53 protein-coding genes and 1 pseudogene (2 of these 54 cut by a window edge) are annotated in these 56358 nt (G+C 59.8%); 30 read left to right on the top strand and 24 right to left on the bottom strand.

Annotation, left to right across the window (positions count from 1 at the left end; all coding sequences use genetic code 11):
- Together J5M66_RS13485 and algW are read right to left on the bottom strand one after the other, a co-directional pair.
- A protein-coding gene (locus tag J5M66_RS13485; protein WP_123443397.1) for a TonB-dependent siderophore receptor crosses the window boundary here: on the bottom strand, window positions 1-169 show its 5' end (the start). Its footprint begins 1937 nt before the window's first position; the window shows 169 of its 2106 coding nt (coding positions 1-169); its start codon is at window positions 167-169; its stop codon lies off the left edge, out of view.
- 88 nt (window positions 170-257) lie between these two features.
- Entirely contained in the window at window positions 258-1415 is a 1158-nt protein-coding gene (gene algW / locus J5M66_RS13490; RefSeq protein ID WP_016770590.1) for a Do family serine endopeptidase AlgW, read from the bottom strand.
- 104 nt (window positions 1416-1519) lie between these two features.
- On the opposite strand from algW, the gene J5M66_RS13495 reads away from it, so the two are divergent.
- The 4 genes from J5M66_RS13495 to cysN all read left to right on the top strand — a co-directional run bounded on the left by J5M66_RS13495 (window position 1520) and on the right by cysN (window position 5844).
- A complete protein-coding gene (locus tag J5M66_RS13495) occupies window positions 1520-2278 on the top strand; it encodes a Nif3-like dinuclear metal center hexameric protein (protein WP_206421049.1) in 759 nt (252 codons plus the stop codon).
- A gap of 250 nt (window positions 2279-2528) precedes the next feature.
- Window positions 2529-3446 (top strand): sulfate adenylyltransferase subunit CysD, encoded by a 918-nt coding sequence (gene cysD / locus J5M66_RS13500; RefSeq protein ID WP_016771664.1) that lies wholly within the window; start codon window positions 2529-2531, stop codon window positions 3444-3446.
- Between the two features lie 104 nt (window positions 3447-3550).
- On the top strand, window positions 3551-3892 hold the full coding sequence (locus tag J5M66_RS13505) for a four helix bundle protein (protein WP_039759341.1): 342 nt from the start codon (window positions 3551-3553) through the stop codon (window positions 3890-3892).
- A gap of 53 nt (window positions 3893-3945) precedes the next feature.
- Complete coding sequence (cysN, locus tag J5M66_RS13510) at window positions 3946-5844, top strand: sulfate adenylyltransferase subunit CysN (protein WP_207808496.1); 1899 nt, start codon at window positions 3946-3948, stop codon at window positions 5842-5844.
- 232 nt (window positions 5845-6076) lie between these two features.
- Here the strand turns inward: cysN and J5M66_RS13515 are convergent, their stop codons facing one another.
- The 3 genes from J5M66_RS13515 to J5M66_RS13525 are packed head-to-tail and all read right to left on the bottom strand — an operon-like array spanning window position 6077 to window position 9460.
- The gene (locus J5M66_RS13515; protein ID WP_207808494.1) at window positions 6077-6982 is read right to left on the bottom strand and encodes an acyltransferase; all 906 of its coding nucleotides are present in this window, start codon (window positions 6980-6982) and stop codon (window positions 6077-6079) included.
- Window positions 6983-9082 (bottom strand): phosphate acetyltransferase, encoded by a 2100-nt coding sequence (gene pta / locus J5M66_RS13520; RefSeq protein WP_024011632.1) that lies wholly within the window; start codon window positions 9080-9082, stop codon window positions 6983-6985.
- 51 nt (window positions 9083-9133) lie between these two features.
- Complete coding sequence (locus tag J5M66_RS13525) at window positions 9134-9460, bottom strand: DUF3565 domain-containing protein (protein ID WP_207808492.1); 327 nt, start codon at window positions 9458-9460, stop codon at window positions 9134-9136.
- Here J5M66_RS13525 and J5M66_RS13530 point away from each other — a divergent pair.
- The 3 genes from J5M66_RS13530 to J5M66_RS13540 all read left to right on the top strand — a co-directional run bounded on the left by J5M66_RS13530 (window position 9429) and on the right by J5M66_RS13540 (window position 11779).
- A complete protein-coding gene (locus J5M66_RS13530; protein ID WP_016771661.1) occupies window positions 9429-9914 on the top strand; it encodes a peptidylprolyl isomerase in 486 nt (161 codons plus the stop codon). The two genes, J5M66_RS13525 and J5M66_RS13530, sit on opposite strands and share 32 nt — an antisense overlap.
- A 123-nt stretch (window positions 9915-10037) precedes the next feature.
- A complete protein-coding gene (locus J5M66_RS13535) occupies window positions 10038-10520 on the top strand; it encodes a glutathione peroxidase (RefSeq protein ID WP_016771660.1) in 483 nt (160 codons plus the stop codon).
- A gap of 155 nt (window positions 10521-10675) precedes the next feature.
- Window positions 10676-11779 carry an NADH:flavin oxidoreductase gene (locus tag J5M66_RS13540; protein ID WP_186568098.1) on the top strand — a complete coding sequence of 368 codons (1104 nt, stop codon included), beginning with the start codon at window positions 10676-10678 and terminating at the stop codon, window positions 11777-11779.
- 129 nt (window positions 11780-11908) lie between these two features.
- On the opposite strand, the gene J5M66_RS13545 is transcribed toward J5M66_RS13540, so the two are convergent.
- Window positions 11909-13108 (bottom strand): glycosyltransferase family 1 protein, encoded by a 1200-nt coding sequence (locus J5M66_RS13545; protein ID WP_207808490.1) that lies wholly within the window; start codon window positions 13106-13108, stop codon window positions 11909-11911.
- Window positions 13109-13148: 40 nt separating this feature from the next.
- Entirely contained in the window at window positions 13149-13901 is a 753-nt protein-coding gene (gene cysZ / locus J5M66_RS13550; RefSeq protein ID WP_038861129.1) for a sulfate transporter CysZ, read from the bottom strand.
- 312 nt (window positions 13902-14213) lie between these two features.
- Here cysZ and trxB point away from each other — a divergent pair, with 312 nt between their 5' ends.
- The gene (gene trxB / locus J5M66_RS13555) at window positions 14214-15176 is read left to right on the top strand and encodes a thioredoxin-disulfide reductase (protein WP_016771656.1); all 963 of its coding nucleotides are present in this window, start codon (window positions 14214-14216) and stop codon (window positions 15174-15176) included.
- A 195-nt stretch (window positions 15177-15371) separates the two neighbouring features.
- Here the strand turns inward: trxB and J5M66_RS13560 are convergent, their stop codons facing one another.
- From J5M66_RS13560 to J5M66_RS13580, 5 genes are all read right to left on the bottom strand, one after another.
- Window positions 15372-15710 (bottom strand): HopJ type III effector protein, encoded by a 339-nt coding sequence (locus tag J5M66_RS13560; protein ID WP_207808488.1) that lies wholly within the window; start codon window positions 15708-15710, stop codon window positions 15372-15374.
- The gene (locus J5M66_RS13565; RefSeq protein ID WP_056782977.1) at window positions 15703-15999 is read right to left on the bottom strand and encodes a DUF1244 domain-containing protein; all 297 of its coding nucleotides are present in this window, start codon (window positions 15997-15999) and stop codon (window positions 15703-15705) included. The genes J5M66_RS13560 and J5M66_RS13565 overlap by 8 nt, the downstream gene beginning before the upstream one ends.
- Before the next feature lie 100 nt (window positions 16000-16099).
- Complete coding sequence (gene folX, locus J5M66_RS13570) at window positions 16100-16471, bottom strand: dihydroneopterin triphosphate 2'-epimerase (protein WP_110600286.1); 372 nt, start codon at window positions 16469-16471, stop codon at window positions 16100-16102.
- A 72-nt stretch (window positions 16472-16543) separates the two neighbouring features.
- The gene (gene folM / locus J5M66_RS13575; RefSeq protein ID WP_110600284.1) at window positions 16544-17254 is read right to left on the bottom strand and encodes a dihydromonapterin reductase; all 711 of its coding nucleotides are present in this window, start codon (window positions 17252-17254) and stop codon (window positions 16544-16546) included.
- Window positions 17255-17312: 58 nt separating this feature from the next.
- Window positions 17313-17882 (bottom strand): antibiotic biosynthesis monooxygenase, encoded by a 570-nt coding sequence (locus J5M66_RS13580; protein WP_024011637.1) that lies wholly within the window; start codon window positions 17880-17882, stop codon window positions 17313-17315.
- 211 nt (window positions 17883-18093) lie between these two features.
- Between J5M66_RS13580 and J5M66_RS13585 the strand changes: the two genes are divergently transcribed.
- A complete protein-coding gene (locus tag J5M66_RS13585; protein ID WP_110600300.1) occupies window positions 18094-19053 on the top strand; it encodes a MerR family transcriptional regulator in 960 nt (319 codons plus the stop codon).
- A 3-nt stretch (window positions 19054-19056) separates the two neighbouring features.
- Here the strand turns inward: J5M66_RS13585 and J5M66_RS13590 are convergent, their stop codons facing one another.
- Both J5M66_RS13590 and J5M66_RS13595 read right to left on the bottom strand, forming a co-directional pair.
- Window positions 19057-19662 (bottom strand): hypothetical protein, encoded by a 606-nt coding sequence (locus J5M66_RS13590; protein ID WP_024011639.1) that lies wholly within the window; start codon window positions 19660-19662, stop codon window positions 19057-19059.
- 54 nt (window positions 19663-19716) lie between these two features.
- On the bottom strand, window positions 19717-20193 hold the full coding sequence (locus J5M66_RS13595; protein ID WP_110600282.1) for a PAS domain-containing protein: 477 nt from the start codon (window positions 20191-20193) through the stop codon (window positions 19717-19719).
- 153 nt (window positions 20194-20346) lie between these two features.
- On the opposite strand from J5M66_RS13595, the gene J5M66_RS13600 reads away from it, so the two are divergent.
- From J5M66_RS13600 to J5M66_RS13615, 4 genes are all read left to right on the top strand, one after another.
- On the top strand, window positions 20347-20802 hold the full coding sequence (locus J5M66_RS13600) for a flavodoxin (RefSeq protein WP_110600280.1): 456 nt from the start codon (window positions 20347-20349) through the stop codon (window positions 20800-20802).
- Between the two features lie 175 nt (window positions 20803-20977).
- Window positions 20978-21760, top strand: a complete 783-nt coding sequence (locus J5M66_RS13605; protein ID WP_110600278.1) for a class II aldolase/adducin family protein — start codon at window positions 20978-20980, stop codon at window positions 21758-21760.
- Complete coding sequence (locus tag J5M66_RS13610; protein WP_207808486.1) at window positions 21760-22662, top strand: alpha/beta hydrolase; 903 nt, start codon at window positions 21760-21762, stop codon at window positions 22660-22662. The genes J5M66_RS13605 and J5M66_RS13610 overlap by 1 nt, the downstream gene beginning before the upstream one ends.
- A 153-nt stretch (window positions 22663-22815) precedes the next feature.
- Window positions 22816-23727 carry an SDR family oxidoreductase gene (locus J5M66_RS13615; RefSeq protein ID WP_122610812.1) on the top strand — a complete coding sequence of 304 codons (912 nt, stop codon included), beginning with the start codon at window positions 22816-22818 and terminating at the stop codon, window positions 23725-23727.
- Between the two features lie 41 nt (window positions 23728-23768).
- Here the strand turns inward: J5M66_RS13615 and J5M66_RS13620 are convergent, their stop codons facing one another.
- Both J5M66_RS13620 and J5M66_RS13625 read right to left on the bottom strand, forming a co-directional pair.
- Window positions 23769-24026, bottom strand: coding sequence for an immunity protein (locus J5M66_RS13620; protein ID WP_122508245.1), 258 nt, complete (start codon window positions 24024-24026; stop codon window positions 23769-23771).
- Window positions 24023-26059 carry an S-type pyocin domain-containing protein gene (locus J5M66_RS13625; RefSeq protein ID WP_243432998.1) on the bottom strand — a complete coding sequence of 679 codons (2037 nt, stop codon included), beginning with the start codon at window positions 26057-26059 and terminating at the stop codon, window positions 24023-24025. Before J5M66_RS13625 ends, J5M66_RS13620 begins: the two co-directional genes overlap by 4 nt.
- Window positions 26060-26856: 797 nt before the next feature.
- Here J5M66_RS13625 and J5M66_RS13630 point away from each other — a divergent pair.
- From J5M66_RS13630 to J5M66_RS13645, 4 genes are all read left to right on the top strand, one after another.
- The gene (locus J5M66_RS13630; RefSeq protein WP_038860649.1) at window positions 26857-28650 is read left to right on the top strand and encodes a DUF1302 domain-containing protein; all 1794 of its coding nucleotides are present in this window, start codon (window positions 26857-26859) and stop codon (window positions 28648-28650) included.
- Between the two features lie 23 nt (window positions 28651-28673).
- Window positions 28674-30041, top strand: coding sequence for a DUF1329 domain-containing protein (locus tag J5M66_RS13635; RefSeq protein ID WP_039759308.1), 1368 nt, complete (start codon window positions 28674-28676; stop codon window positions 30039-30041).
- A 138-nt stretch (window positions 30042-30179) separates the two neighbouring features.
- A complete protein-coding gene (locus tag J5M66_RS13640; RefSeq protein ID WP_207808481.1) occupies window positions 30180-32735 on the top strand; it encodes a LuxR C-terminal-related transcriptional regulator in 2556 nt (851 codons plus the stop codon).
- Between the two features lie 151 nt (window positions 32736-32886).
- Window positions 32887-36351 (top strand): DUF6543 domain-containing protein, encoded by a 3465-nt coding sequence (locus tag J5M66_RS13645; RefSeq protein WP_123443449.1) that lies wholly within the window; start codon window positions 32887-32889, stop codon window positions 36349-36351.
- Between the two features lie 27 nt (window positions 36352-36378).
- On the opposite strand, the gene J5M66_RS13650 is transcribed toward J5M66_RS13645, so the two are convergent.
- Window positions 36379-37158 carry an IclR family transcriptional regulator gene (locus J5M66_RS13650; protein ID WP_024011648.1) on the bottom strand — a complete coding sequence of 260 codons (780 nt, stop codon included), beginning with the start codon at window positions 37156-37158 and terminating at the stop codon, window positions 36379-36381.
- A gap of 163 nt (window positions 37159-37321) precedes the next feature.
- Here J5M66_RS13650 and hmgA point away from each other — a divergent pair, with 163 nt between their 5' ends.
- The 3 genes from hmgA to maiA are packed head-to-tail and all read left to right on the top strand — an operon-like array spanning window position 37322 to window position 40585.
- Window positions 37322-38626, top strand: a complete 1305-nt coding sequence (gene hmgA, locus J5M66_RS13655; RefSeq protein ID WP_207808479.1) for a homogentisate 1,2-dioxygenase — start codon at window positions 37322-37324, stop codon at window positions 38624-38626.
- Between the two features lie 3 nt (window positions 38627-38629).
- Complete coding sequence (gene fahA / locus J5M66_RS13660) at window positions 38630-39934, top strand: fumarylacetoacetase (protein WP_123443451.1); 1305 nt, start codon at window positions 38630-38632, stop codon at window positions 39932-39934.
- 12 nt (window positions 39935-39946) lie between these two features.
- The gene (gene maiA / locus J5M66_RS13665) at window positions 39947-40585 is read left to right on the top strand and encodes a maleylacetoacetate isomerase (RefSeq protein ID WP_123443452.1); all 639 of its coding nucleotides are present in this window, start codon (window positions 39947-39949) and stop codon (window positions 40583-40585) included.
- A gap of 152 nt (window positions 40586-40737) precedes the next feature.
- Here the strand turns inward: maiA and J5M66_RS13670 are convergent, their stop codons facing one another.
- Window positions 40738-41541: a transglutaminase family protein gene (locus J5M66_RS13670; protein ID WP_024011653.1), complete on the bottom strand. Its 804-nt coding sequence runs from the start codon at window positions 41539-41541 to the stop codon at window positions 40738-40740.
- Between the two features lie 184 nt (window positions 41542-41725).
- Between J5M66_RS13670 and J5M66_RS13675 the strand changes: the two genes are divergently transcribed.
- Complete coding sequence (locus J5M66_RS13675; protein WP_016771635.1) at window positions 41726-42745, top strand: Glu/Leu/Phe/Val dehydrogenase dimerization domain-containing protein; 1020 nt, start codon at window positions 41726-41728, stop codon at window positions 42743-42745.
- 184 nt (window positions 42746-42929) lie between these two features.
- Here the strand turns inward: J5M66_RS13675 and J5M66_RS13680 are convergent.
- Window positions 42930-43169: pseudogene (locus J5M66_RS13680) on the bottom strand (YebG family protein); the annotation flags it as partial.
- Window positions 43170-43505: 336 nt separating this feature from the next.
- Between J5M66_RS13680 and J5M66_RS13685 the strand changes: the two are divergent.
- A complete protein-coding gene (locus J5M66_RS13685) occupies window positions 43506-44006 on the top strand; it encodes a phosphate-starvation-inducible PsiE family protein (RefSeq protein WP_016771633.1) in 501 nt (166 codons plus the stop codon).
- On the opposite strand, the gene J5M66_RS13690 is transcribed toward J5M66_RS13685, so the two are convergent.
- Together J5M66_RS13690 and J5M66_RS13695 are read right to left on the bottom strand one after the other, a co-directional pair.
- Window positions 44003-44320, bottom strand: a complete 318-nt coding sequence (locus J5M66_RS13690) for a DUF3509 domain-containing protein (protein ID WP_016771632.1) — start codon at window positions 44318-44320, stop codon at window positions 44003-44005. The genes J5M66_RS13685 and J5M66_RS13690 overlap by 4 nt on opposite strands.
- 263 nt (window positions 44321-44583) lie before the next feature.
- Window positions 44584-45960: an L-serine ammonia-lyase gene (locus J5M66_RS13695; RefSeq protein ID WP_207808476.1), complete on the bottom strand. Its 1377-nt coding sequence runs from the start codon at window positions 45958-45960 to the stop codon at window positions 44584-44586.
- Window positions 45961-46095: 135 nt separating this feature from the next.
- Here J5M66_RS13695 and J5M66_RS13700 point away from each other — a divergent pair, with 135 nt between their 5' ends.
- Window positions 46096-47043, top strand: a complete 948-nt coding sequence (locus tag J5M66_RS13700; RefSeq protein ID WP_123443455.1) for a LysR substrate-binding domain-containing protein — start codon at window positions 46096-46098, stop codon at window positions 47041-47043.
- Between the two features lie 200 nt (window positions 47044-47243).
- Window positions 47244-47651 carry an HPF/RaiA family ribosome-associated protein gene (locus J5M66_RS13705; RefSeq protein WP_016771629.1) on the top strand — a complete coding sequence of 136 codons (408 nt, stop codon included), beginning with the start codon at window positions 47244-47246 and terminating at the stop codon, window positions 47649-47651.
- An 89-nt stretch (window positions 47652-47740) separates the two neighbouring features.
- On the opposite strand, the gene fecA is transcribed toward J5M66_RS13705, so the two are convergent.
- The 3 genes from fecA to J5M66_RS13720 all read right to left on the bottom strand — a co-directional run bounded on the left by fecA (window position 47741) and on the right by J5M66_RS13720 (window position 51580).
- Window positions 47741-50074 (bottom strand): TonB-dependent Fe(3+) dicitrate receptor FecA, encoded by a 2334-nt coding sequence (gene fecA, locus J5M66_RS13710; RefSeq protein ID WP_206421038.1) that lies wholly within the window; start codon window positions 50072-50074, stop codon window positions 47741-47743.
- 88 nt (window positions 50075-50162) lie between these two features.
- A complete protein-coding gene (locus J5M66_RS13715) occupies window positions 50163-51095 on the bottom strand; it encodes a DUF4880 domain-containing protein (RefSeq protein WP_206421037.1) in 933 nt (310 codons plus the stop codon).
- Window positions 51092-51580 carry a sigma-70 family RNA polymerase sigma factor gene (locus J5M66_RS13720; RefSeq protein ID WP_206421036.1) on the bottom strand — a complete coding sequence of 163 codons (489 nt, stop codon included), beginning with the start codon at window positions 51578-51580 and terminating at the stop codon, window positions 51092-51094. Before J5M66_RS13720 ends, J5M66_RS13715 begins: the two co-directional genes overlap by 4 nt.
- A 188-nt stretch (window positions 51581-51768) precedes the next feature.
- On the opposite strand from J5M66_RS13720, the gene J5M66_RS13725 reads away from it, so the two are divergent.
- The 6 genes from J5M66_RS13725 to J5M66_RS13750 form a co-directional block, all read left to right on the top strand.
- Window positions 51769-52074 carry a DUF3649 domain-containing protein gene (locus J5M66_RS13725; RefSeq protein WP_041479671.1) on the top strand — a complete coding sequence of 102 codons (306 nt, stop codon included), beginning with the start codon at window positions 51769-51771 and terminating at the stop codon, window positions 52072-52074.
- A complete protein-coding gene (locus tag J5M66_RS13730) occupies window positions 52071-53654 on the top strand; it encodes a PepSY-associated TM helix domain-containing protein (RefSeq protein WP_206421035.1) in 1584 nt (527 codons plus the stop codon). The genes J5M66_RS13725 and J5M66_RS13730 overlap by 4 nt, the downstream gene beginning before the upstream one ends.
- Window positions 53654-53980 carry a DUF3325 domain-containing protein gene (locus J5M66_RS13735; protein WP_206421034.1) on the top strand — a complete coding sequence of 109 codons (327 nt, stop codon included), beginning with the start codon at window positions 53654-53656 and terminating at the stop codon, window positions 53978-53980. The genes J5M66_RS13730 and J5M66_RS13735 overlap by 1 nt, the downstream gene beginning before the upstream one ends.
- A gap of 1 nt (window position 53981) precedes the next feature.
- Window positions 53982-54548 carry an RNA polymerase sigma factor gene (locus tag J5M66_RS13740; RefSeq protein WP_016771621.1) on the top strand — a complete coding sequence of 189 codons (567 nt, stop codon included), beginning with the start codon at window positions 53982-53984 and terminating at the stop codon, window positions 54546-54548.
- On the top strand, window positions 54545-55534 hold the full coding sequence (locus J5M66_RS13745) for a FecR family protein (RefSeq protein ID WP_206421033.1): 990 nt from the start codon (window positions 54545-54547) through the stop codon (window positions 55532-55534). Before J5M66_RS13740 ends, J5M66_RS13745 begins: the two co-directional genes overlap by 4 nt.
- Window positions 55535-55746: 212 nt before the next feature.
- On the top strand, window positions 55747-56358 hold the 5' portion of the coding sequence (locus tag J5M66_RS13750) for a TonB-dependent receptor (protein WP_207808474.1). The gene runs 1818 nt beyond the window's last position; only the first 612 of its 2430 coding nucleotides appear in the window; its start codon is at window positions 55747-55749; its stop codon lies off the right edge, out of view.

Raw genomic sequence — 56358 nt, forward strand, 5'->3', positions numbered from 1 at the left:
TGGCCGAACGAGTCGCGCGATAACCGCTGACCGGGCCGGTGGGTGATTCGTAGTCGGAAGTGACGCTGATGGCTTCCAGCTCAACGGGCTGCGGCTCATCGGCGAAGGCGGGATCGCAAAGCAAACCCAGAGTCAGGCCCAGCAGCGAGGCCTTTTTGCGAGACGACATGTTATGTTGTTCCAATTGCTAGAATTGAAACAATATAACATGCCTGTTGAGAATGTCTGTTATTCGCGCCACTGGCGCGAAAACATTTTTACTCTTCTTTTTCTTTCACCGGTGCCGGCGGTGGACGCAGGCCGATTTCAGCCGTCAGCTTCAGCTCCTTGCCGTTGCGCATAACCTGAATCGTCACCTTGTCGGTCGGTTTGATCCGCGCCACCTGGTTCATCGAGCGGCGACCATCGCCGGCGGGCTCGCCATCGATGCTCAGAATCACATCGCCCAGTTGCAGGCCGGCTTTCTGCGCCGGGCCGTCACGGAAGATTCCGGCAACGACAATCCCCGGGCGCCCGGACAAGCCAAACGACTCCGCCAGTTCCTGAGTCAGCGGTTGTACTTCGATGCCCAGCCAGCCGCGAATCACCTGACCGTGCTCGATGATCGACTTCATCACTTCCATCGCCAGTTTCACCGGGATGGCAAAACCGATGCCTTGCGAGCCGCCGGATTTGGAAAAGATCGCCGTGTTGATACCGGTGAGGTTGCCGTTGGCATCGACCAGCGCACCGCCGGAGTTGCCCGGGTTGATCGCCGCATCGGTCTGGATGAAGTCTTCGTAGTTGTTCAGGCCCAACTGATTTCGGCCGGTGGCGCTGATGATGCCCATGGTCACGGTCTGGCCGACGCCGAACGGGTTGCCGATGGCCAGCGCGACGTCACCGATGCGAATGCTGTCGGAGCGGCCGACGGTGATTGCCGGGAGGTTTTTCAGGTCGATTTTCAGAACTGCAAGGTCGGTTTCCGGATCGCTGCCAATCACCCGTGCCAGCGTTTCGCGACCATCCTTCAACGCCACAACGATCTGGTCGGCGCCGCTGGTGACGTGGTTGTTGGTGAGGATGTAGCCTTCCGGGCTCATGATCACCCCGGAACCGAGGCTCGATTCCATGCGCTTCTGTTTCGGCGAATTGTCACCGAAGAAGCGGCGGAACTGCGGATCCTCGAACAAAGGATGCGCCGGTTTGTTGATGACCTTGGTGGTGTACAGGTTGACCACCGACGGCGCGGCGATGCCCACCGCGTCCGCATAGGACACCGGCCCCTGCTGCACGATCGTGGTCTGAGGGGCCTGTTGCAGATTGACGTCGAGGCTCGGCAGCCCGACCCACTCGGGGTAACGCTGAATAATCAACAGAGCGATAAGCACACCGGCCAACAGCGGCCAGCCAAAAAAACGCAGCGCCTTGAGCATTAAGCACGTTCCTGGAAAGGTTGCAGGCGAGGTCAGACCGCCCATAATGTCGCGCATTATACGAGGCCGCGCGCGCCTCTGAACGGGATATTTAGGAGTCTTTCATGGCCGTTGCCCTCAGCACCCTCGTCGAAGAAGCCGACCGTTACTTGGGCAGTACGAAAATTGCCGATTATTGCCCCAACGGATTACAGGTCGAAGGCCGCCCGCAGGTGATGCGCATCGTCAGTGGCGTCACCGCCAGCCAGGCGTTGCTCGATGCCGCCGTCGAAGCCGAGGCCGACCTGATCCTGGTCCACCACGGTTATTTCTGGAAAGGCGAAAACCCTTGCGTCACCGGCATGAAACAGCGCCGCTTGAAAACCTTGCTCAAGCACGACATCAGTCTGCTCGCCTATCACCTGCCGCTGGATCTGCACCCGGACGTCGGCAACAACGTGCAACTGGCGCGTCAGCTGGACATCACTGTCGAAGCGCCGCTCGACCCGAGCAATCCGAAAGTCGTCGGGCTGGTCGGCTCGCTGAATGAGCCAATGACTGCGCGGGATTTCGCGCGCAAGGTGCAGGACGTCATGGGCCGCGAGCCGCTGCTGATCGAAGGCAGCGGCATGATCCGCCGCGTCGGCTGGTGCACCGGCGGTGGCCAGGGTTATATCGACCAGGGCGTGGCGGCGGGTGTCGACCTGTTCATCAGCGGCGAGGCCTCCGAGCAGACTTTCCACAGTGCGCGGGAAAACGACATCAGCTTCATCGCCGCCGGCCACCACGCCACTGAACGCTACGGCGTCCAGGCGCTGGGCGAGTATCTGGCGAAACGCTTTGCCCTTGAGCACATCTTTATCGATTGCCCCAACCCGATCTGAGCTCACCGCAAACTCCTGTGGGAGCGAGCCTGCTCGCGAAGGCCTCAGACCTTCAATACAAAGGTGCCTGACAATCCGCTTTCGCGAGCAGGCTCGCTCCCACATTCGGCCCTGACGGGCCGAACTGGCAGGCATATTCATATACCCTTTCGATCTAGTTGGCGTCCTGATTAGAAGAGGTCGCTGTGCTAGGATTCCTCGCTCGAACACGGCCCGCTGGCCGTTCATAAGAAAGCTTTCGTGAGTAGCCATGGTCGACAAACTGACGCATCTGAAACAGCTGGAGGCGGAAAGCATCCACATCATCCGCGAGGTGGCCGCCGAGTTCGATAACCCGGTGATGCTGTACTCCATCGGTAAAGACTCCGCCGTGATGCTGCACCTGGCACGCAAGGCGTTCTTCCCGGGCAAACTGCCGTTTCCGGTGATGCACGTCGACACCCGCTGGAAATTCCAGGAAATGTACAAGTTCCGCGACAAGATGGTCGAAGACTTGGGCCTGGACCTGATCACCCACATCAACCCCGATGGCGTGGCGCAGAACATCAACCCGTTCACCCACGGCAGCGCCAAGCACACCGACATCATGAAAACCGAAGGCCTGAAACAGGCACTCGACAAGCATGGTTTCGATGCAGCGTTCGGCGGCGCCCGTCGCGATGAAGAGAAATCCCGCGCCAAAGAGCGCGTGTACTCGTTCCGCGACAGCAAACACCGCTGGGACCCGAAAAACCAGCGTCCAGAGCTGTGGAACGTCTACAACGGCAAGGTCAACAAGGGCGAATCCATCCGTGTGTTCCCGTTGTCGAACTGGACCGAGCTGGACATCTGGCAGTACATCTATCTCGAAGGCATCCCGATTGTGCCGCTGTACTTTGCCGCCGAACGCGAAGTGATCGAGAAGAACGGCACGCTGATCATGATCGACGACGAGCGCATCCTCGAGCACCTGTCCGATGAAGACAAAGCGCGCATCGTGAAAAAGAAAGTGCGGTTCCGCACCCTTGGCTGCTACCCGTTGACGGGCGCGGTGGAGTCCGAGGCCGAAAGCCTGACGGACATCATTCAGGAAATGCTCCTGACGCGAACTTCCGAGCGCCAGGGCCGGGTCATCGACCACGATGGCGCAGGCTCGATGGAAGACAAAAAACGTCAAGGTTACTTTTAAGCTTCGAGTTACAAGCGGCAAGCTGCAAGTTAAAGGCGGTATGAGTAGCTTTGCAGTTTGGCGCTTGCAGCCGGTTGCTGCGGGCCGGAATCGGATGACTCGTAATGGATTTCGAGAGACTGGTTGTATGGCAGCGAAGCAAATGTCTGGCGGTGAGGATTTTCAAAGAGTTTGCGCGGTGCGGGGATTTTGGATTCAAGGATCAGATCACCCGTTCTGCACTTTCAGTGCCTTCCAATATCGCTGAAGGCATGGAGCGTCGGAGTTGCAAAGAAAAGGTTCATTTTCTTTGGATTGCGAAAGCTTCTTGTGGAGAGCTGCGCACCCAGATCCTGATAGGCCGAGATATCGCTTACATCGCAGAACCACTGGCTGAAAATTGGATTATGGAGACCCGAGAGCTTTCTAGGATGCTGGTTGGGTTGATCAACAAAATTTCTGACTAGCTGTACGCCGACAAGCTTGCCGCTTGAAGCTTACAGCTTGGAGCTTGAATGCAATGAGCCATGCTTCTGATTTGATCAGCGAGGACATCCTCGCCTACCTGGGCCAGCACGAACGTAAAGAGCTGCTGCGCTTTTTAACCTGCGGTAACGTCGATGACGGCAAGAGCACCCTGATCGGGCGCCTGCTGCACGACTCGAAGATGATCTACGAAGATCACCTCGAAGCGATCACCCGCGATTCGAAGAAAGTCGGCACCACCGGTGACGACATCGACCTGGCATTGCTGGTCGACGGTCTGCAGGCCGAGCGTGAGCAGGGCATCACCATTGATGTCGCTTACCGCTATTTCTCCACTGCCAAGCGCAAATTCATCATCGCCGACACCCCCGGCCATGAGCAGTACACCCGCAACATGGCCACCGGTGCGTCCACCTGTGACCTGGCGATCATTCTGGTCGACGCCCGTTACGGCGTGCAGACCCAGACCCGTCGCCACAGCTTCATCGCTTCCCTGCTGGGTATCAAACACATCGTCGTCGCCATCAACAAGATGGACTTGAAGGACTTCGACGAAGGCGTGTTCGAGTCGATCAAGGCCGACTACCTGAAGTTCGCCGAAGGCTTGAAGATGAAGCCGACCAGCATGCACTTCGTGCCGATGTCTGCCCTCAAGGGCGACAACGTGGTGAACAAGTCCGAGCGCTCGCCGTGGTACACCGGTCAGTCGCTGATGGAGATTCTGGAGACTGTGGAAGTCGCCGGCGATCGCAACTTCACCGATCTGCGTTTCCCGGTGCAGTACGTCAACCGTCCGAACCTGAACTTCCGTGGTTTCGCCGGCACCCTGGCCAGCGGCATCGTGCACAAGGGCGACGAAGTCGTGGTGCTGCCGTCGGGCAAGAGCAGCCGGGTGAAGTCCATCGTCACTTTCGAAGGTGAGCTGGAACACGCAGGTCCCGGTCAGGCGGTAACGCTGACCATGGAAGACGAAATCGACATCTCCCGTGGCGACCTGTTGGTGCATGCCGACAACGTGCCGCCGGTGACCGACAGCTTCGAAGCGATGCTGGTGTGGATGGCTGAAGAGCCGATGCTGCCGGGCAAGAAATATGACATCAAACGCGCCACCAGTTACGTGCCGGGCTCGATCGCCAGCATCGTCAACAAGGTCGACGTCAACACGTTGGAAGAAGGCCCGGCGAGCGCGTTGCAGCTCAACGAAATCGGCAAGGTGAAGATCGCGCTCGACGCGCCGATCGCCCTCGACGGTTACGAAAGCAACCGCACCACCGGCGCGTTCATCGTCATCGATCGCTTGACCAACGGCACCGTTGGCGCTGGCATGATCGTCGCGCAGCCAGTGACGCACGGCACCGCCACGCATCACGGCAAACTGGCGCACGTGGCGACTGAAGAACGCGCCCAGCGCTTCGGCCAGCAACCAGCCACCGTGCTGTTCAGCGGCCTGTCCGGTGCGGGCAAAAGCACCCTGGCGTATGCGGTCGAGCGCAAGCTGTTCGACATGGGTCGCGCGGTGTTTGTCCTCGATGGCCAGAACCTGCGTCAGGACCTGAACAAGGGGCTACCGCAGGATCGCGCCGGCCGTACCGAGAACTGGCGTCGAGCCGCGCACGTGGCGCGTCAGTTCAACGAAGCGGGGCTGCTGACCCTGGCCGCGTTCGTCGCGCCAAGTGCCGAAGGTCGCGAGCAGGCCAAGGAGCTGATCGGCCAGGATCGCTTGCTGACGGTCTATGTGCAGGCCTCGCCGACCGTGTGCGCCGAACGTGATCCGCAAGGTCTGTACGCCGCTGGCGGCGACAACATCCCGGGCGAATCCTTCCCGTACGATGTGCCGCTCAACGCCGACCTGGTGATCGACACGCAGTCGCTGAGCCTGGAAGAAAGCGTCAAGCAAGTGCTGGAGCTGTTGCGTCAGCGTGGTGCGATCTAAGGTAGAAGCAGCGACAAGCTTCTAGCTGCAAGCGGCAAGAAAAAGCCCGCCGGTGAGTGATCATCGGCGGGCTTTTTTTGGCCGGGTGATCGTTCCCACGCGCAGCAAAGGAATGCCTCCTTGGACGCTCCGCGTCCGCTTCGGCAGGGACGCGGAGCGTCCCGGGCTGCATTCCCACGCGGAGCGTGGGAACGATCAACTGTGGGAGCGAGCCTGCTCGCTTCCACAGGGGTCAGTGTTTGGCTGGATATTCGCGGTGCATCTGCTCCAGCAACGCATCCTTGTCCAGCCACAGCTGATTGATCCAGCCCTGAAACTGCAAACGGTACTCGCCGTCCTGGTCGTAGTTCTTCCCGATGAAGGCCGGCGGGATTTTGATTTCTTCAAAATGCACCAGCACATCGCGCACATTGCCGCAGAGCAAATCCCAGAACCCCGGACGCCCGGCCGGGTAATGAATTGTCACGTTGACGATCGACTCCAGCTGTTCGCCCATCGCATCCAGCACAAAGGCGATCCCGCCGGCCTTGGGCTTGAGCAGGTACTTGAACGGTGACTGCTGCTGCGCATGCTTGCCTTCGGTGAAGCGTGTGCCTTCGACGAAGTTGAAAATCCCCACCGGGTTATGGCGGAATTTCGCGCAGGTCTTGCGCGTTGTTTCCAGGTCCTTGCCTTTTTTCTCCGGGTGTTTTTCCAGATACGCCTTGGAGTAGCGCTTCATGAACGGAAAGCCCAGCGCCCACCAGGCCAGCCCGATTACCGGAACCCAGATCAGCTCCTGCTTGAGGAAGAACTTCAGCGGCTGAATCTTGCGGTTGAGCACGTATTGCAGCACCAGAATATCCACCCAGCTCTGGTGGTTGCTGGTGATCAGGTACGAGTGCTGATAGTCGAGGCCTTGCAGACCGCTGAGGTGCCAGCGGGTGCGCCGTACCAGATTCATCCAGCCTTTGTTATTGCTGATCCACGCCTCGTGGGTGTGGCTCATCAGCCAACCGGCGATGCGCTGGGTAAAGGCAAACGGCAAAGCCTTGACCAGCGCCACGCAGAACAGGAACGAGCACAGCAGAAGCGTGTTGAGCGCCAACAGCAGCGAGGCGATCACGCCGCGCAACGGTGCAGGGAGAAAGTCCAGCATTTACACATCCATAGGTCGGTTGGCGGCTTGAATCGCGGTGAGCGCGATGGTGTAGACGATGTCATCGACTTGCGCGCCGCGCGGCAGGTCGTTCACCGGTTTGCGCAGGCCTTGCAGCATCGGCCCGAGGCTGACGCAATCGGCGCTGCGCTGTACGGCTTTGTGCGTGGTGTTGCCGGTGTTCAGATCGGGGAACACAAACACCGTGGCGCGCCCGGCGACCTGACTGTTCGGCGCCAGTTGCCGCGCCACGTCGGCGTTCGCGGCAGCGTCGTACTGCAACGGGCCGTCGATCAACAGCGAGTTTTGTTGCTCATGAGCGAGCAGAGTCGCCTCGCGGACTTTCTCGACTTCTTCACCGCGCGCCGATTCGCCGCTGGAATAGCTGATCATCGCCACCCGTGGGGTGATGCCGAATGCGGCCGCCGAGTCAGCGCTTTGCAGGGCGATCTCGGCCAGTTCCGCGGCGCTCGGGTGCGGGTTCATCACGCAGTCGCCGTAGACCAGCACTTCTTCCGGGAACAGCATGAAGAATACCGACGACACCAGCGTGCAGCCCGGTGCGGTCTTGATCAATTGCAAGGCCGGGCGGATGGTATTGGCGGTGGTGTTGATCACACCCGAAACCAGGCCGTCGACCTCATCCAGCGCAAGCATCATGGTGCCGATCACCACGGTGTCTTCCAGTTGTTGCTCGGCCATCGGTGCGTTGAGGCTTTTGCTCTTGCGCAGGGCGACCATCGGCTCGACGTAACGCTCGCGGATGTGGTCCGGGTCAAGGATTTCCAGACCCGGCGGCAGCACGATGCCTTGCGCGCGGGCGACCGCTTCGACGTCTTCGGGTTTGGCCAACAGCACGCAGCGGGCAATCCCGCGTTCCTGACAGATCGCCGCCGCTTGCACGGTGAACGGCTCGCTGCCTTCGGGCAGCACGATGCGCTTGTTCGCCGCTTGCGCGCGCTGGATCAATTGATAACGGAACACTGCCGGCGACAGGCGCATCTCCCGAGGCGTGCCGCAGCGCTGGTGCAGCCAGTTGGCGTCGAGGTGGCTGGCGACGAAATCAGTGATGATCTCCGCGCGCTCGCGGTCATCGATCGGGATTTCCTTGTTCAGGCCATTGAGCAGATTGGCGGTGTCGTACGAGCCGGTGCTCACCGACAACACCGGCAAACCGGCCTGCAACGCGCCCCGGCACAGGTCCATGATGCGCGGGTCGGGCAGGGTGTCGCTGGTCAGCAGCAGGCCGGCCAGCGGCACGCCGTTGATCGCGGCGAGGCTGACGGCGAGGATGATGTCGTCGCGATCACCCGGCGTCACCACCAGCACGCCGGGCTTGAGCAGCTCGACGGTGTTGCGCATGGTTCGTGCGCAAATGATGATTTTGCTCATGCGCCGGGTTTCGTAGTCGCCGGCATTGAGCACTTGCGCGCCCATCAGGTCGGCGACGTCGCGGGTGCGCGGCGCATTGAGTTCCGGCTGAAACGGGATGCAGCCAAGCAAGCGGAAATCACCGCTGCGCAGCAACGGCGAATGCTCCTTCAGGCGCGTGGCGAAGGCGTCCATGCTCTCGTCGGTCTTGACCTTGTTGAGGATCACCCCGAGGACCTTCGGATCCTTCGGGCCGCCGAACAATTGAGCCTGAAGCTCGACACGGCCAGAAAGCTCGGCGAGCACTTCGTTTTCCGGCGCCGAGACCAGAATCACCTCGGCATCCAGGCTCTTGGCCAGGTGCAGATTGACCCGCGCGGCGTAACTGGCGCTGCGGGTCGGCACCATGCCTTCTACCACCAGCACGTCTTTGCCGACCGCCGCTTGCTGATACAGGGCGATGATTTCTTCGAGCAATTCGTCGAGCTGACCGTCGCCGAGCATGCGTTCGACGTGCGCCAGCCCCAACGGCTGCGGCGGTTTCAGGCCATGGGTGCGCGCCACCAGTTCGGTGGAACGCTCAGGGCCAGTGTCGCCCGGATGTGGCTGGGCGATCGGTTTGAAGAAGCCGACTTTGAGACCGGCGCGTTCAAGCGTGCGCACCAGCCCGAGGCTGATGGAGGTCAGACCCACGCCAAAATCGGTGGGGGCGATAAAAAAAGTTTGCATGGGAATTCTCTATGCAAGGGTGTCAGCCTATGTCTGGCCGACTACCGAAATTCAGTCGCCAAGGTTAGCGCTAACCGAGCCTTGTGCACACCAACCGCAGGCAAAGGGTTGACCTGTTTTTTCAATACGTTGCGCCGGATCCAGAACCCAGGCGCGGGTTTGCCACGGCGGCTGGTGGCGCAGGTGCTGGGTGTGGCCACAGGAAAGCTCGACCACCCAATGGCCATCTTCGTCCTGATGGAAGCCGGTGATGGTCGAAACCCGTTTGTCCGGGTTGTGGTCGCTTTCACGCGATTGCTTCGCTAAACTTGGCCTTTCTATACTCTTATGCAAAAGGTCTCGCCCCATGCTGATCGCCGCCAATAAGGCTGTCTCCATCGACTATACCCTGACCAACGACGCTGGTGAGGTCATCGACAGCTCCGCCGGCGGCGCTCCGCTGGTTTACCTGCAAGGCGCAGGCAACATCATCCCGGGCCTGGAAAAAGCCCTTGAAGGCAAAGCTGTCGGCGACGAGCTGAAAGTAGCCGTTGAGCCGGAAGACGCTTACGGTGAATACGCCGCTGAACTGGTCAGCACCCTGAGCCGCAGCATGTTCGAAGGCGTTGACGAGCTGGAAGTCGGCATGCAGTTCCACGCTTCGGCGCCGGACGGCCAGATGCAGATCGTCACCATCCGTGATCTGGACGGCGACGACGTCACCGTTGATGGCAACCACCCTCTGGCCGGTCAGCGCCTGAACTTCGAAGTGAAGATCGTTGATATCCGTGACGCCAGCCAGGAAGAAATCGCTCATGGTCACGTCCATGGCGAAGGTGGCCATCACCACTGATTTTCTGCGCTAAGCTTCGAGTACTGGAGAGGCGCCTGTGGGCGCCTTTTTAGTCCGCGGCTGTCCTTGGTGGCCTCGCCAAGTGGCTGTTTCGAGTAGAACACGAGAATCCTGGAGTTCGGCATGAGTGCTTTTCACGACCTTAAGTTGACAGCCCTGGATGGTCAGGAGCTACCGCTGGCGCCGTTCAAGGGCCAAGTCGTGCTGGTGGTCAACGTGGCCTCCAAATGCGGCTTGACCCCTCAGTACGCGGCACTGGAAAACCTCTACCAGCAATACAAAGATAAAGGCTTTGCTGTGCTGGGCCTGCCGTGCAACCAGTTTGCCGGTCAGGAGCCAGGCTCGGAGAAAGAGATCCAGGAGTTCTGCAGCCTCAACTATGGCGTGACCTTTCCGTTGTCGAGCAAGCTCGAAGTCAACGGCCACGAGCGGCATCAGTTGTATCGCCTGCTGGCGGGCGAGGGCGCCGAATTTCCCGGTGACATCACCTGGAACTTCGAAAAGTTTCTGCTCGGCAAGGATGGCCGGGTACTGGCGCGGTTCTCGCCGCGCACGGCGCCGGATGATCCGACAGTGATTGCCGCGATCGAAAAAGCCTTAGCCTGAATCAGAAAATCGCAGCATTGAGCTGCGATTTTTTTTGCCTGCCTTTTGACCCTTAATCATTCAGATCAATAGTGCTGTCACGCAAAGGACGTGGCGGATATTATCGCCGTCATATCGATTCATGCCTGTCGCCAACGTTTTCGTGGAGCCTCTCGATGCCTGTTCAAGCCCTGTTCAAACCGTTCCATCTCGGTGCCCTCGAACTGCCGACCCGCGTGGTCATGGCGCCAATGACCCGTTCGTTTTCGCCGGGCGGTGTGCCGAATTCCAAAGTCATTGAGTACTACCGTCGTCGTGCGGCCGCCGGGGTTGGTCTGATCATCACCGAAGGCACCACCGTCGGCCACATCGCGGCCAACGGCTATCCTAACGTGCCGCAATTTTTCGGTGACGCGCCGCTGGCCGGCTGGAAAAAGGTTGTCGACGCCGTGCACGCCGAGGGCGGCAAGATCGTCCCGCAACTGTGGCATGTCGGCAGCGTACGCCGCCTCGGCACCGAGCCGGACGCCAGCGTGCCGGGCTACGGTCCGTCGGAAAAACTCAAGGACGGTCAGGTCGTGGTGCACGGCATGACTAAGCAGGACATCCAGGACGTGATCGCTGCGTTTGCCCAGGCTGCCAAAGATGCGCAAAGCATCGGCATGGACGGTGTGGAAATCCATGGCGCCCACGGTTATCTGATCGACCAGTTCTTCTGGGAAGGCAGCAATCAGCGCAGCGACGAATACGGTGGCAGCCTGGCCAACCGTTCGCGTTTTGCCATCGAGTTGATTCAAGCAGTGCGCGCAGCCGTCGGTGAGGGTTTCCCGATCATCTTCCGCTTCTCGCAATGGAAGCAGCAGGATTACACCGCGCGTCTGGTACAAACCCCCGAAGCGCTGGGCGAGTTTCTCAAGCCGCTGTCAGACGCTGGCGTGGACATTTTCCACTGCTCGACCCGACGCTTCTGGGAGCCGGAGTTCGACGGCTCGGATCTGAACCTTGCTGGCTGGACCCGCAAGCTGACCGGCAAACCGACCATCACCGTGGGCAGCGTCGGCCTGGACGGCGAGTTCTTGCAGTTCATGGTCAACACCGACAAGGTCGCGCAACCGGCCAGCCTGGAAAACCTGCTGGAGCGTCTGAACAAAGAAGAGTTTGACCTGGTAGCAGTGGGCCGCGCGCTGCTGGTCGATCCGGACTGGGCGCAGAAAGTCCGTGAAGGGCGTGAGCAGGACATTCTGCCGTTCAGTCGTGAGGCGTTGATGACCTTGGTCTAAGCGGCGCCAGTTCGAACCATTCGCGAGCAGGCTCGCTCCCACCTTCGACCGCATTCCATCTGAAAGAATGCAGTACCCATGTGGGAGCGAGCCTGCTCGCGAAAGCTGTTTCTAAGTCGCCGAAAATCTCTAAGGTTGTGTCTGCGCCCCAGGCACCACCAGCTCCCCCACACAAGCCCCACGCAAATACCCCTCGAACTGCTCGATAATCGCTGCCCAGCCCTGGCGACTGCCATGCTGCCGCGCATTCAGCCGCACACAGCGCAACCGCTCATCCTCCTCCAGTAACCACGCCGCCGCTTCGCAAAACGCCTGCTCATCGCCGGGCATGGCTGACACGCCGTTGTAGCCGTGGCGAATATGCTGCGCCGCGGCTGCCTGATCATAGGCAACGACGCCGAGTCCCGAAGCCAGGGCTTCCAGCACCACATTGCCGAAGGTTTCGGTCAGGCTGGGAAATACGAACAGATCTCCTGAGGCGTAGTGCGCCGCCAGGGCTTCTCCCCGTTGCGCGCCGCAGAAGATCGCCTCCGGCAGTTCTTTTTCCAGCGCCGAACGCTGCGGGCCATCTCCGACCACGATCAGCTTCAGATGGCGCTGTGGATAAGTTTCGCGCAAACCTTCAAAGCAGCGTTTGAGCAGGCCCAGATTTTTCTCCGGGGCGAGCCTTCCTACGTGGATGACCGCGATATCCGTCTCAGAGAGTCCCCATTGCTCACGCAACGCGGTCTGACGTTTGCTCGGATGAAACAACTGGCTGTCCACACCCCGCGACAACAACGCCAGCCGCTCGAAATGCCGCCGCTCCAGTTCCAGGCGCTGACTGACGCTCGGCACCAGAGTCATTGCCGAACGATTGTGAAACCAGCGCAGGTAATGAGTGAGCATCCGCGTCAGCAGACCGAGGCCGTACTGGCTGGTGTATTGCTGGAAGTTGGTGTGAAAACCGCTCACCACCGCAATCCCCAGGCGCCGTGCGGCGCGCAGTGCCGACAACCCGAGCGGGCCTTCCGTGGCGATGTACAGCACATCCGGCCGCTGGCGTTTCCAGCGGCGCAGCAGTTTATGCATCGACGACTGGCCCCATTGCAGTCCCGGATAGCCCGGTAGTGGCCATCCGCGACACAGCAACAGTGCATCGTCTTCGCTGCGTTGCGGATCGGTGGCCTGGCGCGGGCGCACGAGCTCCACCTGATGCCCACGTGCGCGCAAACCCTCGCACAAGCGGCCAAGGGTATTGGCCACGCCGTTGATTTCCGGTGGGAAGGTTTCGCTGATGAGGGTGATATGTAGAGCTGTCGTCATGACCTCAGTGTCGGCTGAGGCCATGTCGAGCTTGTTACGGTCGGATGATGGATTTGTGACGCGATCAGTGCTGGATCACCAGATTTTCGGCACCACGCTCGCGCACCCAGAACAACGTCGCCCCGGCTACCGCCGCCGGCATCATCAGGATATTGACCACCGGAATCAGCAGCACCAGATAGACGATCCCGCCAAAGCTCATGCTCTGCCAGCGCTTTTGCCGCAGCCAGGCGAGCATCTCGTTCCAGCCGAGTTTGTGGTTGTCCGCCGGGTAGTCGATGTACTGGATGGCCATCATCCACACGCCGAACAGCAGCCATAACGGCGCGGCGACGATATTCACCACCGGGATGAACGACAGGATGAACAGGCCGATGGCGCGCGGCAGGAAGTAGCCGAGCTTGCGCATTTCCCGGGAGAGGGTGCGCGGGATCATCGCGATCAGTTCGCCCCAGCTGAACGCCGGGAAATCATCGGTGCCGCGCACCACCACTTCGACTTTCTCCGCGAGGAAGCCGTTGAACGGTGCGGCAATGATGTTGGCGAGCATGGTGAAGGTGAAAAACACCATCAAGGCCACCAGGACCACGAACAATGGCCAGAGGATATAGCTGAGGAAACTTAGCCATTCAGGCAACGACGGCATCAGCGTGTCGACCCACAGGCTGAACTGGTGGCCGGCCAGATAGATCAATCCGACGAACAGCACCAGGTTGATGGCCAGCGGCAACAACACGAACAGGCGCAGGCCAGGGCTCAGGACCAGTTTGAGGCCTTCGCGCAGGTATTGCGGGCCGGACAGAACAGGGGCGGGCATAAGGTGCTCCGAAGCAAGGGAAAACGCGCCGACGTTACCGGCTTTGCCCCAGCGGCGAAAGCGCGGCAGAGCAATCGACATTCACTGTAACAAAGAGGTCTATCTCGTCAGCGTCTCGGCATAGAGACCACCTATGAGCTGGATTGTTAAACCGTATTTCCTTAATCTTGCCCCCCTCGATACGCTGCACCCAACTTTTTACAGGACTGTCGAGTTCAAGCCTTCCCCAAGGTGTCCACGGTCCTTTTTTATTCCGCCGGCCGTCCGGCGTCCGCGCCAGATTTTTCATGGCCGGCCAACAGGAGCAGATTCATGTCTGAAGTCCGTCATTCGCGAGTGATCATTCTCGGTTCCGGCCCCGCCGGCTACAGCGCTGCGGTCTACGCGGCCCGCGCCAACCTCAAGCCACTGCTGATCACCGGCATGCAGGCCGGCGGTCAACTGACCACCACCACCGAAGTCGACAACTGGCCGGGAGATGTTCATGGTCTGACCGGTCCGGTGCTGATGGAGCGCATGCGCGAGCACGCCGAGCGTTTTGAGACCGAGATCGTCTTCGATCACATCAACGCCGTGGACTTTGCAGCCAAGCCCTACACCCTGACCGGCGACAGCGCCGTGTATACCTGCGATGCGCTGATTATCGCTACCGGCGCCAGCGCCCGTTATCTGGGCCTGCCTTCGGAAGAAGCGTTCATGGGCAAAGGCGTTTCGGCCTGCGCGACCTGCGACGGTTTCTTCTACCGCAACAAGCCGGTCGCCGTGGTTGGCGGTGGCAACACTGCTGTCGAAGAAGCGCTGTACCTGGCTAACATCGCCAGCACCGTGACCCTGATTCACCGTCGCGAAACCTTCCGCGCCGAGAAGATCCTGATCGACAAGCTCAACGCCCGTGTGGCTGAAGGCAAGATCATCCTCAAGTTGAACGCCAACCTGGACGAAGTCCTCGGCGACAACATGGGCGTCACCGGTGCGCGTCTGCGCAACAACGATGGCAGCTTCGACGAAATCAAAGTCGATGGCGTGTTCATCGCCATCGGCCACACTCCGAACACGTCGCTGTTCGAAGGCCAGTTGACCCTGAAAGACGGTTACCTGGTTGTGCAGGGCGGCCGCGAAGGCAATGCGACGGCCACCAGCGTCGAAGGCATCTTCGCTGCCGGTGACGTGGCTGACCACGTTTACCGTCAGGCCATCACCTCGGCCGGCGCCGGTTGCATGGCGGCACTGGACACCGAGCGCTACTTGGACGGCCTGCAGAACGCCACGTTCTAAGACCGCAGGGCACAAAAAAAACCGGCCAGAGATTGGCCGGTTTTTTTGTGCACGCTCTTCCTGCTCCAACGCAATTCGATCGTTCCCACGCTCTGCGTGGGAATGCAGCCCGAGACGCTCTGCCTCCCAAAGCGGACGCAGAGCGTCCAATGAGGCATTCCCACGCAGAGCGTGGGAACGATCCGAATCCCGTTGTTAGCGGCGGGTCAGCGGTTGTGCGGTGAATTTCACCCCGGCCAGGCCGTGCTTGATCAACGCGCGAATATTGCCGTGATCGCTGCCCTCAGGCGTCGCCAGTACCGAACGGTAATGCTCGCCGAAAGCCAGCAGCGCTTCTTCATCGCTCAGCCCCTCAAGCAATGCGAGGCCCAGTGTCTTGCACGAGCCTTCATTCTGCCCGGCAGCGTTTTCCACGCCGCCGTTGTTGAATGCTTGCGGCTGGTAGTCGTAACCGTCGGCGATGAACGCCAGAGTGTCGGCGAAAGCATGCTCGCCACTCTTGAGGCTGGCGCGCAGGGTGTTCAAATCAGTCATTGGGTTTTCCTTTGGCAAACGCTGCTTGCTGCTCGGCGCTGGCTTCTTGCTGGTATTGGGCTTTCCACTCGGCGTAGGGCATGCCGTACACCACTTCGCGGGCGTCATCGAGGCTGACCTCGATCTGGCGTTGGTCGGCTTCGGCCTTGTACCACTTCGACAGGCAGTTGCGGCAGAACCCGGCAAGGTTCATCAGGTCGATGTTCTGCACGTCCTTGCGGCTGTCGAGGTGGGCGACCAGTCGGCGAAAGGCGGCGGCTTCGAGTTCCAGGCGTTGTTGATCAGTCATGAGGGGTCTCTTCGAGACAGCTTTGAGCGGCAAGCTTCAAGCTGCAAGATTGGATCGGGGTCGGCGGTTAGCTTACCGCTTGAAGCTTGAAGCTTGAAGCTCAGCGGCTCGCCGCGAGCGTAATCGATACCGATTCGGCGAAGCGCAGGGCGTGCGGTTTGTCGACTTCGACTTCGGCGTACAGCACCGATGCATTGGTCATCACCAGGTCGAGCAATTCCTGGGTCAGGCGTTCGAGCAGGGCGAAGCGGTTAATTTCGACGTGGGCGATGATCGCTTTGGTGATGGTGCGGTAATTCAGCGCGTGGTCGATGTCGTTGTCACGCACCGCCTCCTGCGCCGCGTACAGAATGGTCAGGTTGATCAGCACATCCTGCTTGTTGAGGATTTCGTCCTCGTTGATGCCGATAAAGGTGCGCAGGCGCAGATCCTTGACCCGGATGCGCGCCATCCCCGGTTGAAGTTGTGGCATTGATTTGCTCCGTCCAGTCTATTGCAGGCGTTCTGGTGGATCTTACTCGACTCGCGGCCGAAGCGGGACGGCCTATTTGACGTGCCGTCCACCGTTGACGGTGAGGGTCGTGCCGGTGACATAGGGATTGTCGAGCAGATAGCGCAGGCTCTGATAGATCACCTCGCTGCCGGGCTCGATACCCAACGCGGACTTGGCCAACGCCTTGGCGCGGTACGCCGCGTCATCGTCGGGGTTGAACAATAACAGCGCCGGGGCGATGCCGTTGACCTTGATGGCCGGCGCAAAGCGCGCGGCAAACGACAGGGTCAGACTGTCGAGCCCGGCCTTGCTGGCGCAGTAACCGATGTGCTTGCTGCTGCCTTTGCGGGTGACATCGTCGCTGATGTGGATGATGTCGGCAGGCGTCGAGCGCTGCAGCAACTCGGCGCAGTGCAGGTTGATCAGGTAAGGCGCGAGCATGTGAATGTTGAACATGCGATTGAAGGCTTGTGCTTCGCTGCCCTGGGTTTCCGCCAGCCATTCGGAGGCGTTGTGCACGACGGCGCGCAAGCTGTCGGTGTGGGCTTTCAGCGCGTCGATGAAGGCAAGAATCCCGGCCTCGCTGGAAAAGTCCGCGAACAGCGCTGTCGCGCCAAGATCGCGAAGGGCCTGCACGCCCGGTCGCTCGGTGCGGTAAGTGAAAATCAGCGGGTGGCCGTCCTCGATCAAGCGCTGCGCGCAGTGCAAACCGACACGCTGGCCGGCGCCGGTGATGAGGATCGGGGCTGCGGAATCTGGCATGGGCGGCTCGCATCGCGGTTGAAGCGAAAACTATAACAGGCTCGCCGCCCGCTGCAGATCAGCGATTCTGCGCCGACGGTGCGCCAGCCAATGGCCGCGTCGGCGTGCTGTTCAACCAGTTCGCCAGCAGGCGCGTCGACAACGGGATGAAGAAATACACCATCAGCGGCGTCAGGCACGCCGTGCCGATCAATATCCGCGGCAACAGGCTCAACTCAGCCAGCAGCGGGCCGAGGATAAAGTTGAAAATCAGCGACACCGGGAAAAACGCCAGCCAGATCGCCACGGCCTGTTTCCAGCGCGGTGGGCGTTGCCCGGCAGCACCAAACCAGCCTTCAATGCCGCTGACCCGGTGCTCTTTAGGATGTTCGAACAAATCGCTGCCGCGGTTAAGCCAGGCGGTACGCGACGCCGAGTATTCCCAAGCATGCAGGGTCTGCTCATCGACAAAGCGAAAGATGATCTGGAATTCGTTGTCACCGGGCGGTGGCGCAAGGACGCCGGAACCCAGGTAGCCGGGGAAGTCGGTGGCCAGTTGTTCGCCTTCGCGCAACCATGCAATGAGATCGTGATAGCGGCCATCAGCGACGCGACGCGCTACCATCAACGTAACGGGGGAAGTAGACATTTTGTATCTCCGTATTTCGAGCACGTCGTTCCGGGTAGGAGCTTCGCCTGACGCAGGCCGGGGTAGAGGCCTGCGCTTTACAACAAGCAAGGATTATTCCTGATTTTGTCGATTAAACCAGCCATATTCGTCGCAGATCACTACTTGAAGGTTTCCAGTCCATCATGTTTAAAATGGGATCCAATAAACCGACATGGAAGTTGACCGCCAGATGCCTGTAATCACGGATACTCGCCCGGCCTCAACAGCACCCGGCACGCTCGAACGCGAAGAGCTGTTCCCCATCCGCGAAGTGGCGCGCCTCACCGGCGTCAATCCGGTGACCCTGCGGGCCTGGGAGCGTCGCTACGGATTGATCCAGCCGACCCGCACCGAAAGCGGGCATCGTTTGTATTCCATGAACGATATCGAGCGTGTTCGCAGCATCGTCGACTGGATCGATCGCGGCGTGGCCGTGAGCAAAGTCGGCAAGATCCTGGCGAAAACAGAGCCTCTGAAGGTGCTGGCAAACTTTATCCCCGATGACCATGTGCAGGCCGATTACAAGCAATGGCAGGAGCAGGTTCAGCAGGCGGTCAGTGCGTTCGACGATCAGCAGCTGGATCGCGTCTACGGACAGATTTTCTCGTCGTACACGCTGCCAGTGGTGTTCGAAGCCATCATCATGCCGTTGTGGCGGCAATTGCTGCAGCGCCAGGACGCTTTCGGGCAAACCAGCGAATGGTTGTTTCTCGACGGATTTCTCAGGGCGCGTGTGTTGCAGCGCATCGTCATGTTGCGGGGGGCTCAACCGCGCCGGGTGGTCGTCAGTGCGCTTGCGGGGCAATGCAGAGAGCTTGAGTTGCTGGTCGCGGCGCTGTTTCTCAGCGGCAACGATTCTGGCGTGCGGGTGCTGACTACGGGCCAGCCTTTCGATGAATTGACACTGGTCTGCGAAAAGGTCAAGCCTGACGCACTTGTGCTGTTTTCAAACCATGCCCCCGGTCCGGAGCTGCCCCGGCGCCTGAATCGTCTGGCACTGAGTCTGGATTGCCAATTGATGTTGGCCGGCGATGCCTCGGAACTGGCCGAAGACAGCCTGGCCGGTTCATCGGTGGCATGCCTGGGAAATGAGGGCGCGACAATGCGTCAACGCATGAAGCAATTCATGGCAGGCAAACTGGATACCTGAAACTCAGGCGTGCAGGGCGGGGTGGGTCAGGCGATGCTGTTGCAGGATGAACTGGCGCAAGCGCTCGGTTTCGTCGGCATCGGTCTGGCTCAGTTCGTAGGCGAAGAAACCTTGCTCGGTTTCACGCTCGAAATGGCCGCGCAACGAGATGCGCTCATAACCGGAAGGGCTGAACCACAGGGCGAAATGTTTCGGTGGTTTGGTCTTGTTGCGCACTTCCAGCAACACGCCTTTGTGCGATACCTCGTGTACCCACAGCGTGCCGGGCTGGCCTTTGGCGTTTTCCAATGCCACCGGCTCTTCCAATACCAGGCGCCACGGCCGCACCATCGGGCCGTCTTCATAGATGCTCGGCACACCGAGACGCAGATGCAGCGCGTGGAACTCGTCTTCCACCAGATGCAGCGGAAAAGTCATCTGTTGATTTTCGAAGTTGGCCTGGATCGTCACCTGCTCGTGAGCAGCCAGACGTGTCAGCAGGTCACGGATCTGCGAACCACCATTAACCAGCAGACTCGACGTTGCATCCCGCACGTTAAGTTGCGGGTTGTGCTGCATGGTCTGGATGAAATCCAGCTCGTCCTGGGTGAGGAGGGCGTCGCGTTGCATGGCTAACTCGAAGTGAATAGTTACAAAGTCATTGGTGATTGTAGTTAATGACCATCAGTTCGCGGTTTTGTTTGCGCCGTTCGTCGCTTTCAACGCCGCAAGCTCGCTTTGCAGTGCCGCGACCTGTGCTTCCAGCTGCGCAACCCGCTGCTGCGCCTTGACCTGAACCGTCACGTCTTTCTGCACGCCGATGAAATAAGTCTGCCCGTCATCGGCGTTCTTAACGGTCGAAAGCGACAGTTCGTTCCAGAACGGGGTGCCATCCTTGCGGTAGTTACGCAGGATTTCACGACATGAACCGCCCTCGCGCAATGTATCGCGAATCAGTTCCAGGCTCTCTTGGTCGCGGTCTCCAGACTGTAGGAAACGACAATCCTGATAAAGAATCTCCTCACTGCTGTAGCCGGTCAGCCGTTCAAAAGCGGGGTTGACGTAAATCAGGATGTTGTCCTGCTCGCCTTCCTTTTCAGCGACCACGATTCCGTCATTCGACGCATTAATCACCATTTGCAGCAGGCTGGCGTTGATCATCCGAGAATCCCTTCCGTTATGTCAGTGGCAGGCATTCTAGAAGAAAGCCGCGGACTGTCTATAGGCCAGCAGCTTCCATTGAGAGCCAATCGCAACTTCGCGGTATGGGCTGTTACTATCGCGGCTCTTTTTTTCAGTTCCAGGATCAGATTGATGAAAGTCGCCATCCTCTCCGGTTCGGTCTACGGCACCGCCGAAGAAGTCGCCCGCCACGCCCAGAACCTGCTGAAAGCCGCCGGCTTTGAAACCTTCTACAACTCGCGCGTCGCGTTGGCCGATATCCAGGCGTTCGGTCCCGAGGCCCTTCTCGCTGTGACTTCGACCACTGGCATGGGCGAGCTGCCAGACAACCTGCAACCGTTGTATTCGACCCTGCGCGATCAGCTGCCTGCTTCGTTGCGCGGCCTGCCCGGCGCGGTGATCGCCCTCGGTGATGCCAGCTACGGCGACACCTTCTGCGGCGGTGGCGAGCAGATGCGCGAACTGTTTGCCGAACTGGGGGTAAACGAGGTTCTGGAAATGCTGCGCATCGACGCCAGCGAAAGCGTCACGCCGGAAACCGATGCCGAGCCGTGGCTGGCGCAGTTGATTGAAGCGCTCAAGGGCTGATTGCGGGCAGTAATCGCTGCACCTTCTAAGCGTTGTTGCGTTGAAACGGGTCAAGGCTGTTTGCCCGGCTGACTCGTTCAGTCATCAAGCTGGCTGCCAATGCAACTACGCGATGCCCTGCGCCTGACTAGACTGCTGACACGAGCAGAACAAGAAGAACGCAGAGGTGCATACAGTGAGCGTAGCCCCCGTCCAATCGTCACCGAACGTCAAAGATCAGGTCAGCGCTGCCGAGTGGCAGACCCGTGTCGATCTTGCCGCCTGTTATCGCTTGGTCGCGCTGCACGGCTGGGACGATCTGATCTTCACGCATATCTCGGCCAAGGTGCCCGGCACCGAAGATTTCCTGATCAATCCGTTTGGCCTGATGTTTCATGAGATCACCGCATCAAGCCTGGTGAAAGTCGATCAGGCCGGCAACAAACTCATGGACAGCCCGTACGAAATCAACCCCGCCGGCTACACCATTCACAGCGCCGTCCACGAAGTGCGCCACGATGTGGTTTGCGTGCTGCATACGCACACTGCGTCGGGCGTTGCGGTGTCGGCGCAAAGGCAGGGGGTGCTGCCGATCAGTCAACAGTCACTGTTTGTGTTGTCGAGCCTGGCCTATCACGCCTACGAGGGCGTGGCCCTGAATCATGAAGAAAAGGCGCGCCTGCAAGCCGACCTCGGCGACAACAGTTTCCTCATGCTGCACAACCACGGTCTGCTGACTTGTGGCGGCACTATTGCCGATACGTTTCTGATGATGTTCACCTTCCAGCGAGCCTGCGACATTCAGGTCATGGCGCAGACTGGAGGTGCCGAACTGATCGCCATCGAACCGCAGATTCTCGCCGGCGCAAAGGCAATGATTGCCGGCGTCACCAAGAGCACGCAGGGCATGGGCGGCGCGCTGGCGTGGCCGGCGCTGCTGCGCAAACTCGACCTGCAAGATCCGGGGTATAAATTCTAATGCCGCTCGCCGAGATTCCTCTGAGTGTCTGGCGCAAGCGCAGCCGGACATTCGTTTTTCATGGCCAGTCGATCCGCTACTGGACAGTCGGGCAGGGTGAACCGTTGCTGTTGATTCACGGTTTCCCCACTGCCAGTTGGGATTGGCATTACCTGTGGCAGCCACTGGCGCAGCGTTATCAGGTGATCGCCTGCGACATGCTCGGTTTCGGCGATTCGGCAAAACCGCGCAATCACACCTACAGCCTGCTGGAACAGGCCGATCTGCAACAGGCACTGCTCGCCCATCTGCAGGTTGAACAAGCCGTGCACATCCTCGCTCACGACTACGGCGACAGCGTCGCTCAGGAACTGCTCGCGCGGCATTACGAAAAACGCATCGAAGTTGCCAGTTGCGTATTCCTTAATGGCGGTCTGTTTCCGGAAACCCATCGTCCGTTGCTGATGCAGAAACTGCTGCTCAGCCCGATTGGCTGGCTGCTTGGCCGCGCCTTCAGCCGTGAGGCGTTGGTCAAAGGTTTCCGGCAGATCTTCGGCCCGCAGACCCAGCCATCTGAAAGCGAACTGGATGATTACTGGAGCCTGGTCGACAGCAACCATGGCCCGCGCATCATGCACAAATTGATCACTTACATTCCTGAGCGCCGGGTGCAGCGCGAGCGCTGGGTGGCGGCCATGCAGCGTGGTGATATCCCTTCGCGAGTCATTGACGGTGCTGTCGATCCGATCTCCGGCGTGCACATGGTCGAGCGTTATCGCGAATTGATCCCTGATGCAGACACCGTGCTGTTGCCAGGCATCGGCCACTATCCGCAAACCGAGGCGCCGGCGCTGGTGCTCAAGCACTATCTGGCGTTTCGCGATCGTCTGGTATTGCCACCACGCAAAGTGGCGTACTCCTGATTCTCGCCGAGAGCACAGGCTCTCGGCGACCGGACACTCGATCATCCCTCAGCCTTATCGCGCACCATTCAGCCGCAGCCGTGTTCGTTGTGACCCAAAGCGTCGTGCCTGACACTCAGGTTCATTACCCCTTGGCCTGCTGGAGTTGCCGCGATGAATGAACCTGTGCGTTTCGAAGATAAAGTCGTGATTGTCACCGGCGCCGGTGGCGGCCTCGGGCGTGCCCATGCGCTGCTGTTCGCCAGACAGGGCGCGAGAGTGCTGGTCAACGATCTCGGTGGCTCGACGCAGGGCGAGGGCGCCAACGCTTCGGCTGCCGACCGCGTAGTGGCGGAAATCCGCGAGGCCGGCGGTATTGCCGAAGCCAACCACGACTCGGTGACTGACGGCGACAAACTGGTACAGAACGCCCTCGATGCCTTCGGCCGCGTCGACGTCGTGGTGAACAACGCCGGGATCCTGCGCGACAAGTCATTTCACAAGATGGACGACGCCGACTGGGATCTGGTCTATCGCGTCCACGTTGAAGGCGCCTACAAAGTCACCCGTGCTGCCTGGCCGCATCTGCGCGAGCAAAACTACGGTCGCGTGATTTTCACTGCGTCGACTTCTGGCATTTACGGCAATTTCGGTCAGTCCAACTACGGCATGGCCAAACTCGGGCTTTACGGGTTGACCCGAACGCTGGCGATCGAAGGGCGCAAGAACAACATTCTGGTCAACGCCATTGCCCCGACCGGCGGCACGCGCATGACCGAGGGCCTGATCCCGCCGCAAGTATTCGAGCAACTGAAGCCGGAACTGGTCAGCCCGCTGGTGGTGTACCTGGCCAGCGAGCAATGCCAGGAAACGTCCGGCCTGTTCGAGGTCGGCGGCGGCTGGATGGGCAAGGTGCGCTGGGAACGCAGCCTCGGTGCCGGCTTCGATCCGCGCGAGGGGTTCTCGCCAGAGGATGTGGCGGCGCACTGGCAGCAGATTTGTGATTTCGAAGGCGCGGCGCATCCGAAGGACAATATTGAAGCATTGAAGGAAATGATGGCGAATTTGCAGAAGTATTCGATTTGAGTGAAGAGGCCACCAGGCTCAGGCTTGGTGGCCTCGTGAATTCATGAGTATCTACGTTCAGTAATAAACTTCGGCGCCTTCCAATTTGGTCCCTTGATTGGAATTGGACCATCACCATTTGCCAGCACGCCTTCTTTGAAAAGTTGTGCATATGTCGTTAATAGCTCGCCGCTCGCGATAAGCTCGAATTTATATCGCCCAATCATTCTATCCAAGGATGGGTATGCCATGCCGATGCCGAAAGCCGTCAGTACATCAGCAATTGGTTCGTGCTTGAGAATTTCTTCGATAGGAATCATTGGCCTGTTCCTTTAAGCAATTGTTCATATATGCGTTGCATTTGCTTGTTTCCCGCCCGCAGCGCGTCAGGTGAATAAAGGACATGATCCTCGCTTCCGAGCTTGAAGTCCTCCAGCGTGGCGGTATGGGCATTATTCCAGGCGGGAGATCCGTTTTCGGGCTTGAAGTCATCGCTAAGTCCCATTGCTCGAAATCTTTCCAGTTCACGAATCTCATGGGTGTAATAACGTAAGTCCGTATCAGTAAGCTCCCAGTGGCCGCTTAAGATCTTTTCCAGCCGCTGAATCATGATGTCGTTGGCGTCTGATTGATCGAGCCGACCGATGTGCAGTTTTACCAAGTCTATACCTGACTTTGTAATAACCGCCGTACGCCAATCCAGATCGAGAATCGCTCCTCCCGCCGCCTCTGGATTGAAGTAGCGGCCGCTGTATTTGCCTCTGACTGAAGCTCCTTCATAGGGGTTGCTGAACACCACATACAGCGGTGCAATCCCGGAGTCATCAGGGAATACGATAATGAATCTCTCCCAGCCTTCGACGAGGATCGGGTTCAGGTCCAGTCGCCCTTCAAGCGGAAGAATCGGAGCCCCCGAGTACGCGGATGGTCTTTTCCCAAAGATGGGCAATTCAGTCGAGCTGTCTTGCGGTGAAATGGCGGGCGTCCATGTCAGGAAGTCAGTGGGAGAATCCGGTAACGCGACTTCATAAACATCATTGAGCGAGTCATACGCCGCATTCAGGACAGGGATGCTTGAGCGAATATGAAAGTCATCGTTGGTCGCAGCAAAGATTTGTACACCGGCATCGATTTGCCGGGCGCCCAAGCCGATATGCATCTCAAATATGCCCCGTTGATCGGCAATTTCACGCAATGCTCCCGCGGGCTCCGACGATAATTCAGCAAGTGGAACGCTCACCACAAACCGCTCGCCGTTGCCCAAGCGTGATGGCATGAGCAGCGCCGCAAATCCGACCAATGCCGGACTGCTCAACAGCGCGGGGCCGCCCGCTTCGAGTGTATGCAGGGCGGTACGCAGCGCTGCGAGAATTGACGAGGATTTTTCCGGACTCAGTACAGCAGCGACTGACGCAAATGAAAAAGCCGGACCAGTCGTTGCCTGCGCGCCGGATGCGGGAAATTCACGCTGAGTTTCGGGTGTTTCCACCCGCTGATCGCGCGATTGCTTTTCGCGTTCAGCCTGGAGGTTCTCTCTCTGGCGCTGAGCCTCTGCCAGTGCCTCCAACTGAGCGCGCTCCGCTGCCTGTTGTCGTTGCGCAGCTCGCGCCGCAAGCCTTGCTTGTTCTGACTCCAGACGCCTTGCTTCTGTCCTTGCCGCCTGTTGAATGCGCGCACGGATTCGTTGTCGCTTGGCCTCGGCGACTGCCATTTGGCGCTTTTGCTCGGCATCTGTTTGCGCTACCTGCTCCCGGCGCATCGCTTCGGCAATGTCACGCTGGCGCTGTTGCTCAGCGGCAATGTGGGCACGTTCTGCAGCTTGGCGTTGCGCCTCTGCCGCTGCCGCCTGGGCCTGATCCTGGGCTTGTACGGTGGCCAGCCAATTGAGTACGCCAGCCTGTTGCTGGTTGAGCAGCGCCAATGTCTGGCCCAGCAGCCGCGCTTCGTGGGCGGCCCGAAAGGACTCGCTCCACAACGCTCTGCTGCGGACCGCTGCGCCATGCGCGCGCCGATTGGCCGATGCCTGATTCAGGTAATCCTTGAAGGTTTTTCCCAGTGGATCGCTGCCATAAAAGCGGTTGGCGATGGCGGTCTGCCGTTGAAACTCGGCGCTCTTGCGTTGAATTAACGTGTTCCTGACGCCCACTTCGCGGGCCAGTGCTGCGGCAGGTGGCAGAGGATTGGTCGGTCCTTCCAGCCTGGTCGCCGCCAGTTCGACCTCAATGGTTTGGGGAATCGAGGCGGTTCTTGCGTTGAATTCCTGTTCCACGGCGACTTGCGTTTCATGCATCAATTCACGCGTCTGCGGATTGGCGCCGGCAGGGCCGAACATGCCGCTGTAGGAGTAATTCATGTCGCGTTCTTTGAATGGTTCGAAGCCATCAGGACCGAATTCCCTGATATGTACTGGATCCAGTTCTAAAGGTGGAGGCTTTGGCATATTCATGTCCTTTTGAATGTGCGTTTTCACTCGCTCGAAAAGTGCGCACGGGTGGCGATGACGTCCGTGTCACCAGCGAATGGTTGAGGTGTTTCAAGTTACCTCAGAGTGGCGGTAATCAAATCCGAGAAGCCCGTCAGTAACAGGGCGTTATGTCGAAAGGGTTTTCACGGGTTTTTATCGATGCAGAGGGTATTCATCCGAGCTTCGAAGAAATGTCTGACGCGCTGATCGGAAGCTTTGCCGAACCGCTATCCAGCCTTTTTAAACGCCCATAAAAAAGGCCGCTGCAAACGCAGCGGCCAAGGTAAGACGTTGGATCAAGGAGCTACAAATCAACGTCAGTGAACAGCGGGGCGGCAAACCGAAAACATCGATTTATCCAGAATCTGTAGCCAGTCGCTCGCGATTCAGCGTAGCGGGCTCCGCGCTTTGCGGCGTGTGCCGGGAAAGCGCGCTCAGAATAAGGTCTCAAGCCTGTAGGAAAAATACCGATTCCAGACATGCACTGTTACGGGGCGCGCAACAGTGGGGCGCCCATGAATGGCGCTGATGATGCGCCATCCAGCCAGCCCATGAACCGCTCAAGGCCCCGCGCTACAAGGCCATTCATCCTTTCGAGCGACAACGCAAATACCTCCTTGGTGCGCTTATCGACCGCAGCGACCGGCAGTAGGGTGGGGCCTTCTGTCACTCACCGGGGAAGACGCATGACAAAAACAACAATGCGCGCCATCTTCACACCGCAGGCGCTTGCCGCTGCGGTGGCTCTGGGTTGCGGCGCCCAGGCGCACGCGGTCGCCTTCAACATCGGCGAAATCGAAGGCACCTTCGACTCGTCACTTTCGGTCGGCGCGAGCTGGGGCCTGCGCGATGCCGACAGTTCGCTGGTCGGCACGGTCAATGGCGGCAGCGGACAATCGTCCACCGGTGATGACGGGCGCCTGAATTTCAAGAAGGGCGAAACCTTCTCGAAAATCTTCAAGGGTATCCACGACCTCGAACTGAAGTACGGCGATACCGGCGTGTTCGTGCGGGGCAAATACTGGTACGACTTCGAACTCAAGGACGAAGACCGCGAGTTCAAACAGATCAGCGACAGCGGCCGCAAGGAAGGCGCCAAGTCTTCCGGCGCGCAGATCCTCGATGCTTTCGTCTATCACAACTACGCCATCGCTGATTTGCCCGGCACCGTGCGGGCCGGCAAGCAGGTGGTGAGCTGGGGCGAAAGTACCTTCATCGGCAACTCGATCAACAGCATCAACCCGGTCGACGTCTCGGCATTCCGCCGTCCCGGTGCGGAGATCAAGGAAGGCCTGATTCCGGTAAACATGCTGTTTGGTTCGCAGAGCCTGACCGACAAACTTTCGGTCGAAGGCTTCTACCAACTGGAGTGGGACCAGACCGTTCTCGACAACTGCGGCACGTTCTTTGGCGTCGACGTCGCGGCGGACGGTTGCAACAACGGCTACACCGTCGGCAGTCCGGCGGTGGCGCCACTGGTGCCGCTGACCACTGCGTTCGGCCAAGGCATTCAGGTCACCCGCGAGGGCGTGGTGATCCCCCGTGGCGGTGATCGCGATGCGCGCGATTCCGGGCAGTGGGGCACGGCGCTGCGCTGGCTCGGCGAAGACACCGAGTACGGCCTCTACTTCATGAACTACCACAGCCGTACGCCGACGGTCGGCACCACCACGGCGGGGCTGTCGACACTGGCGGCGTTGCCAGGCATGGTCGGCATTGCCAACGGCCTCGCGCCTGGCAGCGGTGCGGGGCTGGCGCAAAGCGTGATGCTCGGGCGCGGTCAGTACTACCTCGAATACCCGGAAGACATTCGCCTGTACGGCGCCAGTTTTTCCACCACGCTGCCCACCGGCACCGCGTGGACCGGCGAGGTCAGCTACCGGCCGAACGCGCCGGTGCAGGTCAACACCAACGACCTGACCCTGGCGCTGGTCAACCCGATTGCCGGCGGCACCGCATCGCCACTCGCTACTTCGCCGGGTGCGGACAACAAAGGCTACCGGCGCAAGGAAGTCACGCAAATCCAGAGCACCCTCACGCACTTCTTCGATCAGGTGCTCGGCGCCGAACGTTTGACTGTGGTCGGCGAAGCGGCGGTGGTGCATGTCGGTGGTCTGGAGTCCCGCAGTGAGCTGCGTTACGGCCGTGATTCGGTCTACGGTCAGTACGGATTCGGCGGCGATACCGACGGCTTCGTCACCTCGACTTCGTGGGGCTATCGCGCCCGGGCGATTCTCGATTACGCCAACGTCATTGGCGGAATCAACCTCAAGCCCAACCTGTCATGGTCCCATGACGTCGCCGGTTACGGCCCCAACGGTCTGTTCAACGAAGGTGCGAAAGCCATCAGCTTCGGCGTCGATGCCGACTACCGCAACACCTACACCGCAAGCCTGAGTTACACCGACTTTTTCGGTGGCGACTACAACGTCCTCGAAGACCGTGACTTCGTGGCCCTGAGCTTCGGCGTGAACTTCTGATCTGCCCGAGAAGGATGACTGCAATGCGCAAAACGATTCTGCAATGTGGCGTGCTGGCCTTGAGTCTGCTGGCGGCCAACGTGATGGCGGCGGTGTCGCCGGATGAGGCGAACAAACTCGGCACCAGCCTGACCCCGCTCGGCGCCGAGAAGGCCGGCAATGCGGACGGTTCGATCCCGGCCTGGACCGGCGGCATCCCGAAAAACGCCGGTGCGGTGGACAGCAAGGGCTTCCTCGCCGACCCGTTTGCCAACGAAAAACCGTTGTTCACCATCACCGCCGCGAACGTCGAGCAGTACAAAAGCAAGCTCTCCGATGGCCAGGTGGCGATGTTCAAACGCTATCCGGAAACCTACAAGATCCCGGTCTACCCGACCCACCGCACCGTGGGGGCGCCAGCGGAAATCTACGAGTCGGCCAAGCGCAGCGCGCTCAACGTCAACGCGATCAACGATGGCAACGGCCTGGCCAATTTCACCGGCAATCGCTACTACGCCTTCCCGATTCCGAAGAACGGCGTCGAGGTGCTGTGGAACCACATCACCCGTTATCACGGTGGCAATCTGCGGCGGATCATCACCCAGGTCACGCCGCAGACCAACGGCAGCTACACGCCGATCCGCTTCGAAGAAGAGATCGCCGTGCCGCAACTGATGAAAGACATCGACCCGGAAAAAGCCGCCAATGTGCTGACCTTCTTCAAGCAATCGGTGACCGCCCCGGCGCGGCTGGCCGGTAACGTGCTGCTGGTGCACGAAACCCTCGATCAGGTGAAGGAACCGCGTCTGGCGTGGATCTATAACGCCGGTCAACGCCGCGTACGTCGGGCGCCGCAAGTGGCCTATGACGGTCCGGGTACAGCGGCCGATGGCCTGAGGACTTCCGACAACTTCGACATGTTCTCCGGCGCGCCGGATCGCTATGACTGGAAACTGGTCGGCAAGAAGGAAATGTACATTCCCTACAACAGCTACAAGCTCGACTCGCCGAAGCTCAAGTACGACGACATCGTCAAGGCCGGGCACATCAATCAGGACCTGACCCGTTACGAACTGCACCGCGTCTGGGAAGTGATCGGCACGGTGAAACCGAACGAGCGGCACATCTACGCCAAGCGCCACATGTACATCGACGAGGACAGCTGGCAAGTGGCGCTGGCCGATCACTACGACGGTCGCGGGCAACTGTGGCGCGTTGCCGAAGGTCACGCGCAGTACTACTACGATCATCAGGCTCAGGCTTACACGCTGGAAGCGCTCTACGACATCATCGCCGGCCGCTACATTGCGTTGGGCATGAAGAACGAAGAGAAGCACAGCTTCGAATTCGGCTTCGAAGCCAAGGCTGCCGATTACACCCCGTCAGCTCTGCGCGCCGAGGGCGTACGCTAACGGCTCTGCTGTACCGCTGGACAAAAGGCGACCGCACGGTCGCCTTTTTTATGGCCATCAATCAGCGTGCTGAATACTTGTCAACAAGGGCGCGGGAGAGGGCTAGGGTGAGCGCACAACGATAAGAAGGCTCACCCGATGACCGCCATGACCCCGTGCCTGGATCGACCCGGATTTTTGCCCAGGCTTTCTTCGCATCATCAACCTCGCAGCCGTTTGAGCGCACCTTTGCTGGCATCCAGCGCGCGGGTGAAGCTGTTGTGCGCGCCCGCGGGCAGTGGCAAAACCGCACTGCTCACCGAATGTCTTCTTCAGGCGCGTGCAGAGTGCGAGGCCATCTGGCTGCCGCTGGCGGGAGCGGCGCTCAGCACTGAAGAATTCTGCCTGCGTCTGACGCGGGCGCTCGGGCTGGTCGAAGGCCTTGACGATACGCAACTGATGGCGGAGCTGGCCCATTGGTCGAGGCCGACTTCGCTGTTCATCGATGATTACAGTCGTCTGCCGGATCCGGCTGTGGATGCGCTGCTGGATCGCTTGCTGGCGGTCAGCAGTCCGGCGCTCACCTGGTGGGTCAGCACTCGGCGCCGGCCGCAGTGCAACTGGCCGCGGCTGTTGCTCGATGACGAACTCTACGAATTCGAAAGCGCCAGCCTGGCGCTGACTCACGATGAAGTGGTATCGGTGCTGCACCATTTGCCGCCAGACCAGGCGGAGCGTGTCGCTGCCCGTATCATCCAGCGTACCGGCGGCTGGTGCGCGGGGGCGCGCATGGCGCTCCTGCAAAAGTGCGACTGGTCGCAAAACCTGCAGCCGCAGCAGCGTGTCGACACTCTGCTCGATTATCTGCAGCACGAACTGTTCAGCAACCTGACCCCGGAGCAGGACGAGGCATGGCGTGCGCTGGCTCATCTGCCACGGTTCAACGCGCCGTTATGCGAGCATTTGTTCGGCCCTGGCGAAGGCGCTCAGCTGCTGCGTGATCTGCAAGTGCTCGGCTGCTTCATCGAGCCTTGGCAAGCGTCCGCTGACTGGCTCCAGGTGTTCCGCCCGCTGTCGCGAATCATCCAGGAGTCGCATTGGCCGTGCGCGCGTTCCTGGCACCGGCGCGCCTGTCAGTGGTTCAGCGCGACGCAGGATTGGCGAGCGGCGTTCGAGCAAGCGTTGTTGGCCGAGGAATACGAAACCGCCGTCAGCCTGTTGCAGCATTTCAGCTTCGAAGACTTGTTCGAAGACCAGACGGTCGTCCTGCTGTTGCGTTTGCACGAGCAGCAAAGCCAGCAGCTGACCCTGATGACACCCCAGCTGATCGTGCTGGTCACGGGCGCCTTATTGTTTGCCGGCCGGTTCGAACAGGCCGGGCAATGCCTGGCTCATCTCGGCCGCTTCATGCCGCAACCGACAGCGCAACTGGAGCAGCAGCTGCTGGCCCGCTGGCAGGCGCAACAGGGATGGCTGTTTCACCTGCAAGGGCAAATGGAGCCGGCACGCGCCTGCTTTCAGGAGGCGTTGTCCGCACTGGCTGACGATGCCTGGCAGGCCCGTGTGATGTGCTTGTCGGGACTGACCCAGCAGGCGTTACTGTGCGGTGAACTCGATCAGGCCCACGCCCTCAACCGCGAAGCGCTGTGCCTGGCGCGGGCTCACGGCTCGTTGCTGTTCGAAGGCTTGCTTGAGCTTGACCATGCGCAATGGCTCGAGCAGCGAGGCGCGCCTTTGCGTGCGGAAAGCCTGCTGGTGGAGATCGAGCACTTGCTGCGTCAGCGCAGCATGGTGCCCACGCCGCTGCTCGGCCGTATCGCCTTGCGACGCGGACGACTGGCGCTGTGCATGGGCCTTGAAGAGCAGGCTGCGCAGTTGTTCAGCCAGGGTCTTGAAGATTGCCTGCGCAGTGCAGACAAACGAGTCTTGTACGGCTACCTCGGGCAGGCGCAACTGGCCGGCAATCGCGGCGATTATGCCTGCGCTTTCGAGCGCCTGCGCGACGCCGAAAGGGTCATGCAGCAGCGGCAGATTCCCGATACGGTCTATCGCGGTGTTGTGTTGCAGGTCAGCAGCCAGTTCTGGTTGCAGCAGGGCCGACCGCATCTTGTGCAAGAAGCGTTGAGCCGACTGTTACGGCATTACCGGGGACCTTCTGCGTTGCAGGCGCCACCCGCGACGTTCGAACTGATTATTCGCATCGAATACCTGCTGGCCTGCGCGAATGCGCAATCGGTCCCTGACGAAACCGCTCTGCCCACCATTGAACGATTGCTGAAACGCGCTCAGGCCAAGGGCATGTTGGCGGCAGAAACAGAGTTGCTGCTGGCCTTCGCCCAGTTGGCCGAATCGAACGGTGATGCGGTGGCGGCGCAGCAAGCTTTCCAGCGAGCCGCAATGCTGGCGGAGCGCTGCCGGTTGCAGCAAGCCATGCGCGAGTGGGAATTACGCCGAGGCAGTGTCGGCACGGCGTGTGGCAAGCAGATTCCTGTCTGGCTGAGCGATAACGCTGATCACGCCCCGGGCCTCAGTCGACGCGAGCGCGAAGTGCTGACATTGATTGCTCAAGGTGCTTCGAATCAGCAAGTTGCCGAACAACTGTTTATTTCATTGCATACAGTAAAAACCCATGCGCGACGTATTAACGGAAAGTTGGGTGTGGAGCGCAGAACTCAAGCGGTGGCAAAAGCAAAGTTGATGGGGATACTGATTTAGTTTGTGAAGTTTTGCAGTACAAAAGATTGCATGTGTTTGTTGGCATGTTTTGTAAATTGTTCTCCCTTCAAGTTGCCTGGAAAAGAAACTACCTTGCAACTATCTACAGTGGCTGTGTTCGCAGCTCTGGATAGTCAAGTAAGGAAAAGATGTGGTCAAGTTATATAAAAGTCTGATGCGTGGTTCTTTGGGTGAGCAAGTTACCTGGCCTGAAGAGTGGGAAAAGGCAATCCAGGCAAAAGAAGATCTTTTCAAGATCGTCGACGCCATGCCGAGCGTGCTGGATATTCTTCGCAGCATGCTTGGCAGTGAATTGAAGCGTTTGGGCAAGACAATCGATATTGACAAGGTTTATATCAATACGGACTCGGCTTTTCCCGATAATGGAAGTCGTCCTTCTGGCACTCTTTGGGAAGTGACTGTTCATTGTCTTGATAATAATGTCAGCCCCGCTTACATAATGGGCGGTGATGGGGTTTATTCTCTGCCGGACACCCGGAATGAGCAGTTCAAGATCAGTGCTCTCAATGTCCTTATTGTCGAGGATCTGATTGCTGCGGTGACCACCGGGTTGCAAAAGACATTGCAAACCGAGATCGCAAAGTTCTGGGCGGCGCCAGCCAGGTCCATGCGACCGGACACGGCACCGTTGTCCAATAAGCAGGCTTTCATCGAAGCCTGCGCCGTGGTCACCAGTGCAGAGCTTTCGCTGTCGGTCATGGCCAACAATTTTGACGCCTGGTTGGGCGAGCGATTCGCTCATCTGCTTGAAGCAGATGGCGGTCGCGCAGCGTTTGAAGTCAGGCTGCAACCTGAACAGGATTACCTGCTGTCGCTTCAGCCTTGTTTCGTTCTGGACAACGCCGAGCGTGCGGATGCAGAAATGCCGCTGGTGAATGAGTCAACCTCTTATCTCCTGCATACGCCGGAAAACGGCTTTGAATTTTTTGAAAAAAATATCGATCTGCATAGCAAACTTCAGCAGCGACTGTCCCTGGGTGGAGACCAGATCAGGTATCTGAAAGCTGCGCAAAGTCCTCATGCATTTTGTGCCGAGGCTCACCTCAAAGGTCAGCTTGAAAGTGTTTCACTCTTGATCGGTGGCCAGGAACAACTGGCAAAACCGCTGACGTCCATGCTGCAGGACAATCAAGGCCTGCATGTGCTGCGTTACGGCATCGAAACCCGCTTCTATCTGCTTTGGGCTGCATTGAAACGCACCGATTGGCCGCTATGGCTGCATGCCGCTGGTAGCGATATGCAACAGCGCTATAGCGAGCTTGAAGAGTCGCGGGATCAATACCAGGCTGTCTACTCAAACACCTTCAATGCATGTTTTTCATTCAAGGATTATGTAGTGCGCACATTCACCGAATGGGCGGACAGGGTACTTGGTGAACAACTGGATCCGGAATCGATAAGTGTCCATAGCTCGTACAGTCTGCAAATTGCCGGGCGTACTATCGAACAGGAAGAAACCCGAACGCTGACGGAGTTTATTGTTTTCGGGCTGCACGACACTGGTTTTAAAGCGGCTCTGACTATCATCGGCGCTCCTGCCGGAAGTCGGCTGACGGCAGTAGCGCTTGAACAGTGGCTGGAAAATCGTAACCTGCGACTGGAATTTACCGGCAGTCTTGCATACTCGCCCTCGGTGGCTTACCAGGAGGCTTATCGCAACTATCTCTGCAGTCAGATGGAGTTCGCGGCTTTTGTTGCTCGTCACTCCGGGAAACTGGATTCCACTGATGCCAATATCATCGCGCGGGCCATGGCCAATGATCCTGCGGTGACTATTCAGGGGTTGAAAATCAGACTGCAAGCGCCAGCGCTGAAAGACGTTCTGATGATTTCGGCCAAAGAATACGTGCCGTCGCTGATGCTGGTCAAAACAGCTGGAGGACAATTCGAACTGCAGAAATTTCCCGATATCTACGCCGCGAACCGCTGGCTGGAGTCGGCATTGTCGGCGGATCGTGAATACGCCGCATTGATGATCCATCCCGACTACCTGCAAGAGGCGGGTGAGTTGCTTGGCAGCGCTGGCACTCAACTGAGCTATCGCTACACGATTGATAGCCGGCCGGTCGATTTTTATCTGAACGCCAAAGCACCGTTGGCGGACTACGCGAATGTCGCCTACCGAGCCGAAGTTGCCCTGCACAAAGCCATTGCACCGGCCGGTTATCGCGCGCTTGGCTTCGAGGGCCGCAAGCGCTATTCGCGTCTGAGCACCGAATTCAAGGCACTGTCCATGGTTGAGGCGCGAGACAATGGTTTTCCGACATTCGAGCAATTCACTTACGACTCGGTGAAAGCTCAGATCGAAGACATTTTGCGTTCGCGTGGCAGTTACGTTTCGGTCAATCCCGACCAGATCATTGTGCAAACCGAAGACTTTCGTAAGAGCGTTACCGACGTTTTGCTTGAAGGACTCGCTTTTGAAGCGGCGCATCCAGCCTACGAAACGAAATTCAGCCCGAAATACTATTTGGTCAATGGCCATCCCATCGTTGAAAAACTGGATATCCGCGACCTTTCCTCGCTGTCGAAAACATTCCGACCCGGCGACAGATATACCGCGATGCTGAAAGAGCAATATCAGAACAAGGCGCATCCTGATTACTCATTCAAACGCGCTGTACACGCCCGGAAAATCCGTTGTGAGATGTACCGTAATGCATTTGCCGACTTCACCAACGGCAGATTAACCACTGAATCTTTCTCTGCTGTCCAACGGGTTATCGACAATCTGAAAGAAGGTGGCGGCTATCCATCAATCGTCAATAGCGTCTCCGAAGGCGACATCGGGCTGTATAAATTCAACATCGGCACGCTGGGTCTGACGGCTGCCGGGGACCGTACAGTGGGTGGCGTCTATATTTTTCGACTGAAGTTATCGTCAGGTTTCTTCGACTTGCTCTATACGCCTGACGCGCCGGATCAAGTCAGCTTCCGGCCGATCGCTGAGTTCATTCCTTCGATTCGTTTTCGGAAAGGCCCGTTCAGGACCTACTACAGCGAGCGGATACTGCTGGTTGACCAGAAAGTGATCAATGACTACTTCGATAATCTGGTCGCCACGGTAGATGCCCGACCGGTCATTCGCACGCAGCAGCGTTCGTTACTGCCCGATCTGTTCACTTTCCACGACGAGCGCGTGCGCCGTGTATTGAGTGACATTGACGAACGGACCACCAGTCTCAATGAAATAATTGCCGCCCTGGTTTATGAAAACCTGTTGAAGGCCGCGAACATCGTCAGCCTGGTGGTGCCACCCGTAGGCACTGTGGTGGTGGCTGTGCAGGTGATGAAAAGCATCTACGACGCGTCGCAGTCGCACCGACGGGGTGATTATTCGGCCGCGCTGGGGCATGTGCAGGATGTATTGAGCGGACTGCTGACATTGGGTCAGGCTGCAGCGGCGGGGGCGCCGGTTAAAGAACTTACCCGTGCGCAACGCTCGTTTCTAAGTCTGTTTGAAGACGCCCGCACGGTCGCGGAACTCGTCACGTATTACACCGGCCATGAAGACCCCGCCGATGAGCTGATCGGTTTCTTCAAGTCACTGATGCAAGAGGGTGACAGCGCATTGAGCAAGACCACGGTGCGTTGAGTCGTTTCGAGCGCACATAAGCATTACTTAACTTTCGTAACCCATGCGCCAACTCACGGCCCGCGTCGCAGCCAACAACCGCTGCGCCGCCGGGCCGTTTTCGTCGGCGTGGAACAGCGAGGTCGGGCCGACGATGGTCAGCACCGCAGCGATCTGCCCGACCGCGTTGAACACTGGCGCAGAAAGCGCATCCACACCCGGCATCAACAAACCATGCACGTGATGCAGACCGCGTTCGCGGATCTGTTCACACAGCGCTGCATAGGCTGTCTCATCCTTGAGCGGATGCTCCGCGACAGCGATTTCCTGCTCGCGCAATTCATCGGTTTCCCGGTGCGGCAGGTAAGCGCTGAACACCAGCCCGGTGGACGAGCTGAGCAGCGGCAGCACCGAACCCAATTGCGTCACCACCGTCACCGCGCGCACCGCCGGTTCGATATGCACCACGGTTGCGCCCTGATTGCCCCACACCGCGAGAAAGCAGGTTTCGTTGAGTTCATCGCGCAACTCGGACAGCGGCAGGGCGGCGACCTTAAGCACGTCCATGCTGTTGAGTGCGGCCAGGCCCACCCGCAGCGCTTCGCGACCGAGGCCGTAATGGTTGGTGGCGGCGTTCTGTTCGGCAAATCCCGAAGCAATCAACGCCTGCAGATAGCGATGCACCTTGCTCGCCGGCATCTGCACGTGTTCGGCCAGACGCGACAGCGAAGTCGACGGTGACAACTCGGCCAAAGCCTTGAGGATGTCGGTGCCGACCTCGGCGGAGCGGACTTTCTGTTTGCCGTTGCTGTCGCTGGTTTTTTCCATGGGGCTGGCGGTTCCGGTTCGAATGGGCGTCTTTATAGCTTGACGCTGGATAGCGAGCAAATTACGTTATGCGTAATCAGATTACGATAATAACAACCCCGGCGTGCCGAGACCTCTGAGCCAGAGCGATGGGCCATTGCCGACTCCCTGTTCAGGAGGCTCCATGAACCTCGATTCAACCGCGCAGGACCTGGTTTACCAGTCCGGCTTCGGCAACGAATTCAGCACTGAAGCGTTGCCCGGCGCGCTGCCCGTTGGCCAGAATTCCCCGCAAAAAGCCCCGTACGGCCTGTATACCGAATTGTTCTCCGGCACCGCGTTCACCATGCCGCGCAGCGAAGCGCGCCGCACCTGGATGTACCGGATTCAGCCATCGGCCAACCACCCGGCGTTCGTCAAACTGGAACGGCAACTGGCCGGCGGACCGTTGGGTGAAGTGACGCCCAATCGCCTGCGCTGGAATCCACTGGAGCTGCCTACCGAACCGACGGATTTCATCGATGGCCTGGTCAGCATGGCGGCCAACGCCGGCGCCGAGAAACCGTCCGGCATCAGCATTTATAACTACACCGCCAACCGTTCGATGGAGCGGGTGTTCTTCAACGCTGACGGTGAAATGCTGCTGGTGCCGCAACTCGGTCGCCTGCGTATCGCCACCGAACTGGGCGTACTCGAGGTGGCGCCGCTGGAAATCGTCGTGCTGCCGCGTGGCCTGAAGTTTCGCGTCGAGCTGCTCGATCCACAGGCACGCGGCTACCTCGCCGAGAACCATGGCGCGCCGCTGCGCCTGCCGGATCTGGGGCCGATCGGTAGCAACGGTCTGGCCAATCCACGGGATTTCCTTATCCCGATCGCCGCCTACGAAAACCTCCAGCAACCGACCACTCTGGTGCAGAAATTCCTTGGCCAGTTGTGGGCCACCGAACTCAATCACTCACCGCTCAATGTGGTCGCCTGGCACGGCAACAACGTGCCGTACAAATACGACCTGCGCCGTTTCAACACCATTGGCACGGTGAGTTTCGATCATCCCGATCCTTCGATCTTCACCGTGTTGACCTCGCCGACCAGCGTGCACGGTCTGGCCAACCTCGATTTCGTGATCTTCCCGCCGCGCTGGATGGTCGCCGAAAAGACCTTCCGGCCGCCGTGGTTCCATCGCAACCTGATGAACGAATTCATGGGCCTGATCCAGGGCGAATACGACGCCAAGGCTGAAGGCTTCGTGCCCGGCGGCGCTTCGTTGCACAGCTGCATGAGCGCCCATGGCCCGGACGGCGAGACCTGCACCAGGGCGATCAACGCCGAGCTTGCACCTGCAAAAATCGATAACACCATGGCCTTCATGTTCGAGACCAGCCAGGTGCTGCGCCCAAGCCGTTTCGCCCTCGACTGCCCTCAATTGCAATCCAGTTATGACGCTTGCTGGGCCTCGCTGCCCGCCACGTTCGATCCGACCCGGAGATAACCCATGACACAGAATTCCATCACCCGCAGTTGGGTCGCTTCGGCCAACGGTCACAGCGATTTTCCGTTGCAGAACCTGCCGCTGGGCGTGTTCAGCCTCAAGGGTTCTGCGCCGCGTGCAGGCGTGGCGATCGGCGAGCACATCTTCGATTTGCAGGTGGCGCTTGAGGCCGGTCTGTTCGACGGTGTCGCACGCAGTGCGGTGGAAGCCATGCAGGGCGGGCAGTTGAACGCGTTCTTCGAACTTGGCCGTGAGGCGCGGGTGGCCCTGCGCGAACGCCTGATCGAACTGTTCAGTGAAGGCAGCACGCTGCGTGGCAGCATCGAAGCGCAAGGCGCGAAAGTCTTGCCACTGGCTGCCGATTGCCAGATGCACCTGCCGGCGCGAATCAGCGATTACACCGACTTCTACGTCGGCATCGAGCACGCGCAGAACGTCGGCAAACTGTTCCGTCCGGATAACCCGCTGTTGCCGAACTACAAGCACGTGCCGATCGGTTACCACGGTCGCGCTTCCACGGTGCGAGCGTCCGGCACCGACGTGCGCCGGCCGAAGGGCCAGACGCTGCCGGCCGGGCAGACCGAACCGGTATTCGGCCCATGCGCACGTCTGGATTACGAACTGGAGCTGGGCATCTGGATCGGCCAGGGCAATGAGATGGGCGAGCCGATTGCCATCGGTGACGCTGCCGAGCACATCGCCGGTTTCTGCCTGCTCAACGACTGGTCGGCGCGGGATATCCAGGCTTGGGAATACCAGCCACTCGGCCCATTTCTGTCGAAAAGCTTCATCACCAGTGTTTCGCCCTGGGTGGTGACGGCCGAAGCACTGGAACCGTTCCGCATGGCACAGCCGGCGCGCCCTGAAGGTGATCCGCAGCCGCTGCCGTATCTGCTCGACAAGCGTGATCAGGATGGCGGCGCCTTCGACATCGAGCTGGAAGTGCTGTTGCGTACCGAAACCATGCGCGAGCAGAACCTGCCCGCCCATCGCCTGACCCTGAGCAACACCCGCTACATGTACTGGACCGTCGCGCAAATGGTCGCGCACCACAGCGTCAACGGCTGCCAGTTGCAGGCCGGCGATCTGTTCGGTTCGGGCACTTTGTCCGGGCCGGAAAACGGCCAGTTTGGCAGCCTGCTGGAGATCACTGAGGGCGGTAAGAAACCGATCGAACTGGCTTCCGGCGAAGTGCGCAAGTTCCTTGAGGACGGTGACGAAATCATCCTGCGCGCTCGCTGTGCCCGCGAAGGTTTTGCCTCGATCGGCTTCGGCGAATGTCGCGGCACCGTGATCGCTGCACGCTGACAGGAGCGGCTTATGGATCTCTATGGCTATTACCGTTCCACTTCATCGTACCGGGTGCGAATCGCACTGGCGTTGAAGGGCCTCGATTACCAGGCGCTGCCGGTCAACCTGATCGCACCGTCGGGTGGTGAACATCGGCAGCCGGCGTATCTGGCGCTCAATCCCCAGGGCCGGGTGCCAACCTTGCGCACCGATGACGGTGCGCTGCTGATTCAATCGCCGGCGATCATCGAGTATCTGGAAGAGCGTTATCCACAGGTGCCGTTGCTGCCGGATGATCTGCTGACGCGCGCGCAGGTGCGCGGTGTCGCGGCGGTGATCGGCTGCGATGTGCATCCACTGCACAACGTCAGCGTGCTCAATCGCCTGCGCCAGGCGGGGCAGAATGAGGCGCAAGTGGTGGAGTGGATCAGCCATTGGATCAGCCAAGGGCTGGCAACGGTGGAGCAGTTGATCGGCGACAGCGGTTTCTGTTTTGGCGAATGGCCGTGCGTGGCGGATGTGTATTTGATTCCGCAGTTGTATGCGGCAGAACGCTTCAATGTTTCGCTGGAGGCTTACCCGAAAATCCGCCGCGTTGCTGCGCTCGCTTTGGAACATCCAGCGTTCATCAAGGCCCATCCCGCCAACCAACCAGATACCCCTAAATGATCGTTCCCACGCTTTGCGTGGGAATGCATCTTGTGACGCTCTGCGTCACATTGGACGCAGAGCGTCCGGGGCGGCATTCCCACGCGGAGCGTGGGAACGATCAACACAGGTTTGTGTGGGCCTCAAGGATGGGGCAAACCTGCAAAAAGCGGTCAATGTACGACGGAGTTGGGCGGCAGATGGCCGAGGCGTTCGGTCAGGCGCAGGCGCTGGATCGGGTCTTCGCTGAGCAATAACGCATGCTCCAGATCGAAGCGTTCAGCGTTCGGGCAATCCAGCCGTTGATACAGACTGGCCCGGGCCATGTAATCAGAGGCCTTCGCATCACCCAGTTCGAGCACTCGTTCTGCGTCGATCAGCGCGGCGATGTGATCGTCGTGGGTCAGGTGCAATTGGCGCAGATTGCGTGACAGACGCTGCAGCATCTGCACTGGCGTGGCCGTCAGCAGATGCTCGGCGCTGAGCTGCATGTTCGGCCCGTACTGACGTTGCAACAGTTCGCGACAGTCGTTGGGATACAAGCGTCGACCTCCGCAAGGGTCGAGCAAGTGGTCGGCGCCGGGTACCCGCAACAGGAAATGCCCGGGGAAGTTGACCCCGACCAAAGGAATCTCGAGGCCATGCGCCAGTTCCAGTGCGATCAACGCCAATGCCAGCGGCTGACCGCGCTGGGTGTGCAACACACGATGCAGCAGCGCCGCCTGCGGGCGCAGCGGCAGGAAATCATCCTGTGCGAAACCGAGATCGACCATGCGCCGCAACAGCGGTTGCGCCAGTTCGCTGACCGGCAGCATCGGCAGCCCATAGCTGACGCGTAGTTGCAGATCCTTGAAGGTGCGCAACCATGCCTCGGGCTCGAGGGTTTTGTCGTGCTCGGCACTTATCCACAGCGCAGCTTCCAGCAGGGCCGGCGGTGAACGATGCAGGCATTCGAAAAAGCGTTGGCGCGCACTCATCTGAATCTCCCTCCAATGCCTCGTTTTAGCCCCGTCCGGGTTGTTCGTCCAGTGCCGGGCGCGTTGAGCGCGAGTTATAGCGGCGCAACATTGTCCGCTCGGCGGCTCATGCTGGTGCGCGCCAGCAATTTTCAGGGGCAAGCCTATACTGGCGTTCTACAAGAAGTGATTCGGGAGCCTGTCGATGTTCGCTCTCATGCAAAGCACTCGCCTGGAATCGCTGCACTTGAGCGTGGACCCGGTCACCGGGTTGAAGGCGGTCATTGCCATTCATGACAGTCGCCTGGGGCCAGCCCTGGGCGGCTGCCGTTACCTTGCCTATCCCAACGACGAATCTGCGGTCGAGGACGCCATTCGCCTGGCGCAAAACATGAGCTACAAAGCGGCGCTGGCCGGCCTTGCGCAGGGCGGCGGGGTGGCGGTGATCGTGCGCCCGGCCCATGTCGAGAATCGCGCCGCATTATTCGAGGCTTTCGGCCGTTGCATCGAGCAGCTCGACGGTCGCTACATCACCGCCATCGACAGCGGCACTTCAGTGGCGGACATGGACTGCATTGCCCAGCAGACCCGGCATGTCACCAGCACCACCTCGGCAGGCGATCCGGCACCGCACGCGGCCATGGGCGTGTTCACCGGCATTCGCGCCACGGCGATGGCGCGTCTGGGCAGCGACAACCTCGAAGGCCTGCGCATCGCGATTCAGGGGCTTGGCAATGTCGGTTATGCACTGGCCGAGCAACTGCACGCTGCCGGCGCCGAGTTGCTGGTCAGTGACATCGACCACGGCAAGGTGCAACTGGCGATGGAGCAGCTCAATGCTCACCCGATCGCCAACGACGCATTGCTCAGCACGCCTTGCGACATTCTCGCGCCTTGTGGGTTGGGCGGTGTGCTCAACAGTCACTCAGTGTCGCAACTGCGCTGTTCCGCTGTGGCCGGTTCGGCGAACAATCAACTTTCCCATCTGGATGTGGCGGATCAACTGGAACGGCGCGGGATTCTTTATGCGCCGGACTATGTGATCAATGCCGGCGGGCTTATTTACGTTTCGCTTAAACATCGTGGCGAGGAGTTGCCGACGATTACGGCGCATCTGTCGAAAATCAGTTCGCGGCTGACCGAAGTCTTCGCCCATGCTCAGGCGGAAAAACGTTCGCCGGCGCGGGTGGCGGATGAGTTGGCCGAAAAGGTTTTGTATCGCTGAAAGCAAAAGATCGCAGCCTTCGGCAGCTCCTGCACTCGGAATGCAGGAGTTGCCGAAGGCTCGGGCCGCGATCGGACGATCTTTCTGATTACTTCGGCGCTTTCGCTGCTTTGGCGGGCTTCGCCGGCGCCTCGTCAGGTTCTGCCGCTTCAGCTTTTTCGACAGGCTCGGCCGGCACATTGATCAGCTCCGACAGCGCATCGGGCTGGCTCTTGAATGCCCGGGCGAACACATCACGATTCTTCGCCATGTAGATCCCGGCTTCTTCCACTTGCTGTTCGGTCAGGGACGGAACGGCTTTTTGCAGTACATCGGCCAGATATTCGGCCAGTTCGAGCATTTTGTCATGACGATCAGCTTCGGCTTTATCCATGAACAAGCGCTCCAGATCTCGGCTGCTGCGGTATACCACTTCGACGGCCATTCACCACCTCACATGCCTTCACGTTAAGTCGTCTTGACGACTACTGTATCCATATACAGCGAAAAGGATAAGCGAATCCCTGCGCCATGGGTAGTGGCTTTTCAATGTAGACCGGATTTGGCGTTTGTCAGGGGACGGTGTGGCTGCTATTCGCGAGCAGGCTCGCTCCCACAGAAATTCTATCGGTGCGACCAAACGCCACGGCGCGGGATTTGCGGCGGATCGCCATGATGCGTGGCCCTGAACCTGCATGAAAACCGTTGCAACAAGGCGCGCGCGCAAAACCGTCACGTGCGATACGCATCATCCGCCCGAAACGGGCTAAGGAAACTCATCGTGAAAATAAACTGGGCCGAGAAACTGCGGCGTAACGTGCATCAACTGGCCGAGTCCCTGGGCAACCTGTTCGTCGAAACCTTCCACTATCTGGCGCTGTTCGCCATCGGTGCGGTGACGGCGTGGGCGGCGGTGATGGAGTTCCTCGGCATGCTCGAAGTCGGGCACATCAAGATTGATGACATTCTGTTGCTGTTCATCTATCTGGAACTGGGCGCGATGGTCGGGATTTATTTCAAGACCAACCATATGCCGGTGCGCTTTCTGATTTACGTAGCGATCACCGCGCTGACGCGCTTGCTGATTTCCAACGTCTCGCACCACAACCCGCCGGACATGGGCATCATCTACCTGTGCGGCGGCATTTTGCTGCTGGCGTTTGCGATCCTGGTGGTGCGTTACGCTTCGTCGCAATTCCCTTCGGTGAAGATCGAGAACCCGCAGCGCAAGATCGGCACGGGCTCCAGCGAACATCCTGAAGTGGAGAAGGGCGAGCTCTAAAGGCCCGCCGCCTGGCCGGGCTGGCCTTTGACCCGTGGCGGTGGCGGGGTCAGCCCGGCGCCGCTGGTCATGGCTTCGAGAATCGACATGGCGCTGTGACCCTGTTCGATGGCGATGCCGAACTGGATGCTTTGTACCAGCCGTTTCAAACGCTCGGGATCGTTGCGCTGTTCGGCGCTGATCATGCGCTTGGCCACGATGCGGCCGGCGTTGGACAGGGTCAGCATGATGCTGCCGTCCAGGCCCTGAATGCTCAGATTGATCTGATAGTCCGGCGCGAAGGCATCGGTAATGATTTGAAATGGGTTGTCCATGATGCGTCACCGCCTGATTGAACGTGCAGTTGTTGACCGGCCATGATCCGATTTGGTTCGCAACACCAGACCACTGGCATCTCGTTCGCTGAGGTTTGCAATGTCCGTTTGCCTCAAGGGTGATGTAGCAAGGGGCATGCCGGAAAAATTGTCGAACAATAAACACGGCGAAAAAAACGGCGAGCCTCGGGGCTCGCCGTTTTTTGTGGCGCGTTTTCAGGGCAGGAATGAGCCGATGATCGCTGACAGTGCAGTCAGGCCGATCAACACTCCACCCAGTTCACCGCCAGCCCGCCCCGCGAGGTTTCCTTGTATTTGTCGTGCATGTCGGCGCCGGTGTCGCGCATGGTGCGGATCACCCGGTCGAGGGAAATGAAGTGATTGCCGTCGCCGCGCAGGGCCATTTGCGTGGCGTTGATCGCCTTCACCGCCGCGATGGCATTGCGCTCGATGCACGGCACTTGCACCAGGCCGCCGACCGGATCGCAGGTCAGACCGAGGTTGTGTTCCAGGCCGATTTCGGCAGCGTTCTCCAGTTGCTCCGGTGTCGCGCCGAGGACATCGGCCAGGCCGGCGGCAGCCATTGCGCAAGCCGAGCCGACTTCGCCCTGACAGCCGACCTCGGCACCGGAGATGGAGGCGTTTTTCTTGCACAAAATCCCGACAGCGGCTGCGCCGAGAAAGAACGCGACGACATCATCGTCAGACGCATCCGGATTGAATTTCATGTAGTAGTGCAGAACCGCCGGAATGATCCCGGCGGCGCCATTGGTCGGCGCGGTGACCATGCGCCCGCCGGCTGCGTTTTCTTCGTTGACGGCGAGGGCGAACAGGTTGACCCATTCCATCGCCGACAGGGTCGAGCTGATCACATTCGGTTTGCCGATTTCCAACAGGCTGCGATGCAGTTTTGCCGCGCGACGCGGTACTTTCAGACCGCCGGGCAGGATGCCTTCGTGGCGCAAACCTTGTTCGACGCACTCGCGCATTACTGACCAGATGTGCAGCAGGCCCTGACGGATTTCGGTATCGCTGCGCCAGGCGCGCTCGTTGGCCATCATCAGTTCGGACACGCGCAGATTATGTTGTTTGCACAGGGCAAGCAGCTCGGCGGCGCTGGAAAAATCGTAGGGCAACACCACGTCGCTGATTGGCGCCACACCAGACTCGGCTTCAGCCGCTTCGACGATGAAACCGCCGCCCAGCGAGTAATAGGTTTGCGTGAACAGCTCGGCGCTTTCGCCAAAGGCGCTCAGCGACATCGCATTGGGATGGTAGGGCAGGCTCTCGTCGAGCAGCAGCAGATCGCTCTGCCAGTCAAACGCAATTGAACGTTGACCGGCGAGGGACAGTTGCCCGGTTTCGCGCAGTTGCTGGATGCGTGGATCGATGGTTGAAGGATCGATGCTGTCCGGCCACTCGCCCATCAGGCCCATGACCGTCGCGCGGTCAGTGGCGTGGCCGACGCCGGTGGCCGAGAGCGAACCGTACAGGCGGATCTGCACACGTCGCACATCATTGAGCAGATGCTGATCGATCAGAGCCTGGGCAAAGGTCGCCGCTGCACGCATCGGACCGACGGTATGGGAACTGGACGGGCCGATGCCCACTTTGAATAGATCGAAAACACTGATAGCCATGCTAAACCCTTACAAGCAATGGAGTAGGAATCGCTGCCATTTTTTGTCGGACAAGCGCAATGTCGGCGATACTGCCTGCCTCGGTTCGAGGTGACCAACGAAACCTCCTAAGACAGCATTTAGCAGGACTAAACAATGAGTCGTCAATTGCATGCCCAGACCTATGTCTGGCTGCAGGTGTTTGCCTGTGCCGCGCGGCACCTGTCGTTCACCCGTTGTGCCGAAGAGCTGCACATCACCCCGGGCGCGGTCAGCCAGCAGATTCGTCAATTGGAAGAGCGCCTGGGCTTTCGCCTGTTTCATCGGCGCGCGCGCGGCGTTGAGTTGAGTGCACAGGGGCAGCGGCTGGCGATTACCGTCAATGAAGCCTATGGCAGCATCGATGCGGAATTGCGCCGGCTGGACGCCGGGATGATCAGCGGGACTCTGCGGTTGCGCTCGATCCCGTCGTTTCTTGGCAAGTGGCTGACCCCGCGCCTGCCGCGCTTGCAACAACGCTTTCCGGATATCCAGTTGCGCCTGGTGGCCGAGGACAGCAGCGTGCCACTGCATGAGGGCGATTTCGATCTGGCCATCGACCTTAACGATGGCAGCTACCCCGGATTGTTATCCACAGCCTTGCTCGACGAGCAGATATTTCCGGTGTGCGCGCCGAGCCTGTTGCGCGGGCGACCGCCGTTGCACGGGCCGGCGGATCTGATGCATTTCCCGTTGCTGCACGATATCACCGCCTGGCGTGGCAGTTACGAGTACGCGGAATGGGAGTTCTACCTGAACGCGATCGGCTTCGAAGGCGCCGATGTGCGACGCGGCCACACGTTCAACCGCAATCACCTGACCATCGAAGCGGCGATCGCTGGCATGGGCGTGGCGATTGCCCGGCGCACGTTGCTCAACGATGAGCTGGAGCGCGGCACGTTGATCGTACCTTTCGGCTTGTCGGTGCCCAACCATAAACGCTATGTGCTGCTGTATGCACCGGGGGCGTTGAGCCATCCGGGCGTGCGCGCTGTGCATGACTGGCTGGTGGAGGAGGCGGGGATTTTTCGCAGTTTGCACCCGCTGAACGAGCAGCAGATGTGAGCAGATTTTTCCGCGGAGCGGGTCGACCCAACTCCCGACATTAACAGCGCCTCGCTCGGTTGTCCGGCTTTTTTTGCGAATGAATATTTTTCTTTTTTCAGGGGTTGAAATGTTCGCCGCTCGGGCCGATTGTTGTAACCAGGAGGTCAGGAAATTCACTTCAAGGCCTCCAGCGAGCTAGCTGAAATAAGGGATGAACTATGCAAATCCAAGTCAACAGCGATAACCATATTCAAAGCAGTAAGCGACTGGAGGAGTGGGTACGTACAACTATTGAGAGCACGCTCGACCGTTATGAAGAAGACCTGACCCGTGTCGAAGTCCACCTGAGCGACGAGAACGGCGAGAAACCAGGTCCCCATGACTTGCGCTGCCAACTGGAAGCGCGGCCAAAAGGCCACCAACCGATTTCCGTGACCCATAAAGCCGATTCGCTGGAACAGGCGATCGACGGTGCCGCCGAGAAACTGGAGCACAAACTGGATCATCTGTTCGGCAAACTGCGAGGTAAACCACGCGCCGCTGTAGTGCCATTTACCGGCAAGGCCAACGACAAGCTGTTGGCGGAAGAATTTGACGAGAATGAACAGGCAGCGATCAACAGTTGATGCGCTGATTTCACAAGTCACACAAGGAGAACGGGCCTGCTGATGCAGGCCCGTTTTTTTTCGCATGGGGGGAAGGCTTCAGAGTCTGTTCAGAATGCCACCGACGTCTGCACATAAACCGTCCGCGGCTCACCCACGTACTTGCCCTTGTTGTTGTCATCGAACGAGCGTGTGAAGTACTGCGTGTTGAAGATGTTCTTCACCCCCACCGCCACATTCAAATCCGACAGTTGCGGTCCGAAGTCATACCCGGCGCGGCTGCTGAACAGCATGTAACCAGGGATCTTGCCGGTGCTGCCATCGGCGCTTTCTTTCGAAGTGTTGGCGTTGTCGGCGAACTGGTCGCTCTGGAAGCTGCTGTCCAGATTCAGCTTCCATGGCCCTTCGGTGTAACCGACGCCAATCGTGCCTTTGTGTTTGGAGGAAAACGGCACGCGGTTGCCTTTGTTCGGCCCGTCTTCGCGAATGGTTGCATCGACATAGGCATAACTGGCGTAGACATCGAAACCGGCCAGCGCCGGGCTCAAGTCATCCAGCGCGTAATTGACACTGGTCTCGATGCCCTGATGGCGGGTTTCGCCGCGAGCGATCACCGAGTCGTTGGTCTGGTTGCTTTCGTACTGGTTGTCGAAGTTGATCAGGAATGCGCCGATCTCCGCGCGCAGGGCACCGTTGTCATAGCGCGTGCCGAGTTCCCAGGTGCGGGCCTTTTCCGGTTTCACTTCGCCGCTGCTCACGCGATTGGGCATCTGGCTGTATTGCACGCTGCCGAACGAGCCTTCGGTATTGGCATACAGGTTCCAGCTGTCGGTGAGGTGATAAAGCACGTTCAGCGCCGGCAGCGCGGTGTTGTAGTCGCCCTTGTATTTGACGTTGGTCAGGTTGTTGGTCTGCTGCGACTCGATCATCTCGTAGCGCACGCCCGGGGTGATGGTCCATTTGCCGATGTCGATGCGGTCATCGACGAAGAACGCATTGGCTTCGGTGCCACCGCGAGTGTCACGGTCGTTGCGGCTGCTGGTGGTCGGGTATTCGTTGGCGCTGATCGGCGTGCGATAACGCAGTTCGTGGCCGGCCTCGTTGATGTAGCGGTATCCGACGCCGACTTCGTGGCTGCTCGGGCCGAGGTCGAAACCTTGGGCGAAACGGGTTTCCAGACCACGTACCCAATATTCGCGGGGCGACAACGAAAGGAATGTGCCCTGATCCAGATAACCGCTGCGCAGGGTTTTGGTGAAGAAGGTGTTGGCGGTGAATTCGCGGCGATCTTCCTGATAGCGATAGCCGAAGTTGAACATCGTCCGGCGGCCCCAGAACTGGTCTTTCGGCCGCGTCGACTGGTACGGATCGGCATCGTAATCGGCGACGGTGAGACCGCCGGGCATGTCGGCCTTGCCTTCGTAATACTGGGCCATGGCGTTGAAGCTGTTGGCCTCGTCGAGCTGATATTTGCCCTTGAGGATCAGGTCGTCGATCTCGGTATCGCTGTGTTCGCGCCAGTCACCGCCACGGGTGCCGGAGTACAACAGCGCACCACCGAGGCCGTTGGCGTTGGTGCCGCCGGCCAGCAGATTGGCGCTGGTCTTGAAACCGTCGTGGCTCGACGATGGGCTGGTTTCAGTCTGGAAACCACCCTTGACCGTCGGCTCGTCAGGAATCGCCCGGGTCACGAAGTTGACCACGCCGCCGACGTTCTGCGGGCCATAACGCACCGCGCCGCCGCCGCGCACCACGTCCACCGCATCCATGTTGCCCATGCTGATCGGCGCGAACGACAACTGCGGCTGACCATACGGCGCGAACGGTACCGGGATGCCGTCCATCAATACTGTCGAGCGCGCGGCCAGGCGTGGATTCAAACCACGAATGCCGAAGTTCAGCGCCATGTCGTGGCTGCCGGTGCCGTTGTTCTCCGGCGCGTTCACACCGGGGATGCGGTTGAGCACATCGCGGGCCTGGGTCGCGCCCTGGCGTTCGAATTCTTCGCGGCGGATCACATCACGCGCCCCGGGGTGTTCGAAGACATTGATCTGCGCCGCATCGCCGAGCCAGTCGCCGACTACGGTCGAGGTGCCCAGCTCCAGCGCCGCGTCAGCCAGCGGTTGCAGGCTGAAGGCATTGTCGCCTTCGGCGCGGGCTTGCAGGCCTGTGCCTTCGAGCAGGGCATCGAGGCCTTGTTGCGTCGTGTAATTGCCCTCCAGACCCCGGCTCTGCACACCGCTGGTGACTTGCGAGCCAAAGGAAATCAGCACGCCGGCTTCACGGCCAAACTGGTTCAGCGCGGTTTCCAGCGACGTCGGGGCGATGTGATAAACCTTGGTCTCGGCGCCCAGCGCAGCGGGCAGGGCGGTGAAACTCAGGCTGGCGCCGAGCAGAAGATTGCGCAGGCTGCGGGCCAGTGGGGTAAGGCGGGTGGGCTGCATGTGGATGATCCTGAGAAGGTGGAATCAAGGGGGCTTTCCTTCTCTGTCACGCCAGATCTGAAAAACGGCTCATGGTTTTGGCGTTTTTTTACACCCGCGCTTCGATGCTCACCCAATAACGGGTAAAGCGCTTCACTCTGACCGGCAGACTGATCTGCAACAGGTCGAGAATCCGCTCGCTGTCATCCAGTGGATACGTCCCGGAAATCAGCAAATCGGCAACCTGGCTGTCGCACCGCAGCTGCCCGCGCCGGTAGCGGCCAAGCTCTTCGAGGAAATCGCCGAGGCGCATATGGGCGGCGACCAGCATGCCGTCAGTCCACGCACCGCTGTTGGCGTCCAGTGGTTTGGCCGCGCTGACGGAGCTGGCAGTAAAACTCAACTGCCGCGCGACCGGCAGCAGCAGGGGCGCGCGCTGGTTGGCGACGAGTTCGACTCGTCCTTCGAACAGGGCGATCTGCGTGCGCTCAACAAACTGCCGCACATTGAGGCGCGCACCTTGGCTTTTCAGCACGCCGTGTGCCGTGCGTATCTCGAACGGATTTGCAGCGCTCAACAGCATTTCGCCTTCGAGCAGACGAATCGTACGCTGCGTGTCATCGACATCGACGGAACTTGCGGTATTGAGCTGTAACGAATCGGCACCGCCCAAGCCGATCTTGCGCCGCTGGCCGACCGGCGTGCGGTAATCGGCGAGCAGCGACGGCAACGGCGTGTGCTCGCGCATGCCCCAGGTCGCCGCTGAGCCGGCACCGAGAATCAGCAACATTTTCAGCGCCTGACGGCGGCTGCCGGACTTCGGTCCGTTCAACGCCGCGTGGGCCAACGGCGACGAAACGCCGCGCAAACGCTGATTGACTCGTTGCATGTGTTCCCACGCCCGGCGGTGTTCGCTGTGTGCATCCAGCCATTGTTGCCAGGCCTGTTGCTGGCGCGGGGTCAGCGTGCCCTGCTGCATTTCCAGCAGCCAGTGCACCGCCTGTTCGGCGACTTGCGCGGAGAAATCCGGCACCCGATTCACAGGGCGAAATAGCAGCGCATGGCCGCTTTGTTCAAATGGCGTTTGACCGTGGCCACTGAGATGCCCAGTTCTGCGGCGATCTGTGGATAAGTCAGACCATCGACCTGCGCGAGCAGAAAGGCGCGTTTGACCTGGCGCGGCAAGCCGTCGAGCAGTTCATCGAGTTCGACCAGTGTCTGCAGGATGATCGCTTTGTGCTCTTCCGACGGCGCGACCATTTCCGGCATTTGCGCCAGCGTCTCGAGGTAGGCGCGTTCCACATCCTGGCGCCGGTAATGATTGAACAGCACGCGCTTGGCCAAAGTGGTGAGAAAGGCGCGCGGTTCGATGATCGTCGGTGGTTCGCGGGCGGTCAGCACCTTGATGAACGTGTCCTGAGCCAGATCCGCCGCGCTGTCCGGGCAGCCGAGCTTGCGCCGCAACCAGCCGGTGAGCCAGCTGTGATGAGCGTGGTATAGCGATTCGACGGGATGGGCGGGCGGCAACGAAATCACTCCGGACGCAAAAACTTGCGTAGAGAACGTGCATTAGAGAACAAGAACGGTTCGCATTGTAGAGGCTGGCGACAGTGTCCGGCAATCAGATGCTTTTGCGTATGAGAATATTTATCATTAATATTGCTCGCCTGTAGATTCGGCTTGTCGGCCGAACGTTTCCGTTTCAGGGTCGAAACATGAAAGGCAAACTCGCCACCCTTCCCATGTCCTATCGTCTGGCCGTCACTTCGCGAGTGCTGGCGGCGATTTTCGGCGGCTATCTGGTGGCGGCGCTGGCCAGCGTCACCCTGACGTTGTGGCTGCCGCTGAACCGCGCCGAAGCGGTGGTCACTGGCATGACCGTGTCCTTTCTGGTCTATCTGGTCGCAGTGCTCTGGTGCTTTGCCTGCCGCAGCGCGTGGTCGGCGTGGGTCGGCCTGTTGGTGCCGAGCGTGATTCTCGCCACCGTTTCCGGTGCCGCGCGCGGTCTGGGGCTGGCATGAAAGAGGGCTTCCGGCAGGCGATGGCATGGCTGCACACCTGGGCCGGGCTGGTGTTCGGCTGGTTGCTGTTCGCGATTTTTCTCACCGGCACGCTCGCTTATTTCAAAGATGAAATCAGCCACTGGATGCAGCCGGAAATCGCTGCACATTCGCTTGATAGCGAAGCGAGCCTGGCGCTGGCGCAAGATTATCTGCAGCAACACGCCGCCGGTGCCTCGCGCTGGCTGATCGATTTGCCCGATGCCCGCGACCCCGGTCTGAAGGTGCGCTGGCAGCAGGCGCCGGGCAAACCCGGCGAGCGCGGCCGCTTCGAATCCCGAACTCTCGACGCTCAGACCGGGGCCGAGGTGCAGGGCCGCGAAAGCATGGGCGGCGAGTTCTTTTACCGTTTCCACTTCCAGTTGCAGATGCCTTACCCGTGGGGGCGCTGGCTGGCGACCATCGCCGCAATGGTGATGTTCGTTGCGTTGATCAGCGGCATCATCACCCACAAGAAAATCTTCAAGGACTTCTTCACCTTCCGCCCGCGCAAGGGCCAGCGTTCCTGGCTTGACGGGCATAACGCCGTGGGTGTGCTGGTGCTGCCGTTTCACGTGATGATCACTTACAGCAGCCTGGTGATTTTCATGTCGATGGTTATGCCGGCGAGCATCGTTGCCTCTTACGGCAGCGACGTGCGCAAGTTCTACGACGAAGTCTTTCCCGCCTCGAAGACGCCCGAGCGCGCCGATGTCGCCGCACCGCTGAACGCCATGGCGCCGCTACTGGCCAAGGCCGGCCAGCAGTGGTCGGGTGGCCATACCGCGCGCCTGTCGGTGAGCAACCCGGGCGATGCCAGCGCCACGGTGGTGCTGTCCCGCGCGGGCGATCGGGTGGTGCATGATTTCGGCCGGGCGGTGACGTTCAACGGCGTCACCGGGCAGCTTCTGAGCAGTACACCCGATCAACCCATGGCGATGGCGGTGGGTGGCGCGTTTTACGGTTTGCACATGGGCCATTTCGCCGGGCCGCTGTTGCGCTGGCTGTATTTCATTTGCGGATTGGCTGGCACGGCGATGATTGGCACCGGGCTGGTGATCTGGCTCGGTAAGCGGCAGCTCAAGCACGTAAAAAGCGCGGCGTTGCCCTTCGAATTGCGCCTGGTTGAGGTGCTGAATATCGCCAGCATGGCCGGCCTGGTATCGGCGGTGGCGGTGTTCTTTTTGGCTAATCGACTGGTGCCGGTGAGTCTGGCGGGGCGGGCCGATTGGGAAGTGAATGCTTTCTTCATAGCCTGGGGCCTGAGCGTGGTGCACGCCGTGTTGCGTCCGGGGCGCAAGGCGTGGATCGAACAGCTGACGCTCGGCGCCGCGCTGTTTATCGCGGTGCCGCTGATCAATGCGCTGACCACACCGTGGAATCTTGGCACCAGCCTGATGCAGCGCGACTGGGCACTGGCCGGATTTGATCTGACGTGTCTGGCGACCGGGCTTTTCCTCGGCTGGGCTGCGCGCAAGATGCAGCGTACGGGCGACTCCGTCAGCGTTCGCAAAGCAAGTCCTTCGCCTCGCTCGATCACAGTCGAACAGGGGGCCAACTGATGCTGCTGGCCCTGTTGCTTACTTACGCCGGCTTCACCGCGTTGTGCCTGTCGATGCCACGTCATCACGCCGAATTGCTCGGCGCCAAACCGTCGACGCGCCGCCGTCAGGGTCTGGCGCTGGCGGGATGGCTGTTGCTGGCGCTTTCGCTGTGGGCGGCGGTCGCGGCCAGTGGCTGGAGTTTCGGTCTGGTCGACTGGTTCGCGGTGCTGATGCTCAGCGCTTTGGCATTGGTGCTGTTGCTGCCGTATCGCCCGCGTCTGGCCATGGCCCTGGCCGGGTTGAGCCTGTTGGCCAGCCCGGCCGCCGCCTGGGCGCAGTGCTGAAGTGCTGATCGGTCTGCCGCCGGAATCGCGTGACGATGAAGCGCGTGGCGCGCGTGCGCATTTTCTCCAGGTGTTTCTGTCCCAGCGTGCGCAAATGGAAGCGCTGGTGAATCGGCGCGTCGGTTGTCGGGCGACGGCGGCTGATCTGGTCCAGGATCTGTTTTTGCGCTTCTGGCGGCGGCCGCTGGTGCAGGTCGAAGAGCTCAGCACTTATCTGCTGCGCTGCGCCGGCAACATCGCCATCGATCATTTGCGCAGTGAAGGCACGCGCACGCGGGTCAACGAAGGCTGGCAGCCGGACGAACCCGACAGCCATGGCAGCGAACCCCAGGCCGCCCTCGAAGCCGGCAACGATCTGCGCCATGTCGAAGCCGCGTTGCGCGCCTTGCCCGAACGCACGCGGCAGATCTTTCTGCTCAATCGCATTCACGGGCGCAAGTACGCTGAGATCGCCAAGGCCATGGGCCTGTCCCAAAGTGCCGTGGAAAAACATATGATGCGCGCCCTCGAGGCCTGCAAGGCCAGCCTGCGCGACCCCGCGCCACGCCTGCCAGGGAAAGCACCGTGAAGCCATCCGATCCGATCACACCGACACCGGCCCAGGAACAGGCCGCGCTGGCCTGGCTGAGCCTGTTGCATGACCGCCCGAGCACTGGCGATCAGCTGACCTTCAGCCAATGGCTGCGCGCCGATCCGGCCCATGCCCAAGCGTATGCGCAGGCGCAGGTGATCTGGGAACTCAGCGAAAGCCCCGCGCGCACGCTGGCCGATGAAGATGCGTTCGCGCTGCAAGGTTATCTGCAGGCGATGGATGCCCCGCGTCGTTCGCCGATTTTGCGTTGGTCGGGCGCGCTGGCGCTGGCCGCGTGTCTGCTGTTGATGATCAGCCTCGGCACGGGGTGGCAGGCGCAACGCTGGCTCGACGATCTGCGCGCCGATCATGTCTCCACGCCTGGCGAAGTTCGCACGGTGACACTGGCCGATCAGTCGCAAGTGACGCTGGATGCCGACAGCGCGATTGCTGTGGATTTCAGTCATGGCCAGCGCCGCGTGAAATTGATCAGAGGCGCTGCTTTCTTCAACGTCACTCACACCGGCGATCCGTTTGTGGTGGCGGCGGAGCAGGGCGAGGCGCGGGTGCTCGGCACGCAGTTCGAAGTGCGCCGGCAACTTCATGGCGCGCAAGTGACGGTGTTGTCCGGACGTGTCGCGGTGACGGCGGACGAGCACGGTCAACAACAGATTCTCACGGCCGGCCAGCAAGTTGCTTATGCCGACGGCACTGCGGAAAAACTGCATGCCGTGGACAGTGAAGCGCAACTGGCGTGGCGTCAGGGTTGGCTGACTTACTACAAGACCACGCTGGCCGATGTGGTAGAGGATCTGCGCCGCTATTACCCGGGGCGGATTGTGCTGCTCAACGATGAGCTGGCGGCGCGCAAGGTCAGCGGCAGCTTTCCGAGCAAGGACCCGCAGGCGGTGCTCAATTCGTTGCAGGGAGTGTTGGGGTTTGAGCAGCATCGGGTGTTGGGGCAGCTGATTATTCTGCGCTGAGGCTGCCGGCCTCTTCGCGAGCAGGCTCGCTCCCACAGGGTACGCATTCCAAAGGTGGGAGCGAGCCTGCTCGCGAAGGCGTCAGCCCAGGCAACAAATTCCCCGAAAAATATTTTCAAATTAAAGGTGAGGTAACCCCGAGCCCCATCCGTGTAGTGACTGAAACTGCGAGCCATTCGCATCCGTTGCGGTTCTACACAGGTCATTGAGCAATGAAGTCCAGGGCAAAATCCGGTTCGGTCAAACAGTGGTTGGGCATGTCAGCGCTGAGTTTTTCCGCGTTGGCATTGCTGCCGATGAGTATCGCGCTGGCGACAGAAGCGGTGAGCAATCAGGCGCAACAGCAATTCAATTTTGCCCTCGCCGCCAAACCGTTGCCGCAAGCCCTGAGCGACTTCAGCCGTGTGACCGGGCAAAGCGTGGTCTACACCGACGAAGCGCCGTACGGCCTCAATGCTCCGGCAGTCAACGGCCAGATGAGCGCCGAACAGGCCCTGCAACGCCTGCTCGGCAATTCCGGCCTGAGCTTCCGCCGCACCGACAGTCATACCCTGGCGCTTGAGCCGATGCCGACCGCAGGCGCGCTCAATCTCGGCGCCACCACCATCACGTCCACGCGCGACGAATCGATGAGTTATCAGCCACCGGAAACCAGTTCGGTGATGCGCTCATCGGCGTCGCTGCAAGAAATCCCACAGACGGTCAATGTCATCCCGGCGCAGGTCATTCGCGATCAGGCGCCGCGCAATCTCGACGACGCGCTGGCCAATGTCAGCGGCATCACCCAGGGCAACACCTTGGGCAGTACCCAGGACTCGGTGATG

It is taken from the genome of Pseudomonas sp. 67(2021) (genome assembly GCF_017491835.1).
Lineage (GTDB): Bacteria > Pseudomonadota > Gammaproteobacteria > Pseudomonadales > Pseudomonadaceae > Aquipseudomonas > Aquipseudomonas atacamensis.

What these genes read in the sequence shown, in the direction of transcription:
- algW (WP_016770590.1), bottom strand. Translation starts at nt 1,415, where the DNA reads ATGCTCAAGGCGCTGCGTTTTTTTGGCTGGCCGCTGTTGGCCGGTGTG.
- J5M66_RS13495 (WP_206421049.1), top strand. Translation starts at nt 1,520, where the DNA reads ATGGCCGTTGCCCTCAGCACCCTCGTCGAAGAAGCCGACCGTTACTTG.
- cysD (WP_016771664.1), top strand. Translation starts at nt 2,529, where the DNA reads ATGGTCGACAAACTGACGCATCTGAAACAGCTGGAGGCGGAAAGCATC.
- J5M66_RS13505 (WP_039759341.1), top strand. Translation starts at nt 3,551, where the DNA reads ATGGATTTCGAGAGACTGGTTGTATGGCAGCGAAGCAAATGTCTGGCG.
- cysN (WP_207808496.1), top strand. Translation starts at nt 3,946, where the DNA reads ATGAGCCATGCTTCTGATTTGATCAGCGAGGACATCCTCGCCTACCTG.
- J5M66_RS13515 (WP_207808494.1), bottom strand. Translation starts at nt 6,982, where the DNA reads ATGCTGGACTTTCTCCCTGCACCGTTGCGCGGCGTGATCGCCTCGCTG.
- pta (WP_024011632.1), bottom strand. Translation starts at nt 9,082, where the DNA reads ATGCAAACTTTTTTTATCGCCCCCACCGATTTTGGCGTGGGTCTGACC.
- J5M66_RS13530 (WP_016771661.1), top strand. Translation starts at nt 9,429, where the DNA reads ATGCTGATCGCCGCCAATAAGGCTGTCTCCATCGACTATACCCTGACC.
- J5M66_RS13525 (WP_207808492.1), bottom strand. Translation starts at nt 9,460, where the DNA reads ATGGAGACAGCCTTATTGGCGGCGATCAGCATGGGGCGAGACCTTTTG.
- J5M66_RS13535 (WP_016771660.1), top strand. Translation starts at nt 10,038, where the DNA reads ATGAGTGCTTTTCACGACCTTAAGTTGACAGCCCTGGATGGTCAGGAG.
- J5M66_RS13540 (WP_186568098.1), top strand. Translation starts at nt 10,676, where the DNA reads ATGCCTGTTCAAGCCCTGTTCAAACCGTTCCATCTCGGTGCCCTCGAA.
- J5M66_RS13545 (WP_207808490.1), bottom strand. Translation starts at nt 13,108, where the DNA reads ATGGCCTCAGCCGACACTGAGGTCATGACGACAGCTCTACATATCACC.
- cysZ (WP_038861129.1), bottom strand. Translation starts at nt 13,901, where the DNA reads ATGCCCGCCCCTGTTCTGTCCGGCCCGCAATACCTGCGCGAAGGCCTC.
- trxB (WP_016771656.1), top strand. Translation starts at nt 14,214, where the DNA reads ATGTCTGAAGTCCGTCATTCGCGAGTGATCATTCTCGGTTCCGGCCCC.
- J5M66_RS13560 (WP_207808488.1), bottom strand. Translation starts at nt 15,710, where the DNA reads ATGACTGATTTGAACACCCTGCGCGCCAGCCTCAAGAGTGGCGAGCAT.
- J5M66_RS13565 (WP_056782977.1), bottom strand. Translation starts at nt 15,999, where the DNA reads ATGACTGATCAACAACGCCTGGAACTCGAAGCCGCCGCCTTTCGCCGA.
- folX (WP_110600286.1), bottom strand. Translation starts at nt 16,471, where the DNA reads ATGCCACAACTTCAACCGGGGATGGCGCGCATCCGGGTCAAGGATCTG.
- folM (WP_110600284.1), bottom strand. Translation starts at nt 17,254, where the DNA reads ATGCCAGATTCCGCAGCCCCGATCCTCATCACCGGCGCCGGCCAGCGT.
- J5M66_RS13580 (WP_024011637.1), bottom strand. Translation starts at nt 17,882, where the DNA reads ATGTCTACTTCCCCCGTTACGTTGATGGTAGCGCGTCGCGTCGCTGAT.
- J5M66_RS13585 (WP_110600300.1), top strand. Translation starts at nt 18,094, where the DNA reads ATGCCTGTAATCACGGATACTCGCCCGGCCTCAACAGCACCCGGCACG.
- J5M66_RS13590 (WP_024011639.1), bottom strand. Translation starts at nt 19,662, where the DNA reads ATGCAACGCGACGCCCTCCTCACCCAGGACGAGCTGGATTTCATCCAG.
- J5M66_RS13595 (WP_110600282.1), bottom strand. Translation starts at nt 20,193, where the DNA reads ATGATCAACGCCAGCCTGCTGCAAATGGTGATTAATGCGTCGAATGAC.
- J5M66_RS13600 (WP_110600280.1), top strand. Translation starts at nt 20,347, where the DNA reads ATGAAAGTCGCCATCCTCTCCGGTTCGGTCTACGGCACCGCCGAAGAA.
- J5M66_RS13610 (WP_207808486.1), top strand. Translation starts at nt 21,760, where the DNA reads ATGCCGCTCGCCGAGATTCCTCTGAGTGTCTGGCGCAAGCGCAGCCGG.
- J5M66_RS13615 (WP_122610812.1), top strand. Translation starts at nt 22,816, where the DNA reads ATGAATGAACCTGTGCGTTTCGAAGATAAAGTCGTGATTGTCACCGGC.
- J5M66_RS13620 (WP_122508245.1), bottom strand. Translation starts at nt 24,026, where the DNA reads ATGATTCCTATCGAAGAAATTCTCAAGCACGAACCAATTGCTGATGTA.
- J5M66_RS13625 (WP_243432998.1), bottom strand. Translation starts at nt 26,059, where the DNA reads ATGAATTACTCCTACAGCGGCATGTTCGGCCCTGCCGGCGCCAATCCG.
- J5M66_RS13630 (WP_038860649.1), top strand. Translation starts at nt 26,857, where the DNA reads ATGACAAAAACAACAATGCGCGCCATCTTCACACCGCAGGCGCTTGCC.
- J5M66_RS13635 (WP_039759308.1), top strand. Translation starts at nt 28,674, where the DNA reads ATGCGCAAAACGATTCTGCAATGTGGCGTGCTGGCCTTGAGTCTGCTG.
- J5M66_RS13640 (WP_207808481.1), top strand. Translation starts at nt 30,180, where the DNA reads ATGACCGCCATGACCCCGTGCCTGGATCGACCCGGATTTTTGCCCAGG.
- J5M66_RS13650 (WP_024011648.1), bottom strand. Translation starts at nt 37,158, where the DNA reads ATGGAAAAAACCAGCGACAGCAACGGCAAACAGAAAGTCCGCTCCGCC.
- hmgA (WP_207808479.1), top strand. Translation starts at nt 37,322, where the DNA reads ATGAACCTCGATTCAACCGCGCAGGACCTGGTTTACCAGTCCGGCTTC.
- fahA (WP_123443451.1), top strand. Translation starts at nt 38,630, where the DNA reads ATGACACAGAATTCCATCACCCGCAGTTGGGTCGCTTCGGCCAACGGT.
- maiA (WP_123443452.1), top strand. Translation starts at nt 39,947, where the DNA reads ATGGATCTCTATGGCTATTACCGTTCCACTTCATCGTACCGGGTGCGA.
- J5M66_RS13670 (WP_024011653.1), bottom strand. Translation starts at nt 41,541, where the DNA reads ATGAGTGCGCGCCAACGCTTTTTCGAATGCCTGCATCGTTCACCGCCG.
- J5M66_RS13675 (WP_016771635.1), top strand. Translation starts at nt 41,726, where the DNA reads ATGTTCGCTCTCATGCAAAGCACTCGCCTGGAATCGCTGCACTTGAGC.
- J5M66_RS13690 (WP_016771632.1), bottom strand. Translation starts at nt 44,320, where the DNA reads ATGGACAACCCATTTCAAATCATTACCGATGCCTTCGCGCCGGACTAT.
- J5M66_RS13695 (WP_207808476.1), bottom strand. Translation starts at nt 45,960, where the DNA reads ATGGCTATCAGTGTTTTCGATCTATTCAAAGTGGGCATCGGCCCGTCC.
- J5M66_RS13700 (WP_123443455.1), top strand. Translation starts at nt 46,096, where the DNA reads ATGAGTCGTCAATTGCATGCCCAGACCTATGTCTGGCTGCAGGTGTTT.
- J5M66_RS13705 (WP_016771629.1), top strand. Translation starts at nt 47,244, where the DNA reads ATGCAAATCCAAGTCAACAGCGATAACCATATTCAAAGCAGTAAGCGA.
- fecA (WP_206421038.1), bottom strand. Translation starts at nt 50,074, where the DNA reads ATGCAGCCCACCCGCCTTACCCCACTGGCCCGCAGCCTGCGCAATCTT.
- J5M66_RS13725 (WP_041479671.1), top strand. Translation starts at nt 51,769, where the DNA reads ATGAAAGGCAAACTCGCCACCCTTCCCATGTCCTATCGTCTGGCCGTC.
- J5M66_RS13730 (WP_206421035.1), top strand. Translation starts at nt 52,071, where the DNA reads ATGAAAGAGGGCTTCCGGCAGGCGATGGCATGGCTGCACACCTGGGCC.
- J5M66_RS13735 (WP_206421034.1), top strand. Translation starts at nt 53,654, where the DNA reads ATGCTGCTGGCCCTGTTGCTTACTTACGCCGGCTTCACCGCGTTGTGC.